The organism is Chromohalobacter nigrandesensis (assembly GCF_023061285.1).
Lineage (GTDB): Bacteria > Pseudomonadota > Gammaproteobacteria > Pseudomonadales > Halomonadaceae > Chromohalobacter > Chromohalobacter nigrandesensis.
Window position 1 is genome coordinate 1 of sequence record NZ_JAKGAM010000017.1, and the last position, 56,371, is coordinate 56,371.

Annotated in this window: 56 protein-coding genes (1 of these 56 cut by a window edge); 19 read left to right on the forward strand and 37 right to left on the reverse strand. The window is 59.6% G+C overall.

Annotated elements, in window-relative coordinates; translation table 11 throughout:
• Positions 1-164: 164 nt before the first annotated feature.
• The 5 genes from L1073_RS15400 to L1073_RS15420 form a co-directional block, all read right to left on the reverse strand.
• The gene (locus tag L1073_RS15400; RefSeq protein WP_246900699.1) at positions 165-587 is read right to left on the reverse strand and encodes a DNA polymerase V family protein; all 423 of its coding nucleotides are present in this window, start codon (positions 585-587) and stop codon (positions 165-167) included.
• Positions 588-685: 98 nt separating this feature from the next.
• Positions 686-1,132, reverse strand: a complete 447-nt coding sequence (locus tag L1073_RS15405) for a nucleoside deaminase (RefSeq protein ID WP_246900831.1) — start codon at positions 1,130-1,132, stop codon at positions 686-688.
• Positions 1,133-1,239: 107 nt separating this feature from the next.
• A complete protein-coding gene (gene yegS / locus L1073_RS15410) occupies positions 1,240-2,211 on the reverse strand; it encodes a lipid kinase YegS (RefSeq protein WP_246900701.1) in 972 nt (323 codons plus the stop codon).
• A gap of 70 nt (positions 2,212-2,281) precedes the next feature.
• Complete coding sequence (locus L1073_RS15415) at positions 2,282-2,572, reverse strand: YciI family protein (RefSeq protein WP_246900703.1); 291 nt, start codon at positions 2,570-2,572, stop codon at positions 2,282-2,284.
• Positions 2,573-2,631: 59 nt separating this feature from the next.
• Positions 2,632-3,801 carry a multidrug effflux MFS transporter gene (locus tag L1073_RS15420; RefSeq protein ID WP_246900704.1) on the reverse strand — a complete coding sequence of 390 codons (1,170 nt, stop codon included), beginning with the start codon at positions 3,799-3,801 and terminating at the stop codon, positions 2,632-2,634.
• A 230-nt stretch (positions 3,802-4,031) separates the two neighbouring features.
• Between L1073_RS15420 and L1073_RS15425 the strand changes: the two genes are divergently transcribed.
• Together L1073_RS15425 and L1073_RS15430 are read left to right on the forward strand one after the other, a co-directional pair.
• Positions 4,032-4,703 (forward strand): hypothetical protein, encoded by a 672-nt coding sequence (locus L1073_RS15425; protein ID WP_246900706.1) that lies wholly within the window; start codon positions 4,032-4,034, stop codon positions 4,701-4,703.
• Positions 4,704-4,717: 14 nt separating this feature from the next.
• Positions 4,718-5,284 (forward strand): FlgO family outer membrane protein, encoded by a 567-nt coding sequence (locus L1073_RS15430; RefSeq protein ID WP_246900707.1) that lies wholly within the window; start codon positions 4,718-4,720, stop codon positions 5,282-5,284.
• Positions 5,285-5,382: 98 nt separating this feature from the next.
• On the opposite strand, the gene L1073_RS15435 is transcribed toward L1073_RS15430, so the two are convergent.
• Positions 5,383-6,078: an MgtC/SapB family protein gene (locus tag L1073_RS15435; RefSeq protein WP_246900709.1), complete on the reverse strand. Its 696-nt coding sequence runs from the start codon at positions 6,076-6,078 to the stop codon at positions 5,383-5,385.
• A 109-nt stretch (positions 6,079-6,187) separates the two neighbouring features.
• Here L1073_RS15435 and L1073_RS15440 point away from each other — a divergent pair, with 109 nt between their 5' ends.
• Together L1073_RS15440 and L1073_RS15445 are read left to right on the forward strand one after the other, a co-directional pair.
• Entirely contained in the window at positions 6,188-7,024 is an 837-nt protein-coding gene (locus L1073_RS15440) for a formate/nitrite transporter family protein (RefSeq protein ID WP_246900711.1), read from the forward strand.
• Between the two features lie 249 nt (positions 7,025-7,273).
• Entirely contained in the window at positions 7,274-8,254 is a 981-nt protein-coding gene (locus L1073_RS15445) for a tripartite tricarboxylate transporter substrate binding protein (protein ID WP_246900714.1), read from the forward strand.
• A gap of 66 nt (positions 8,255-8,320) precedes the next feature.
• On the opposite strand, the gene L1073_RS15450 is transcribed toward L1073_RS15445, so the two are convergent.
• Positions 8,321-10,012 (reverse strand): 2-isopropylmalate synthase, encoded by a 1,692-nt coding sequence (locus tag L1073_RS15450; RefSeq protein WP_246900715.1) that lies wholly within the window; start codon positions 10,010-10,012, stop codon positions 8,321-8,323.
• A gap of 158 nt (positions 10,013-10,170) precedes the next feature.
• Here L1073_RS15450 and L1073_RS15455 point away from each other — a divergent pair, with 158 nt between their 5' ends.
• On the forward strand, positions 10,171-10,680 hold the full coding sequence (locus L1073_RS15455) for an Lrp/AsnC family transcriptional regulator (protein ID WP_246900717.1): 510 nt from the start codon (positions 10,171-10,173) through the stop codon (positions 10,678-10,680).
• Positions 10,681-10,775: 95 nt separating this feature from the next.
• On the forward strand, positions 10,776-11,546 hold the full coding sequence (locus L1073_RS15460) for an HpcH/HpaI aldolase family protein (RefSeq protein ID WP_246900723.1): 771 nt from the start codon (positions 10,776-10,778) through the stop codon (positions 11,544-11,546).
• Between the two features lie 80 nt (positions 11,547-11,626).
• On the opposite strand, the gene L1073_RS15465 is transcribed toward L1073_RS15460, so the two are convergent.
• Positions 11,627-11,830, reverse strand: coding sequence for a putative motility protein (locus tag L1073_RS15465; RefSeq protein ID WP_246900724.1), 204 nt, complete (start codon positions 11,828-11,830; stop codon positions 11,627-11,629).
• Positions 11,831-12,080: 250 nt separating this feature from the next.
• Here L1073_RS15465 and L1073_RS15470 point away from each other — a divergent pair, with 250 nt between their 5' ends.
• Positions 12,081-12,374: a hypothetical protein gene (locus L1073_RS15470; RefSeq protein WP_246900726.1), complete on the forward strand. Its 294-nt coding sequence runs from the start codon at positions 12,081-12,083 to the stop codon at positions 12,372-12,374.
• A gap of 113 nt (positions 12,375-12,487) precedes the next feature.
• On the opposite strand, the gene pepN is transcribed toward L1073_RS15470, so the two are convergent.
• From pepN to L1073_RS15500, 6 genes are all read right to left on the reverse strand, one after another.
• Positions 12,488-15,127: an aminopeptidase N gene (gene pepN / locus L1073_RS15475; protein ID WP_246900728.1), complete on the reverse strand. Its 2,640-nt coding sequence runs from the start codon at positions 15,125-15,127 to the stop codon at positions 12,488-12,490.
• 156 nt (positions 15,128-15,283) lie between these two features.
• On the reverse strand, positions 15,284-15,718 hold the full coding sequence (locus L1073_RS15480) for a YbaN family protein (RefSeq protein ID WP_246900730.1): 435 nt from the start codon (positions 15,716-15,718) through the stop codon (positions 15,284-15,286).
• A 246-nt stretch (positions 15,719-15,964) separates the two neighbouring features.
• A complete protein-coding gene (locus L1073_RS15485; protein WP_246900732.1) occupies positions 15,965-17,530 on the reverse strand; it encodes an AMP-binding protein in 1,566 nt (521 codons plus the stop codon).
• A gap of 133 nt (positions 17,531-17,663) precedes the next feature.
• On the reverse strand, positions 17,664-18,149 hold the full coding sequence (locus tag L1073_RS15490) for a YajQ family cyclic di-GMP-binding protein (RefSeq protein WP_246900734.1): 486 nt from the start codon (positions 18,147-18,149) through the stop codon (positions 17,664-17,666).
• Positions 18,150-18,233: 84 nt separating this feature from the next.
• Positions 18,234-18,380: a hypothetical protein gene (locus L1073_RS15495; RefSeq protein ID WP_246900736.1), complete on the reverse strand. Its 147-nt coding sequence runs from the start codon at positions 18,378-18,380 to the stop codon at positions 18,234-18,236.
• A gap of 140 nt (positions 18,381-18,520) precedes the next feature.
• Positions 18,521-19,855, reverse strand: coding sequence for an NCS2 family permease (locus L1073_RS15500; protein ID WP_246900738.1), 1,335 nt, complete (start codon positions 19,853-19,855; stop codon positions 18,521-18,523).
• 184 nt (positions 19,856-20,039) lie between these two features.
• Here L1073_RS15500 and L1073_RS15505 point away from each other — a divergent pair, with 184 nt between their 5' ends.
• A complete protein-coding gene (locus tag L1073_RS15505) occupies positions 20,040-20,870 on the forward strand; it encodes a sulfurtransferase (protein ID WP_246900740.1) in 831 nt (276 codons plus the stop codon).
• Positions 20,871-20,880: 10 nt separating this feature from the next.
• Here the strand turns inward: L1073_RS15505 and L1073_RS15510 are convergent, their stop codons facing one another.
• Positions 20,881-21,474 carry a TetR/AcrR family transcriptional regulator gene (locus L1073_RS15510; protein ID WP_246900746.1) on the reverse strand — a complete coding sequence of 198 codons (594 nt, stop codon included), beginning with the start codon at positions 21,472-21,474 and terminating at the stop codon, positions 20,881-20,883.
• A 189-nt stretch (positions 21,475-21,663) separates the two neighbouring features.
• Between L1073_RS15510 and L1073_RS15515 the strand changes: the two genes are divergently transcribed.
• A complete protein-coding gene (locus L1073_RS15515; RefSeq protein ID WP_246900748.1) occupies positions 21,664-21,924 on the forward strand; it encodes an NUDIX hydrolase in 261 nt (86 codons plus the stop codon).
• Positions 21,925-22,204: 280 nt separating this feature from the next.
• Here the strand turns inward: L1073_RS15515 and L1073_RS15520 are convergent, their stop codons facing one another.
• The 5 genes from L1073_RS15520 to L1073_RS15540 all read right to left on the reverse strand — a co-directional run bounded on the left by L1073_RS15520 (position 22,205) and on the right by L1073_RS15540 (position 26,009).
• A complete protein-coding gene (locus L1073_RS15520) occupies positions 22,205-22,807 on the reverse strand; it encodes a LysE family translocator (RefSeq protein ID WP_246900750.1) in 603 nt (200 codons plus the stop codon).
• Positions 22,808-22,933: 126 nt separating this feature from the next.
• On the reverse strand, positions 22,934-23,581 hold the full coding sequence (locus tag L1073_RS15525) for an alanyl-tRNA editing protein (RefSeq protein WP_246900752.1): 648 nt from the start codon (positions 23,579-23,581) through the stop codon (positions 22,934-22,936).
• Positions 23,582-23,866: 285 nt separating this feature from the next.
• Positions 23,867-24,481 carry a LysE family translocator gene (locus L1073_RS15530; protein ID WP_246900753.1) on the reverse strand — a complete coding sequence of 205 codons (615 nt, stop codon included), beginning with the start codon at positions 24,479-24,481 and terminating at the stop codon, positions 23,867-23,869.
• A gap of 50 nt (positions 24,482-24,531) precedes the next feature.
• A complete protein-coding gene (locus tag L1073_RS15535; protein ID WP_246900755.1) occupies positions 24,532-25,341 on the reverse strand; it encodes a 2OG-Fe(II)-dependent halogenase WelO5 family protein in 810 nt (269 codons plus the stop codon).
• Between the two features lie 320 nt (positions 25,342-25,661).
• Entirely contained in the window at positions 25,662-26,009 is a 348-nt protein-coding gene (locus L1073_RS15540; RefSeq protein WP_246900756.1) for a TetR/AcrR family transcriptional regulator, read from the reverse strand.
• A gap of 174 nt (positions 26,010-26,183) precedes the next feature.
• Between L1073_RS15540 and L1073_RS15545 the strand changes: the two genes are divergently transcribed.
• A complete protein-coding gene (locus L1073_RS15545) occupies positions 26,184-27,443 on the forward strand; it encodes an FAD-dependent oxidoreductase (protein ID WP_246900758.1) in 1,260 nt (419 codons plus the stop codon).
• Entirely contained in the window at positions 27,444-27,893 is a 450-nt protein-coding gene (locus tag L1073_RS15550) for a nucleotide triphosphate diphosphatase NUDT15 (RefSeq protein ID WP_246900765.1), read from the forward strand. It begins immediately after the preceding gene.
• Positions 27,894-28,291: 398 nt separating this feature from the next.
• On the opposite strand, the gene L1073_RS17385 is transcribed toward L1073_RS15550, so the two are convergent.
• The 3 genes from L1073_RS17385 to L1073_RS15560 all read right to left on the reverse strand — a co-directional run bounded on the left by L1073_RS17385 (position 28,292) and on the right by L1073_RS15560 (position 30,288).
• The gene (locus L1073_RS17385) at positions 28,292-28,699 is read right to left on the reverse strand and encodes a LysO family transporter (RefSeq protein WP_425531594.1); all 408 of its coding nucleotides are present in this window, start codon (positions 28,697-28,699) and stop codon (positions 28,292-28,294) included.
• Entirely contained in the window at positions 28,618-29,217 is a 600-nt protein-coding gene (locus L1073_RS15555) for a hypothetical protein (RefSeq protein ID WP_246900767.1), read from the reverse strand. Before L1073_RS15555 ends, L1073_RS17385 begins: the two co-directional genes overlap by 82 nt.
• A gap of 747 nt (positions 29,218-29,964) precedes the next feature.
• Complete coding sequence (locus L1073_RS15560) at positions 29,965-30,288, reverse strand: helix-turn-helix domain-containing transcriptional regulator (protein ID WP_246900769.1); 324 nt, start codon at positions 30,286-30,288, stop codon at positions 29,965-29,967.
• Between the two features lie 225 nt (positions 30,289-30,513).
• Between L1073_RS15560 and asd the strand changes: the two genes are divergently transcribed.
• Positions 30,514-31,350: an archaetidylserine decarboxylase gene (gene asd / locus L1073_RS15565; protein WP_246900771.1), complete on the forward strand. Its 837-nt coding sequence runs from the start codon at positions 30,514-30,516 to the stop codon at positions 31,348-31,350.
• Positions 31,351-31,520: 170 nt separating this feature from the next.
• Here the strand turns inward: asd and epmA are convergent, their stop codons facing one another.
• Together epmA and efp are read right to left on the reverse strand one after the other, a co-directional pair.
• Positions 31,521-32,495 (reverse strand): EF-P lysine aminoacylase EpmA, encoded by a 975-nt coding sequence (gene epmA, locus L1073_RS15570; RefSeq protein WP_246900772.1) that lies wholly within the window; start codon positions 32,493-32,495, stop codon positions 31,521-31,523.
• Between the two features lie 193 nt (positions 32,496-32,688).
• Positions 32,689-33,255 (reverse strand): elongation factor P, encoded by a 567-nt coding sequence (gene efp / locus L1073_RS15575; RefSeq protein WP_246900774.1) that lies wholly within the window; start codon positions 33,253-33,255, stop codon positions 32,689-32,691.
• A gap of 110 nt (positions 33,256-33,365) precedes the next feature.
• Here efp and epmB point away from each other — a divergent pair, with 110 nt between their 5' ends.
• Positions 33,366-34,436, forward strand: coding sequence for an EF-P beta-lysylation protein EpmB (gene epmB, locus L1073_RS15580; RefSeq protein ID WP_246900775.1), 1,071 nt, complete (start codon positions 33,366-33,368; stop codon positions 34,434-34,436).
• 33 nt (positions 34,437-34,469) lie between these two features.
• Here epmB and L1073_RS15585 read toward each other — a convergent pair whose 3' ends face one another.
• The 11 genes from L1073_RS15585 to pgi all read right to left on the reverse strand — a co-directional run bounded on the left by L1073_RS15585 (position 34,470) and on the right by pgi (position 48,919).
• Positions 34,470-35,063: a DUF4202 domain-containing protein gene (locus L1073_RS15585; protein WP_246900777.1), complete on the reverse strand. Its 594-nt coding sequence runs from the start codon at positions 35,061-35,063 to the stop codon at positions 34,470-34,472.
• Between the two features lie 47 nt (positions 35,064-35,110).
• Entirely contained in the window at positions 35,111-35,572 is a 462-nt protein-coding gene (locus L1073_RS15590) for a DUF3465 domain-containing protein (RefSeq protein WP_246900779.1), read from the reverse strand.
• 7 nt (positions 35,573-35,579) lie between these two features.
• Complete coding sequence (gene leuA / locus L1073_RS15595) at positions 35,580-37,295, reverse strand: 2-isopropylmalate synthase (protein ID WP_246900781.1); 1,716 nt, start codon at positions 37,293-37,295, stop codon at positions 35,580-35,582.
• Positions 37,296-37,682: 387 nt separating this feature from the next.
• Positions 37,683-38,033, reverse strand: coding sequence for a protealysin inhibitor emfourin (locus tag L1073_RS15600; protein WP_246900782.1), 351 nt, complete (start codon positions 38,031-38,033; stop codon positions 37,683-37,685).
• Positions 38,030-39,073: a M4 family metallopeptidase gene (locus tag L1073_RS15605; protein ID WP_246900784.1), complete on the reverse strand. Its 1,044-nt coding sequence runs from the start codon at positions 39,071-39,073 to the stop codon at positions 38,030-38,032. Before L1073_RS15605 ends, L1073_RS15600 begins: the two co-directional genes overlap by 4 nt.
• Before the next feature lie 92 nt (positions 39,074-39,165).
• Positions 39,166-40,878: an HD domain-containing phosphohydrolase gene (locus L1073_RS15610; protein WP_246900786.1), complete on the reverse strand. Its 1,713-nt coding sequence runs from the start codon at positions 40,876-40,878 to the stop codon at positions 39,166-39,168.
• 119 nt (positions 40,879-40,997) lie between these two features.
• Positions 40,998-42,221: a phosphoserine phosphatase SerB gene (gene serB / locus L1073_RS15615; protein ID WP_246900788.1), complete on the reverse strand. Its 1,224-nt coding sequence runs from the start codon at positions 42,219-42,221 to the stop codon at positions 40,998-41,000.
• A 24-nt stretch (positions 42,222-42,245) separates the two neighbouring features.
• Entirely contained in the window at positions 42,246-44,504 is a 2,259-nt protein-coding gene (parC, locus tag L1073_RS15620) for a DNA topoisomerase IV subunit A (protein ID WP_246900790.1), read from the reverse strand.
• 120 nt (positions 44,505-44,624) lie between these two features.
• Positions 44,625-46,505, reverse strand: coding sequence for a DNA topoisomerase IV subunit B (gene parE / locus L1073_RS15625; protein WP_246900792.1), 1,881 nt, complete (start codon positions 46,503-46,505; stop codon positions 44,625-44,627).
• A 10-nt stretch (positions 46,506-46,515) separates the two neighbouring features.
• The gene (locus L1073_RS15630; RefSeq protein ID WP_246900794.1) at positions 46,516-47,211 is read right to left on the reverse strand and encodes a YqiA/YcfP family alpha/beta fold hydrolase; all 696 of its coding nucleotides are present in this window, start codon (positions 47,209-47,211) and stop codon (positions 46,516-46,518) included.
• Positions 47,212-47,239: 28 nt separating this feature from the next.
• Positions 47,240-48,919, reverse strand: coding sequence for a glucose-6-phosphate isomerase (gene pgi, locus L1073_RS15635; protein WP_246900796.1), 1,680 nt, complete (start codon positions 48,917-48,919; stop codon positions 47,240-47,242).
• Positions 48,920-49,038: 119 nt separating this feature from the next.
• Here pgi and cmoA point away from each other — a divergent pair, with 119 nt between their 5' ends.
• From cmoA to L1073_RS15650, 3 genes are all read left to right on the forward strand, one after another.
• Positions 49,039-49,782 carry a carboxy-S-adenosyl-L-methionine synthase CmoA gene (cmoA, locus tag L1073_RS15640; protein WP_246900798.1) on the forward strand — a complete coding sequence of 248 codons (744 nt, stop codon included), beginning with the start codon at positions 49,039-49,041 and terminating at the stop codon, positions 49,780-49,782.
• Positions 49,775-50,779, forward strand: coding sequence for a tRNA 5-methoxyuridine(34)/uridine 5-oxyacetic acid(34) synthase CmoB (gene cmoB, locus L1073_RS15645; protein WP_246900799.1), 1,005 nt, complete (start codon positions 49,775-49,777; stop codon positions 50,777-50,779). Before cmoA ends, cmoB begins: the two co-directional genes overlap by 8 nt.
• Before the next feature lie 93 nt (positions 50,780-50,872).
• Positions 50,873-51,661 carry an ATP-binding cassette domain-containing protein gene (locus tag L1073_RS15650; RefSeq protein ID WP_246900801.1) on the forward strand — a complete coding sequence of 263 codons (789 nt, stop codon included), beginning with the start codon at positions 50,873-50,875 and terminating at the stop codon, positions 51,659-51,661.
• Between the two features lie 229 nt (positions 51,662-51,890).
• Here the strand turns inward: L1073_RS15650 and L1073_RS15655 are convergent, their stop codons facing one another.
• Positions 51,891-52,802, reverse strand: a complete 912-nt coding sequence (locus L1073_RS15655) for a helix-turn-helix domain-containing protein (RefSeq protein WP_246900802.1) — start codon at positions 52,800-52,802, stop codon at positions 51,891-51,893.
• 374 nt (positions 52,803-53,176) lie between these two features.
• Between L1073_RS15655 and L1073_RS15660 the strand changes: the two genes are divergently transcribed.
• The 3 genes in view from L1073_RS15660 to L1073_RS15670 are tightly spaced (at most 53 nt apart) and all read left to right on the forward strand, a layout consistent with a single transcriptional unit that may run on beyond the window.
• Entirely contained in the window at positions 53,177-54,223 is a 1,047-nt protein-coding gene (locus L1073_RS15660) for an NAD(P)-dependent alcohol dehydrogenase (protein ID WP_246900804.1), read from the forward strand.
• A 53-nt stretch (positions 54,224-54,276) separates the two neighbouring features.
• Complete coding sequence (locus L1073_RS15665) at positions 54,277-55,710, forward strand: ABC transporter substrate-binding protein (protein WP_246900806.1); 1,434 nt, start codon at positions 54,277-54,279, stop codon at positions 55,708-55,710.
• Between the two features lie 3 nt (positions 55,711-55,713).
• Positions 55,714-56,371 carry the 5' portion of a carbohydrate ABC transporter permease gene (locus tag L1073_RS15670; protein ID WP_246900808.1) on the forward strand. 239 nt of this gene lie beyond the right edge of the window, so 658 of the gene's 897 nt are visible here — the first part of the coding sequence; it begins with the start codon at positions 55,714-55,716; its stop codon lies off the right edge, out of view.

Here is a 56,371-nt window from a genome sequence, read left to right on the forward strand (position 1 = left end):
GCCCACCTGACAGTGGGCTCTTTTCTTGCAAGTCGAGCATCAGCACTACACGATCAACTTGCCTTGATATATACGCTGCCTGACGTGCTTTTCGCAGAGACCAAGCGACACATGACGCATTTTTATACGCCATGTGCCTTTTCTTTGAGCAGAGTCAGTCGAGATTACGACTTGTCGTCATCTTCAGCGTCGTCTTCAATCTCATCGGCTTCCTGGTCGGCTTCGTCTGCTGCTTCGTCCATTTCATCGCCAACGTCGTCGGCGGCTTCGCTCATTTCATCGCCAGCGTCGTCAGCGGCGTCTGCGGTTTCGTCCTGAGCCTCGTCAACTTCATCGCCCGCTTCATCCATGGCGTCAGAGGACTCGTCAGCAGCATCGTCACCCATTTCTTCCATGTCGTCGCTGGCTTCATCGCCCATCTCGGACATTTCATCGCCGGATTCATCAGCGGCTTGCTGGGTTTCCTCGGCAGCCTGTTGGCCATTGTCGGAAGCCTCCTGAGCGGGATCGTCACCGCTATCGCAGGCCGCCAGGCCAAGTGACATCACCAATGCCAACGCACTCATCGTCCATTGCTTATACGTCATCATTTCTCTCCTTGAGTCGCTCATTTTTGCCGGATGACCGGCACTTTCCTAAAAGCCCATGAGGCCATACAGGCCTCATGGTACAGGGCCGGCGAGTCCTATATACCGGACTCGCCAATATCTTCGTACCAAATCTCGGGCCGTTCGGCGATGAATCGCTCCATCAACGCTTTGCACTGTGGGTCATCGACTACCGTAAGCGTGATACCACGTTGGCGTAATAGCGCCTCTTCCCCTTGGAAGGTCGAGTTTTCACCAATCACGACCTCGGGGATGCCATAAAGCAAAATGGCACCACTGCACATGGCACAGGGTGACAGTGTGGTATAAAGCACCGCTTCACGATACACAGGTGCCGCCAAACGACCGGTATTTTCCAAGGCGTCCATCTCACCGTGCAAGATGGCACTGCCACGTTGCTGGCGTTGATTATGCCCACGCCCGATGATAACGCCCCGATGCACAAGCACCGACCCGATAGGCACCCCGCCTGCATCGTATCCCTTGCGAGCCTCGTCGATGGCTGCCTGCATGAATGGGTCCATGGCAATCCTTGTGTCATTTACCTTGTGCATCACATTACACATATTGACATTGAGCACTTACACGCTCATTTCAAGCGTAAGCGCCTTGAAGCGCCCTGGGCAAACGATCACGCAAGAGATCTTGTAACGCCTCCCCCCTGATCGTCTTGATGTAAGTACAGCGCAGAAGACGAAGGTGCCGCCAGGGAAAGCGCTCCGGGTATCAGTTCAGCGCGAAAACGTTCGTGGAAACACGGCTCGCCGTCGAGATTCAGCGGTAGGGCGCTCTCACCTTCGAACTCGACCCACGGAATCTGCAAATACTCGACGAACTTACCGCTTTGCGGGAGGTTTTCCAGTTCGTCGATAAGCTGCTTCATCTCTCTGAGCGAGGTGAAATGACGCACGAGGAGTAGCTCCAACAGGCCATCATCGACCTTGGCCAGGGGCGCCAACTGCTGCCCCCCTCCCGCTTGAGAACCATTGCCCAGCGCGAACAGAAACAAGGGGATATTGCGTTCGCCACCGGGAAATCGCAAACGGCCTCGGTAAGGCTGATAATTCCAAGCCTTGAGCATGCCCATCAACGAATAGGCACCACCACCCAAAAGCCGTTTGAGGGGAGCCGGTGTCGAATTGGTGATCTGGGCACCGAAGCCGCCGGAGGCTAGGTTGATGAAATAATCCCCCCCTAGACTACCGACGTCCACATTGTGGGGGCTGGCATCCAATGCCACGCGCAGCGCCTCCAAAGGATCCAATGGCAATTCTAGGCCACGCGCGAAATCGTTGGCACTCCCCAGCGGGAGAATGCCCAGGGTCGAGCGCGATTCCTGGGGCAGTTGCATCAGGCCGCCAACGACCTCGTTGACCGTGCCGTCACCGCCCCCGGCAATGATGCGCGTGATACCCGCCTCGCTGGCTTCCCGGGCCAGGCGCACGCCGTCACCACCTTCCCAGGTCACTCGCACCGCCAGATGGTGCCCCTCTGCACGCACGCGCTCCACAGCTTCGCGGACATCCGGAAGTTGAGCGGCTTTACCATTTAGAATCAGCCATGCGTCTCCATCGCGTGCGACCGGCTGAAGTGTGTCACTCATCGATTCATCATCCTCGCTCCTTGAGACACGCCTGCCTCTCTCACCATGTGCATCTTGCACCAACGGGTACTCATATTCCCTTGAGCACCTCGAAACCGCTACCTACCGTCGTCGGCATGAATTCTTCGACATGATATTGCGCTACACCGGCGACGATAAAAGGATCTTCATCAAGCCAGGCCGTCAAACGCTCCCGCGAAGTCGCTCTGGCCAGAATGATGCCACCACTGGGTGGTGTTTTACGCCCCGAGGCGATGAATACGCCGCGCTCGAATCCTTGGCGCACCCAGGCCATGTGTGCCATGCGATACGGCTCGACCGTGTCCGGGTCGACTACGTACTCCAGCGATACGATGAACATGCCTGCTCCTTGATGTCTGTCACCTGGCACGCCTCTTTGCCACTCGTATCTTCACAAACTCATGGCGCCGGCGCCACTCGCCAGGAAAGCCACAACAAGGGAGAAACCAACACAACGCCGATCAGTACCAGGGTCCATTGCGGCGGTAACGAGGTCGCCAGCAGTAGCGTAGCCAGCAACGCACCGCCGCCCAACTGCAAGGCCCCCAGCAAGGCGGCAGCCGTCCCGGCGCGCTCACGAAATGGCTCGAGTGCCAGGCTCGAGGCCGCGCCCAGCGCCAATGAAAAGCCCACGGAGAGCACCCCTATCGGCCCCATGAAACCGATGGCCGACAGCGGCAACGCCGTGACAATCAGTGCCTGCAGGATACCCGAAACGATGATCAGCCCCAGCCCTAAACGCACTGTGCCGATCCGCCCGAGACGATGAATGATACGCGGCGCGAAGAAAAACGCTGTGATATTGACCACGGCATTGGCGCCGAACCAGCCGCTAAACGCCAGTTCCGATAACCCCAGGCGATCCACCAGGATAACGGGGGCGGTCGACACGTACACCAGGATCGCCGACATGATCACTCCGGCCAGCCCCGCGAAATAGACAAAGCGAACACTGGTCAATACCGGTCGATAACGGGCCCAACGATAAAGTCGGCGTTCGATTGCCGTATCCTGAGGCCGCGTCTCGGCAAAGCGCCAGAAGGCAGCCACGCCCAGCACCGCCGCGAAGACGAACATGAACGCAAAATTGCTGCGCCAACCGAAGGTCACCGCCAGACTACCGCCAATGACTGGCGCCAGTGCAGGAATGATGCATAGCGCGCCGTTGAGATAGCTGTAGAGTTTCGCACCTTGCTCGGCAGTAAAGCAGTCGCGCACCGCAGCAAAAGCCACCGTCATGCTTGCGCAGGCTCCCAATCCTTGCAGTACACGCGAGACGTAAAGCGGCCCGAGACTGGTCGCCATCATCCCCAGCAGCGCTCCCGCCATATACACCACGGTGCCGCAAAGCAGCACCGGACGACGACCGAAGCGATCGGTCAGCGGGCCGACCAACACCTGCCCCAGACCGACGCTCAGCAAGAGTAATGTTACAGTGAACTGGAGTCGGCTGAACGGGACGTCGAACTCGCGCGCCATGACCGTCAGTGACGGCAAGTAGATATCGATCGCCAGTGGCGACAACATCACGCATCCCACCAGCAAGGGAAGCAAACGGGCCCCCGACATGGAACCTCCGCAGCGACAAAAAGAACGTCACCTTACCCCGAACACACCAAGATGCAACTGGCCGATGACGCATGCTTTTCTCTGCTAGAATGTCACCCCAAAAATCGACGCTCGCCGACACTTTCAGAGCATGGCCTAAAGCGCGTGCTCTCCCCGCCGATATTTCCTTTCAGGGCAATGCTCCAAGCAATGCCTCGTGTCCGCCGATCATCCATCGCACAGGAAACGCCATGCCATTCCGTACCTGGGGGGTCGTGCTAAGCGCCGTCCTATTGGGCGGCTGCTTCGGGGTCAACACCTCGCAGGCCCCCATCGCCACGACCTACCCGACCAGTGAGCAGCAACGCATGCAGGCCGCGCAGCATTGGGAAGTGCTTGCCGAACACGAGGCAGGCGAGATCCTCGCCAAGCGCGATTTGTGGGGCGAACCGCTCTATATCGAGACGCATGAGAAAGAGACCGCCTTCAGCCGCGGGTTCCGTTCACTGCTGACCAGTGAACTGGTCGAGCAAGGTGCCATCGTTCGCACCCAGCCGGATGGCGCCGCCCATGTCAGCTTCGATGTCCAGGTGATCCGTCACGAGGATCGCGGTTTCGTGCGGCCGCCCCAGGGGGCTCTGACCACATTGGCCGCAGGTATTGCCGTGGCGACCATTCCTTTCAACCACTGGACCGAACCCGCCTTGGCTCTGATTCCCGGTGCCGCCTTGGCCGATACCTTCAGCGGTAGCTGGACCACCACCGGCCAGCAGGAGACCATTATCACGACCCAGGTCAGCCAGCACGACACGCTGCGCTATTCGTCCTCGAACATGTATTACATCAACGCGGGTGATAGCGGTCATTACGGTGCGTCCGACACCGGCGATTCCGCCGGCCTGCCGCTATCATCCGACTGGTGAGGAGACCGCTCGACATGTCATCCAAGCAATGCCGTACCGGGCGCGTCACATTGCGCCTGCTGACACTGGCCATTCTGTTGCTGGTTCTCTCCGGTTGCAGCCTTCTTCAGAACCGTCAAGCAACGGCCCCCGAGCCCAGCATGCTGACGCGCGTCGACGAAGCCGCCGATAAACTGCTTTCCACTAGCAACGAGCAACTCGGTGATCGGGCACCGATCATCGCCACCACCTTCGTCGATGTCGACCAATTGGATCAGTCGTCAACGCTCGGTCGCACGCTGTCAGAGACCTTCACCTCACGTCTCGTCCAGGGCGGTATGAATGTCATCGAAGTCAAGATGCGTGACAGCCTGTATATCGAACAGAATACCGGGGAACTGATCCTGTCCCGCAACGTACAACGCTTGAGCGCCAATCATGACGCCCAGGCCGTGTTGCTGGGCACCTACGCACAAGGAGAAGGAACCTTATTCGTCAACGCTCGGCTGGTACGCATCGCGGACCGCCAGGTCTTGGGTGCCTCGAGCTTCGAAGTACCAATGGACAACGACATCAGGGCCTTGCTGCCTTCTAACTGGTAAGCCTTCTTCTTCCTCGCAAACGTCGCGTCCCCTTGTGATTGACTCCGTCGTTGGCTACTTCCGCCAGCATCCAGACAGCGATGCTGGCGGCTCCTTTATCAATCACCGGTCGGCGACAACTGAAATTCCAACAACGTCTCGTGGTTACGCAAGTCGGTGGCCAACAATGGCAGGTAGTGACGATCGTGTGTCCGCAGCATCATGCGGTATTCGAATTGACGTCCCTCGTCGCGCGTGCGATAGCTGAGACTTTCGATATGGAAGCGGTGCGCTCTCATTAGTGCATAGATCTCTGGCTCGCCGAGTATTCGTTGGCTATCGAAACGTAGAATGCAGCGCGCGAAAGTTCGGCTCGGCATCCGCGCTTCGACCAAGCGAAACAACGACAGCGTCAACAGGGTCACCCCCGTCGCCAGCACCCCCGGCAGCCAGAAGCCAATCCCATAAAGTATACCCAGCGCCGAGGTGATCCAGATCGAGGCCGCCGTGGTCAAGCCACGCACCGTCAGCCCTTCCTTGAAGATCACGCCGGCGCCCAGGAAGCCGATACCGGTCATGATGCCTTGGGCCATGCGCGTGGGATCGGTTCTGACCGTCTCTTCGGGCACGTTGCTGCCTAGCCACTCCCACTGGTAGACCGTCACCATCATCAACAAGGCCGATGCGACGCACACCAGCGCATGTGTCCGAAACCCCGCCGGACGCCCATGAAAGGTACGTTCCAGCCCGATCAGGCTTCCCGCCAGCCAGGCCATCCCCAGATGTACCACTATCGCCCATGATATCGTCGACATTCGCCTCTTCCTTCGCCTGCGTTATCGTCTATCGTGTCAGCATAACGTTTGCCACTGTATCCCACAGAATCCACGACGATTTCCCACCTTTCGATAGAAGGATAGCTGCGTGAGCCACCCCTCCAACCTCACACCCCCCAGCCGGGTAGAAGACGACGAACACGACCTGCATCTGAATGGCGGCCCTCGACAGTCACGCGCCGCATCCGTCCATGAGTCGCTGCGGGCAGAAGGCGAGACGGAGCTCAAACGCGCCGCCTCGGCGCTGTTCTGGTCGGCGCTCGCCGCCGGCCTGTCGATGAGTTTTTCGATGCTTGCCAGGGGCCTGCTTCACGCGCGCCTGCCAGACAGCGATATCGGTTTTCTCATCGAGGCGTTTGGCTACACCATCGGCTTTATAGTGGTCATCCTCGCGCGTCAACAACTCTTCACCGAGAACACCGTCACCGCCGTGCTGCCGGTCATGAGCACGCCACGCATCATGCGCTTTCTCAAATTGCTGAGGCTATGGGGTGTCGTACTCATCGGTAACCTCGTGGGTGTGGCAATCTCCGCATACGCGATCCTCTATATGCCCTTGTTCGATGCCGAGACGCATAAGGCCTTTCTCAGCCTGGGCCATCACGTCATGGAGAATACCGGCAGCCAGATGTTCGCCAAGGGCATCGTTGCCGGCTGGATGATCGCCACCATGGTCTGGCTGCTCCCCGCCGCCGGTGGCGCCAAGATCTGGGTCATCCTGATCGTTACCTATCTCGTCGCACTGGGTGGTTTCACGCACATCATCGTGGGCTCCACAGAAGTGATGTACCTGATGTTCGCCGGTCAAGCGAGTATCGGCGAGTATTTCTTCCAATTCGCCCTGCCGACGCTGGCCGGCAACCTGATCGGCGGCACCTTCATCTTTGCACTTATCAGCCATGCGCAGGTTCGCAGCGATACCTGAAGGGGCATCTTACAAAAAGCCTGATTCGGCACGTCTCCCCCGGCGTGCCGAGCTTGTCCATTCGTCTATACCGTTTTATGCCCTCGCACGGATGAGACACCGAATAGAGCCCAATACTCTCTCTTGATAACCAATTTTTATCGGCATGCTGGGTTTCGGCATTAGCGAAGCGCCCGCGTGCCTGTTACATCTTAAGTGACTTATGCCACCCACCCGGCTTGACCGGATCCATAACGAGGGACAATAACAATGGGACACGCCACACCACGCTCACCGTATTGGCTTGCCGCAGCACTGGTCATGGGGCTTGCCACCCCCGCACTCGCCGATTACCCCGAGAAGCCCATCACGCTGATCGTCCCCTGGGCCGCTGGCGGTGGGACCGATGCCACGGCACGCATCATCGCCAAGGCTCTGGAGGAAGAGCTCGGCGAAACCATCAATGTGGTCAACCGCACGGGCGGCAGCGGCGTCGTGGGGCACACCGCCATCTCACGCGCCAATCCCGATGGCTACACCCTCGGGCTTGGCACGGTCGAGATCAACATGATGCATTGGCAAGGTCTGACCGATATCACCTACGAGGACTTCACTCCCATCGGGCAGATCAACTTCGATGCCGCTAGCATCAGCGTCGCCGAGGACGCCGACTACCAGGACCTGGGCGATTTGATAGGGGCGATTCGCGAGCAGCCCGACGGCCACCTCAATGCCTCCGGTACCGGGCTCGGGGGTATCTGGCATGTCGCACTGGGAGGACTGCTGATGGATCTCGACATGCCCGCCGACAAGGTCAACTGGATCCCCAGCCAAGGCGCCGCACCGGCCATGACGGAACTCGCCTCCGGTGGCGTCGACATGGCCGCCACCTCGCTCCCTGAAACACGCTCGATGATCGACTCCGGCCGCGTACGTAGCCTGGGCGTGATGGCCGAGGAACCTCTGGAAAGCTTCCCCGATGTTCCCACCGTGGCCTCACAGGTAGATAGCGACTTCACCACGGGGGCGTGGCGCGGCGTCATCGGACCCAAAGGCATGGACGACGACATCGTCGCGACGCTGGAAAGTGCCTTGCATGCCGCCTACGAAAGCGATACCTACCAGTCATTCATGGCCAAGCAAGGCTACGGGGTGCAATGGAAGGACGCACAGGCCTTCGGCGACTACATGGAGAAAAGCGACGCCAAGTTCGGTGAGATCATGAAGGCCATCGGCCTCGCCAAGCAGTAGGCGTCACGCGACGCGCCACGACCGCCTTCCTATTCATGCGGTCGTGGCCCATCACTCACTGACGTTCTATGCCGATGCTTGCGCCTCGGCCGCCAACGCCGACATCGTGCCTTGATGGCCCGCGCGATTGAGCGCGCTCAACACGGCCTTGAGCGAGGCACTGACGGTGTCGCCGTCCTCGGCCATGCCGCTGATGCGCTGCCCTGCCACATTGAGTTGCACGAAGGCGATCGCCACAGCGTCGCTGCCCTCACCCAGCGCGTGCTCGCTGTAATCGACGACGCTCACCGATTGTCCGGTATGGGCTTGCCAGGCAGTCATGAACGACGAAATGACACCGTTGCCCTGGCCACTCAAACGCACCGCCCGACCGGCATCGTCGAGTGATACCGTCAAGCCTTGGTCAGCGTCACGATCCAACCGGTATCCGGTCAACGAGAGCGGTTCATGCCGGGAGAAGGTCTCGGTCAGCACCTCGCGGATGCGCTGGCTGGATAATTCGCCACTCACCGTCTCGCTCACTGCCTGCACCGCCGGGGCCAGCTCCAGCGCCATCCAGCGCGGCAGACTGATGCCGTAATCGCGCTCGAGCAGGAACGTCATGCCGCCCTTGCCGGACTGGCTATTGACGCGAATGACCGCCTGGTAATCGCGCCCGATATCGCGCGGGTCGATCGGCAGGTACGCCACCTGCCACGGTTCGTCCGCCTGCTGCTTTCTGAGCGACTTGCGGATGGCGTCCTGGTGACTGCCGGAAAACGCGGTGTAGACCATCTCCCCCACCCAGGGATGACGCGGATGCATGGGAATACCGGTGCATTCCTGCACCACCTCGATGATCTCGTCGGGGCGTGACAGGTCGAGTTCGGGATCGATGCCCTGGCTGTACAGATTCATCGCCAAAGTGACGATGTCCATGTTGCCGGTGCGCTCGCCATTGCCCAGCAACGTGCCTTCGACACGCTCGGCGCCGGCCAGCAGGGCAAGTTCGGCGGACGCCACCGCACCGCCACGATCATTATGCGTATGCACCGAGATGATCACACTGTCGCGGCGGCTGATATGCTGGCAGAAATACTCGATCTGATCGGCATGGTGATGTGGCCCGCCCACCTCGACTGTGGTGGGCAGGTTGAGAATGCATTTCGCCTCCGGCGTCGGCTGCCAGACGTCCATCACCGCTTCGCAGATCGCCAATGAGAAGTCGATCTCGGTGCTGGAAAAGCTCTCGGGGGTGTATTCGAAGCGCCACTCGACCTCGGGGTAGCGCGCGGCGTGCGCCTTGACCCAGCTCGCCCCCTGCACGGCGATATCGACGATTCCCTGACGATCCATCTCGAAAACGCGTTCGCGCTGCACGGTCGAGGTGGAATTATACAGATGCACGATGGCGCGCTTGGCACCCACCAACGACGCGAAGGTCCGCTCGATCAGATGCTCGCGGCACTGCACCAGCACCGCGATGGTCACATCGTCGGGAATCTGGTCTTCCTCGATCAACCAGCGCACGAAATCGTAATCCGGTTGACTGGCCGACGGAAAGCCGACCATGACTTCCTTGATGCCGACCTTGATGATCTGCTGCCACAGCCGCTGTTTCTGTGCGACGCTCATCGGCTCGAGTAGCGCCTGGTTGCCGTCGCGGAGATCCTCGCTGACCCAGGTCGGTGCCGTCACCAGGTCGCGATCCGGCCACTGACGGTCGAAGGCGGGCACGCGCGGCGCCGGGCGATACTTGCGATGGTCGAAGCAACTCATGACAACGGTCCTGTGAAAATGAATGAACGAACGAGCCGACTGCGTGTGGCAATGATCACAGTCTACGCTGCCTTACCCCGCAGACGATTGCTAAATCGTCCTCGACGAGGTCTTTTTTTGGCATATAATTCCAATATCATTCTCATAAGAGACTAATAATGCCAAAAGATAGCACGCCAGCCGACGTAGTGACGCTCGACCGCTACGACCGTCAGATACTCGAGATCCTCCAGCACCATGGGCGTATCAACAATCAGGAGCTGGCCGAACGTATCGGCCTGTCGCCCTCGCCCTGCCTGCGACGTGTGCGAGCCCTGGAAGACAGCGGCCTGATCACCGGCTATCGCGCTCTGGTGGATGCCAAACGGCTGGGGCATAGCCTCACGGCGCTCTTGCATATCTCCATGGACCGGCACACACCCGAACGCTTCGCCAACTTCGAGGCCAAGGTCGCAGCGCTGCCCCAAGTGCAGGAATGCCTGCTGATCACCGGCCAGGAGGCCGACTATCAGCTCAAGGTAGTGGTCCACGACATGGATGACTACCAGAACCTGCTGCTCAATCAGATCACACGTATCGAAGGCGTTACCGGCGCGCATTCCAGTTTCGTCCTGCGCCGAGTTCTCGAGCACCGCCCAGTCCCGTCGCATCCGGACACACCATACTGACACCGCGTATTAGACGCTGGTGCAATGGCCGCTGACTCGAAAGGCTGTTACGTTTTTTGTATGCAATAGTCATCTAATGAAAAAGGACATGAGCCATGCAACTGCCCCACAACCCCTTCAAAGCGTCACTGACCGGCGATACCCGCTATGGCTGCTGGGCCGGTTTCGCCACTGGCTATGCCACGGAGATTCTCGCGACCACGGGGTTCGATTGGCTATTGATCGACGGCGAACATGCGCCCAATAACGTACCCACGATTCTCACTCAGTTGCAGGCTGTTGCCGGCTATTCTTGCGCCCCGGTCGTACGCACCGTCAACCATGACCCAGCCCTGATCAAGCAACTGCTCGACATCGGCACCCAGACGCTGATGATCCCCATGATCGACACCGCCGAACAGGCAGCCCAGTTGGTCGCCGCCACACGTTACCCGCCGCAGGGATGTCGCGGCGTTGGCGGTGGCCTGACACGCGCCACGCGCTGGGGCGAGGTGGAAGACTACATGACGACGGCCCATGAAGAGCTATGCCTGATCGTGCAGGTGGAGTCTCGCAGCGGGGTCGACAACGCCGAGGCTATCGCCGCTACTCCAGGCATCGACGCCGTTTTCGTCGGGCCTTTCGACCTATCCACCGACAGCGGACATATCGGCAATCCCAACCATCCTGAGGTCCAGGCGATGATTCGGCATACTTTGGACGCCACCCACGCCGCCGGCAAAGCGGCCGGCATTCTGGCCCCCGTCGAGGCGGATGCCAGACGCTATGCCGACTGGGGGTTCGATTTCATCGCCGTGGGCATCGATATCAGCCTATTGCGACAGGCTGCCAAGGAGACCGTGTCGCGCTACAAGGGTGAGGAATAGGCCACTACGGTGTGAGTGCTCGACAATGAAAATGCCGCGACGCTAGGCGCCACGGCATTCTTGACCAGCCTATCCTAGGCTCAGGCGTAGGTATTGACCTGCGTACCCACGGTGCCGGTCGTTGCCAGAGACTGCTGGGGGGAAACCGCTTCCATCAGTTGCGACGCATGCGACGCCTGATTGTTGAGCGACTCCTTGAGCAGGCCCATCTGCGACTGCTGATCGGCGTTATGCTGTTGCAACGCCATCGCAGTTCCCACGGCTGCGTTCACGGATGAATCCATGAAGCTCCTCCCTTCAAGTGAATGAATGCGCTTTACGCCCTCTAGTTATCGGCTAGGACGCAACAAACTTTCATCGCCCACGACCGATAGCCAACACATGACACTTGCAGCATGCAAGAAGAAAAGCATAAAGGCCACCCCATCCTAAGGCGCCCCTGCCATCCTGGCGCCTTGCCGCATAGAATGGCATGCGCCCGACGGCATATGGGGCGAGACGCTCACATAAGCACGCTCACAAAAAGGATGTGACATGCAGATCGACAGATTCTTCCACTGGCTCGGCGAGTTCCTCGGCGACGCCTTGCGCGCCATCATCGACGCCCTCTCCACGCTATTCGCAGGGTTGTGGGTAGCGATCGACCGCTTCTTCGACGGCCTCGCCCGTTCGCTGGGCGTCAATCCCTCGCTCATCAATCTGGTGGTGCTGGTCATCGGCGTATGGATGCTTTACCGAGGAATTCGCGCACTTCTCCGGCGTGGCTTCGTCGGCGGTCTCGTATGGCTGTTTCTCGGCTTGCTGGTGCTCGGCTGGCTCATTCGCTGAAGCGCCTTATTGCAACGGCCAACACGATACCCACCCACGCAAAAACGCCGCTGCCAAGGCAGCGGCGTTTTGCCGTCACTTTTTCATGCAACGTCTTCATGCAACGTCGGCTATCAGGCGTCGGCCAGCGCCCGTTCGACCATTTCGAAGACGTTGGGCGAGAGTTCCTCGGCACGAATGCGCTCGAGCTCGGCCTTCATCAGCGCCTGACGCTGCTCGTCGAAACGCTGCCAACGCGTTAGCGGCGTGATTATGCGCGCGGCGATCTCGGGATTGAGGCTATTGAGCTCGATCACCACATCGGCCAGTAGGCGATAGCCCTCGCCGTCGAGGCGGTGGAAGTTGACGCGGTTCAGCGCCGCGAAGGCACCGATCAGCGCGCGCACCTTGTTGGGATTCTTGAGCGAGAACAGCGGATGCGCCATCAGGTATTTGACGCGTTCCAGCACATCCTCCTGCGGGCGCGTGACCTGAATCGTGAACCACTGGTTCATCACCAGCGGATCGTGCGCCCACTTCTCGCCGAACGCCTTGAGCGCCGGCTCGGCGATGTCGCTGCGCGAGCTGTGCACCAGCATCGTCAAGGCGGCACGCACATCGGTCATGTTGTGCTCGGCATCGACCTCCGCCTCGGCCAATGCCACGCCCTCGTCGTCCTCGATGCTCATCAGGTATTCGAGCGCCACATTCTTCACCCGGCGCCGCGCGATCTGATTCGGCTCCGGCGCATAGGGTTCGTCGCTCCGATGGGCTTCATGAATGGCCAGAAATTCGTCGCGCAAGGCCGTGGCGAGCGACTGCTTGACGAAGACCCGCGCGGCATGAATGGCATCCACATCGACCATCGGCTGCTGCTCGGCGATATAAGCCTCGGAGGGAAGCGTCAACATCTCGGCCAACACCGCCTTGTCGTCGGTCTCGGTGGTCAAAAGGCGCCGATACGCGTCGATGACGCGGGTATCCATGACCTTTTCAACCCCATTGCGATGCGCCGCGATCAGATCGTCGAGAGCCAGCATGGTCAACCGCTGCCCCGCGTCCCAACGGTTGAAGTCGTCCGCATCGTGGGTCAGCAGGAACGAGAGTTCCTCGCGCGAATACGGATAGCGCAGATAGACCGGCGCCGAGAAACCGCGCAGCAGCGATGGCGTCGGCGCTTCGTCGATGCCGGTGAAGACATAGGTCTGTTCGGTGTCGCGCAGATGCAGCACCGTTTCCTTGCCCAACGACTCGCCGTCCAGCGTCAATGCCATGTCGTTGCCGGACTTGGTGCCCACCAGCCCCATGCGCACCGGAATATGCAGCGGCTGTTTTTCCGCCTGACCGGGGGTGGGCGGCGTGCGCTGGGAAAGCCGCAGGTGGTACTCGCACTTGGCGTAATCGTATTCGCCATGGGCGTCGATCTCCGGCGTACCCGCCTGCGAGTACCAGCGCATGAACTGACTCAGGTCGAGCCCGGAGACTTCCGCCATGCAATCGACGAAATCCTCGATGGTCACCGCCTGGCCGTCGAAACGCGCGAAGTACAGATCCGAGCCCTGGCGGAACGTCTCCCAACCGAGGAGATGACGCAGCATGCGCACGATCTCGGCACCCTTTTCGTAAATCGTCAGGGTGTAGAAGTTGGATATCTCGATGTAATGATCGGGGCGCACGGGATGCGCCGTCGGGCCGGCATCCTCGGCGAACTGCGCCGTACGAAAGAACGACACGTCCTCGATGCGCTTGACCGGCGCCGAATTGACGTCGGCGGAAAAGCTCTGATCGCGGAAGACGGTGAAGCCTTCCTTCAGCGAGAGCTGGAACCAATCGCGGCAGGTCACGCGGTTGCCCGACCAGTTATGGAAGTACTCGTGAGCGACGATACCCTCCACCCGCTGGAAGGCCGCGTCGGTAGCGGTTTGCGGATGCGTGAGCACCGCCGCCGAGTTGAAGATGTTGAGTCCCTTGTTCTCCATGGCGCCCATGTTGAAGTCGTTGACGGCGACGATCATGAAGCGGTCGAGATCGTATTCACGGCCGTAGGTCTCTTCATCCCAGCGCATGGCGCTCTTGAGTGAGGCCATGGCATGCGCGGTCTTGTCGAGATTCTCCGGCTCGACCCAAATCTGCAGCGTGACATCGCGACCACTCATGGTCGTGAAGCGATCTTCGACGTTTTCCAGTTTCCCGGCCACCAGCGCGAACAGGTAACTCGGTTTGGGATGCGGGTCTTCCCAGGTCACGAAATGCCGACCCTCCGGGAGCTCACCGCTTTCCACCGGATTGCCGTTGGAGAGCAGCACCGGCGCATCGGTCTTGTCACCCACCACCGTAGTGGAAAAGGTCGCCATCACATCCGGGCGATCGGGATAGAAGGTGATACGGCGAAAGCCCTGCGGCTCGCACTGAGTGCAGAACATGCCGCTGGAAACATAAAGCCCCTCAAGGGCGGTGTTGGCGGAGGGATCGATCGACACCTCGGTATCCAGCAGAAAACGTTCCGGCACGCTGGCGATGGTCAGGCCTTCGTCATCGACCTCATACTCGTCGGCTTCCAGCTCCTGACCATCCACAGCGATGCGCACCAGCGACAACTTGTCACCGGCGAAACGTAGCGGCAGTCCCGCTTCGCGCTCGGGATGGCGTTCGACATGCAGGCGCGCGGTCACGGTGGTTGCCGAGGGGGCCAGGTCGAATTTCAGCTCGGTGTGCGCCACCCGGTAGGCGGGCGGCAGGTAATCCTTGAGATGGGTCGCTTGCGGTTCGGACATCGATCGACGCTCCTTGAGATCGGGGCAGGCACTCGCCCCCAAGACATCGTCTCGCGCATAAAACGCGAGGCACATGCCGAGCATTGTACGGCGTCCGGTGGAGTCGGCTCAAAAGTGCGGGCAACGCCGCGCCTTTATCACACCTCTATCGCACGCTCAGCGAGACTCCTGGCGCTGGCTGGAGGAAGATTCTTCGAAGGAGGACAGCACCGGGCAACGCCCCAGCGACGGCGTCGGGCGGGTCAAAATCCACACCGCGATGCCCGCCAGGCCAATGATCAACGCCACACGCAGCGCTAGGGGGTCGACGGTGAAGGCGATCACGCCCATCGATACCATCAGCATGACGCACGCCATCCATTTGGCGTGCCGGGGGATGGCGCGTTCGCGCTCCCAGGCGAGAATGGAAGGGCCGAAGCGCGGATGTCGACGAATCCAATTGGCGAAACGCGGCGAGCTTTTCGAAGCTGCCCATACCGCCACCAGCATGAAACACGTCGTAGGCATGATCGGCAGAAACAAGCCGATCACGCCCAGAGAGAAGCTGACGCCAGCCAAGCAGATGAACAATAGCTTGCGTATATCGTACATGCGCCGCGCCACCTTGCCGTGATAGAGGGAAACGCCGGGCTTCACGCGAGATCGCTGGCAGGCATGGCGAAGCCCGACGTCACCTCATTCATTGAAGCCCGAATAACGCATCCAGGAGAAATCGTCCCTTGCTATCGAGGCGATTACCGCCAGAGGTTGGACACGTGCATTCATTCTAGCGCAAAGCAAGGGGCCAAGACCAAGGCGGCTACATTGAGAGCCTCCCATTACACGCTCCATGTAGCATCATCCCGAGGTCATATGGGCCTGACGGACCGGCACATCCTGCATGTCGGACATCGTGGTCGACGGTACACGCAGCATGCGACGCAAGACCTTGCCCACCGGCGACTTGGGCAGTTCCTCAATGAAACGATAGCCGCGCGGACACTTAAAACGCGTCAGCCCGGCATCCAGGCAATAACGCCCGAGCTCCCGCTCATCGACGGCGCTGCGTGCCTTGATGAACGCCGTCACCACTTGACCCCACTTGTCGTCGGGTAGCCCCACCACCGCGACTTCCTCGACCTGCGGATGCAACGACAGCACATTCTCGATTTCCAGCGGGCTGATGTTTTCGCCACCGGAGTTGATAAGGTCGTCGACGCGCCCTGTGACGAACAAATCCCCATCGTCGTCGAAATACCCGGTATCCCCGGTGAAGTACCAGCCGTCTCTAAGGGCTTTGCTATCGGCCTCGGGATACTGCCAGTAGCCCTCGAAGGCCTCATCTCCGTTCATATCGGCGATAACTTCGCCTTCCGCGCCCGGCGGCACGCACATCGCCGGCGACGTGGCCCCCACCCTGACCACCCGCAATCGCTGGTTGAGCGCCGCGCGTCCCGATGAACCAGGCTTATGATTGGCATGCTGGTCGACGGTCAATGCATAGAGTTCCGAGCAACCATACTGGTTGACGAACAGACTCGGCTGGAAGGCCGCCTCGACGCGCGCGATCAAGCCCGCGCTCATGGGTGCGCCAGCAAAGCCTATCTTATCGATACTGGCTACCCGATGCGGGGCGAATCCCGGCGCTTCGAGCAGCATATGATAGAGCGTCGGCACCAGATTGAGGCTGGTGACTCTCTCTCGCTCGATGGCGTCGAGCGTCGCCTCCGGTTCAAACTTGGGAATGCACACGAAGCGCCCGTCGACCATCGCCATTGCCTGCAACGCGCGCACGCCCGTGGCGTGATAAAGCGGCATCACGCCCAGCATGGTTTCATCATGACGATACAGATTCTGGGCCACGTACGCGGCCGTCGCGGCGCGTTCGGCACGATGCCGACGCGGCACACCCTTGGGTCTGCCGGTGGTCCCCGAGGTGTAGAGCATCATCGAGTAATCGTCGGGCGTCGCCATCAGCAACGTCTCGCCGGTCGATCCGAGCAGCGAATCGAAGGCAATCGCCCCCAGGGGCGTTACCTCGCCGACCACGATCCGCGGTATGCGATACACCTCGGCGCACGCCTGCGCCGCCTCGGCGATCGCATCGTCATAGGCGATGGCCCCGGCGCCCGAGTTCTTCAGGTAGTAGCGAATATCCAGAGTCGTCGAACGCCAGTTCACCGGCGTGACGATGATCCCCGCGAACTGGCAGGCCCAGTACAGAGTCGCCATCTGCCAACGATTGTGCATGGCCACCAGCAGGCGGTCGCCCTTGTCGAGTCCCAGCCGCCGGAGGTGGCGCGCCACGCTCTGAATGTCCGCATACCACTGTGCGTAGGTCTTGTGCATCTCGCTATCGCTGATGGCAACGGCGTGCGGACGCCGCTCGACCGTGGCAAGAAAGCCGCGTCCCAGATCAAACATCTTCGTTCTCCTGTCGCTGGTTTTATTGTGTTGCTGCGGTTGTTTTAGCGACAGGATCGAGCGCGCAGGCGTGGGTGGCAACGCTAGCCGACCACAAGGATGATGCGTATCAAGGGAGTGGGACGAATTCCCTTCAATCGCGGAAATTCGTGTACTGCAGGGCCAGCTCGGGGCCACCCTCGCTCTTCAACAAGGCGATCGCCTGCTGCAGCTCGTCACGCTTCTTGCTGGTGACGCGCACCTTGTCGCCCTGGATCTGCGCCTGCACCTTGAGCTTGGCGTCCTTCAAGCGCTTGACGATATCCTTGCATTCCGGCTGCTCGAGGCCCTGCTTGAGCACGACCTCCTGGTGGGCGCGCACGCCACTAGTGACGGGGTCCTTGATCTCCATGCAGCGGGCATCGATACCCCGGGCGATGAGCTTGTTACGCAGCACGTCGAGCATCTGCTTGAGCTGGAAATCCACCTCGGCTTCGAGGGTCACCGTCTCGCCTTCCAGGGTAAAGCTCGCGGTCACGCCGCGAAAATCGAATCGGGTCTGAATCTCGCGATTGGCTTGATCGACGGCGTTGCTGGCCTCGTGCTTATCGAACTCGGAAACGATATCGAAAGATGGCATGGTCACTTCCTCGCTGGGCTAAGATCGGGCGCGATTCTAGCATGCTCACGACACTCACCGTCCCGGCTTTCCCCTTCGCCCGGCTTACGCAACGTGCGTATAAGCGTTGGCCCGCGCCAATAGATAGGCCAGTTGACGGCGTGTGAAGCGGTCGCCATCGAAACATATCGCCTCGAGATGACAGAGCGCATCGAGGTCGGTGACGGTGGCGGCGCGCAGGGAGCAGGTCATGCAAATGTCTCCAAGTGGCGCAGGTGATAGAGAAATAAGTGCATGAATGTACGCCTGGCGTCTGGCGCGTCACGCGACATCGGAAACGCGCTGACGACAGCACCGGTGCAAGCAAGGACGCCGGCACCGGCACATCCCGTTCAGCCTTCGAACATCAGCAACAACGAGAGCGCGGCCAACACCCACATGGTGGGCTTGATTTCCTGGGTCTTGCCCACCGCCAGCTTGACGATCACGAACGTCAAAAAGCCGAAGGCGATCCCATGCGTGATCGAATAGGTAAAGGGAATCAGCACCATGGCGACGAAGGCCGGAATGGCGTCGTCGAACTGATGCCAATGGATCTTGCGAATGGGGTCCATCATGAACACCCCGACCAGAATCAGGGCCGGCGCCGTGGCAATCGCCGGCACCAGCGACAGCAGCGGCGAGAGAAACAGAAACGGTAGGAACAACACCGCCACGACCACCGCGACGAGCCCGGTACGACCGCCCTGGCTGATCCCTGCGGCGGATTCCACATAGGCATTGGCCGGGCTGGTCCCCAGCGGCCCGGAGATCAGCGCGGCGCTGGCATCGACGATCATCGAACGACGAATGTTGCGCGGATTGCCATCGGCATCCTTCAGGTTACCCGCCTCGGAGACCCCCATGAAGGTCGATAGCGCATCGAAGAAGGTCGTGAACAGCAACACGAAGATGAACGGCCAGTAGGCCACCGATAATGATCCCCATAGATCGAGCGCCATCAAACCACTGAGATCCGGCATGGCGAAGATCCCGTTGAAGTTGACCAGCGTCGACGACGCCATATCCTCGGGAAAGTAACGACTGCCGTCGCCCCACAGGCGGCCGATCGGCACGCTGGCCAACGTGGTGAAGACGATCCCTAGAATCAGCGCACCGGGCACGTTGCGCACCACCAGCCAGGCGGTGGCCGCGAAGCCGATGAGAAACGTCACCAGCACCGGATCGAGCGAGGCCATGCCCACCACGGTAACCGGGTTCGGCACGATGAACTGCGCGTTGACCAGGCCGATGGTGGTAATGAACAACCCGATGCCGCAGGCAATGGCGTACCGCAATTGCGCCGGGATCGCATCGATCACCAACTGGCGCGCATTGAACGCCGCCAGCAGCGCAAAGATGACCCCGGCCCAGAACACGCAGCCCAGCGCGGTCTGCCATTCCATGCCCGCCCCCAATACCATGGTGTAGGCGAACAGCGCGTTGATGCCCATGCCGGGCGCTACCAGGATGGGGTTCTTGGCGTAAAATCCCATCATCACACTGCCGAAGAAACTGACCAGCACGGTGGCGGTCAAGGCACTGGAAAAGGGTACGCCGGCATCGCTCAGCACCGTCGGATTGACGACGATGATGTACATCGAGGCCAGGAAGGTCGCGATCCCCGCCAGGATCTCGGTGCGCGGGGTGCTCCCCTGGGCCCGGATGCCGAAAAGTCGTTCGAACACGTCGCGTTCTCCACACAGGTTGGGTTGGGATGAGACGTCGCGCAGTATAGCCAATCTCGGCCCTCATGCTCATCCCCAAGCCTTGTCTGAAAAATGCCCATCACGTCATGGCTGCACAAGGCCTCCGGGCTGTGCCATGATCTGACAAGCATTCACGTGCCCCTCGTCCACGCGGGAGAAGACCATGCGTTCCGAAGACAATCTGTTGCCGCTGATCGTCGAGCCCGAACAACTCGCCGAACATCTAGGCGCCCCCGAACTATTGATCGTCGATGTACCGCTCAAGGCCGACAGCTACACCGACAGCCACGTGCCCGGCGCGGTGTTTCTCGATCACCGCCGCCTGCTCGCGGGCGATGGCCCGGTACCCAACGACATCCCCGACGAAGAAGCGCTTTCCACGCTGTTTTCCGAACTCGGCCTGACCCGCGACACCCACGTCATCGCCTATGATGACGAAGGCGGCGGCTGGGCCGGGCGCCTGCTATGGACGCTGGAGCTCATCGGCCACACCCGCTATTCCTATCTCAACGGCGGCATTCATGCCTGGCGCGGCGACGGGCAACGCGTCGAGCGCGAACCAAACACGCCCACGCCCAGCGATTACCAGGCAGAATTTCTCCACCCTCAAGTGTTGATCGAACGCGAGGAACTCATCGACCGCCTGGATGAACGTGAACTCGCGGTCTGGGATGCCCGCTCGCCGGACGAATATCGCGGCGAAAAAGGCAAGAACGCCCATATGGGGCATATTCCCGGCGCCGTCAATTTCGAGTGGACGGATGCCATGGACCCCGAACGCCACCTGCGCCTGCGCGATTACGCCGAACTCATCGCCGAGCTCGAGGCCAAAGGTCTGACGCCGGATAAAGAGATCGTCACCCACTGCCAGAGCCACCATCGCAGCGGCTTCACCTGGCTGGTGGGCAAGGCTTTAGGCTTCGAGAAGATGCGCGCCTACCCCGGTTCATGGCAGGAATGGGGCAACCGCGACGATACGCCGATAGAAAAGTAGCCGACAGATATCATGTTCGGGCAGTTAGATAGGGACCCAGCACCCGATCCACCAACGCGGCAATATAGCGCTGGTCGATGTCGGTGAACGACACCGTCAGGTGGTAGTAAACCGCACCGTAAATAAGATCCAGAGCCAATCCAGGGTCGACTTCCGGTCGCAATTCGCCTCGCGCGATGGCCGACTCGATGGCCTCTTGTCCCATACGGCGCCTGGGCGCGATCCAGCGTTCCACGAACGCCTCGCGCAGGTCGGGTTCGGCCTGTGCAGTCCCCAGCAACTCCCGCAGCAACTGCCCACGCGGCCCTTTCAGGGCCTCCACCAATGCACCAACGCTCTGGCAGAAGTTATCGTGGATGGGCAGTTGCATATCATAGGCGATCATCGGCCCTACCTCCTCGAAGAAGGCATCCATGACGATCGCCGGGGCATTCGGCCAGCGCCGGTAGAGGGTCGACTTGGCCACCCCCGACACGGCGGAGATACGCTCGACGGTGGCATGCGGCAGGCCTCCTTCGAGCGCCAGGTCCAACGCGGCCCGCATGGCCTTCGGGGCTGCCGAGGTACTGCGCGGCCGCCCCGGTCGAGAGGAAACTGAAGACATTGCTGACACCCTTGCCAAAAGCCACTTAAGAAGATTAGGGTTACTTCATAATACGAAACGATTCGTATCGAGCCTTATATAGGCTGCCCAACGATACCACGACACGCTTTGCAACGGCCAATGTACGTCTTTGCGGGGATCATGACGCCGCCTAGCTCCGTGCTGGAAACACTTGAGGAGTATTCCTGAATGTCTTCGCCTGTTTCTTCAAGAGTCGGCGTAGGTGCCATCGTCACTCGTGCCGATGGCAATCTCCTGCTCGGTTACCGGATCAAGACCGGTAAAACACCCAGCGAACCGCAAGTGACCGAGCCGGATGTCTTCTCCCGATGGGCGTGGTTTCCGCCCCTAGACCTCCCCACGCCACTATTCCCGGCAAGCGATGCCGTGTTCAGCCTATGGAAGGGTATTCCCGGTCCTGAGGGATGGCACGCTTATAGCATTCTGTGAACGCCATAAAAGCAATACCATATCGTCTGCTCGACTGCCTTGGTAATTAATTTGGCACTACTGCAGCAAGACTGAATTGTATATGTGAAGCGGCCTACCTCAAAGTTTTAAAGGATATAAGTAAAGTCATTAGGGGAACAATATGAGCGACGCTATCCAGGTGTCATCAGCGCCATAAGCCCGCAACCCATCAGAAAAGACTGCCTCCGATTCGCAAAGCCTTTCATTCCGCTCAGCTTTCTATATCGGATTAAAGCGCACAATATTTACACAACCTCAATTAAATAATTTCTGACACCACAAGCCATACAGACGACACCATCAATACACCCCCTAACACTTGGTTAACTGTTTTTCTCGCCTTCTCAGAACTCAACAAATGATCAACCAGCCTACCAAAAGAGGCCCAAAAATATAAACAAACATACCCCAAGGCAACCAACATGGCAGAAACAACGACGACGGCTTGCCATATATTCAGGACGGTTATAGCGGAGGAGGATACTGTGACAGCCATCACCCATGTCTTGACATTAATAATCTGAAATAATGCAAGGCTGAAGAATCCATATGAGTTATAAACTTCAGGTGTCGAACCTGTTTCTCGAAACATAAGGGACCCTATATATAGAAGATAACCGCCACCAACAATAACCATGACTTTTCTTACGATGGGATAAGCATGGACTATTTTGTCTAACCCAAGCAATGTCAAAATAATGACAGTCACTCCACCCAAAATGATACCGCTAATTGGTTTCGCGACGAACCCCAACCCGTGTTTCTTAGCAGCAAACAGCACTATAAAATTATTGGGCCCTGGTGTGATAAGTGATGCAAAGAGAAGCCCAAAAATAGGAGTCAGCGTTAACAGCGAGGTCATGAGGCGTTTCCTTTATACTTGGCGGTAAAGATACTCATCAATGGAACCAATACATGCATTTAAATGACTAAAAGAGCTTAGCAGCTTCGTGATGCCCCCACTACTTATTTTTGCGATGCACAAAGATCAGCGCCCAAGAATATCGTACCCAATCCTGAGTTTTCCTTTCTTCCTCTTGATTCCTTTTATTTCAATATTACCAAGCTCTGACGTTGAACCAACGTGCGTACCGCCACATGGAATGGGGCGGTACGTATCGATGGAACAGACACGATTGGTATAAGGGTCGCCTTTAATAGCGACTTCTAGGTCGGCTGCTATTGCCTCGCGAACCAAACGCTCCACCTCGGCCTGCGTAATGTCGGTTTGTTCTTCTTCTCGAAACTCGACGCGGCCTTCCCCTGGCCAGTGATGGCCTGAAACCGCTATCAGGCCAGGAAAACGGACTTCGACGACTCCCGCAATGAGGTGGCCGGCACTATGCATGCGCATGTTGATCATGCGCTGCTCTTCATCGATGGCAAAAGGAAGTCTCATACCAGGCTGGATTCGACCCGCATCGCTGACAATATGATCGATTTCCCCATCCGATGCAAAACGGGTATCGAGAACCTGCACATCTCCGATCATTCCCCTATCCCCTCTTTGGCCTCCTCCCTGGGGATGGAACCAGGTTTCGGACGTTCTGATAATTGTCTTTTCGCCGGTTACGACCGAGGTGATCGTGACTTCACCGGTCAGAGCTGAATCTTCAAGATAACGCCGTATAGTCATAACACTCCTCTCAAAGATTTAATCTTTACATAGAATAAAACTCACTTCACCTTAAACTTACAAACCTTAAAGTGGCCCACTACCATATCATTATCAACAGATCCGAATAGAGCGCCGCCAACCAACAACCACTACTAATGAAACTTCATTCAAAAAAACAATCACCTCCATACCGACAAGCAAATAGCATTAAAATTACAACAAAAAAACCATCATACAAGATGACAAGACCAGCCTAAGCCCATCGCATCACTAATTACAACTCAAGCGATAAATCGGATTAACTTACAAAAGAACCACACAATAATACCCTCCAATAAAAATAAAAACAACACCAGGAGCAACATCAAAAAACTTATTATTGAATAATTTGCTTGAAGAAAAAAGACCAAACATCACCACCATAGCATTAAAGACTAAAAAGCTAACAAGAAGAAGTATTAAGAAGAAAAACACTTTATTCACTACTCCGCTGTAGCCCGCCATCATTGGAGTAAAAATTGCTGTAAAAAAAACAAGAGCCTTCGGATTCGAAATGTTAGTAAGCAACCCATATCTAAATGCATTAGGCAGGCTATGTGCATAGGCACGAGAAACCTCGTCTTTATCATTCGCAATGTTATCCACAGGAATGCTTTTAAAAAGATTGAAAAGTCCCAGACCAATAAGAACTAAAGCGCCTATGATAGGCAGGATATCTCTAAGAACAGGGGCAGCATTTAAGGTTGCCGTAACTCCAATCATTGAAAGCAAGGACCAGATTGCTACTCCAAGAGTAACGCCAGCGGCAGCTCTAAAACCGGCACTGCGACCATATCTAATCGTACTCGAAGCGATTGCTACAACATCGGGCCCCGGAAGCACCATAACCAGGGCCCAATTGATCATATCAGCGAACATTATGCGAACTCATTTTCAAAAAAAACCACACCATCATGTAGCCGCTTTACTCAAGACCATATCATTAAACTTCCATTGGCGTTAATCCCGACAAAGAACGACAGCGTTATCCTTCTCCCTTCACTTCTGTTAGATTCAACTCTATGGTAGTTTCTTGGATCAAAGAAAATGGCATCTCCTATTTCAGGCCGAATGGAGATGGCAGGCTCATTTTCTACTAAGCGTTCTGAATAACCATATCCATCACGATGATTCTCATCATTCGGGAGCCACTTACGGCGAAAAACTGTTACCTCACCACCTTCTCGGGGCATGTCTATAAAACAGTTAAAAGCCAGTTGAACCAGTGGGGAGCAATCTAGACTGCCTGGCAGTTCTCTTTCAATTTCATCGAAATGAATACGCGCACTGCTATTTATCTCACGAATCATACCGGCAAAAAGCTTTTCTCCTCCGATTGTTGCCTTTTCTACCGGACCCCCCCAAGCTTTAGATAAAACTCTAACCGCAATATCTAGTGGATCGCCAGTTTCTAAGAGGCGGGCTCGCTGATCATTAGATTGGTCTCGATGCTGCCAGTAAGCTTCACCAAGCCTAGCATCTAAATAGTAGTCATAGACAGCTGGGCCTAACTTAGCTATGCGTGGCGTTACCACCTTCTCATCATAAGCACCAAGTTCAGCATTTTTTAGATTGGTGCTAATTGCGCTGCACAAGTCATAGCCAAAAAAATTTCTTACTCGCAATACAGATGCCGTCCCAGTTGCCACCCTGATCAGGTCTCCTTTCTCTAACTGCTCATTACATATCGGCTCAAAGAGAGTATGAACAGGAGTCGGTGTGCCAGAATCAATCACCATTCTTCATCTCCTAAAACCTGTAGGTAAAAGTTAAATAGATAACGTTCATGTTGCTATCTTGTTGATACATCGGGTAAACCCAAACCACGCTAACGCCGAGCGATACATCAGCACTCATCCAGAGTCTCGCCAGTGCCCCCCTTCACCAAGCATGAGCTTTACTTCAATTTAAGATACGAATCGAATCGTATCAATAAATATTAGTACTCAACTAATCGTGGATCAACCCCGAATCTCCACGCTCCGAAATGGCTGACACAAGATTCTGAATTTAAAACATTTTTATGTCAGACAAGCCGCCCCAATCTAGCGTAATGCTGTCAGCCGAACTGGCGGGCAGCACCCGCAGCAACTGCCCGCGCGGCCCTTTCCAGGGCCTCCACCAATGCGCCAACGCTCTGGCAGAAGTTATCGTGGATGGGCAGTTGCATATCATAGGCGATCATCGGCCCTACCTCCTCGAAGAAGGCATCCATGACGATCGCCGGGGCATTCGGCCAGCGCCGGTAGAGGGTCGACTTGGCCACCCCCGACACGGCGGAGATACGCTCGACGGTGGCATGCGGCAGGCCTCCTTCGAGCGCCAGGTCCAACGCGGCCCGCATGGCCTTGGGAGCTGCAGAAGCACTACGCGGCCGCCCCGGTCGCGGAGATGAAACGGAAGACATTGCGGATACCCTTGCCAAAAGCCACTCAAGAAGATTAGGGTTATTTCATAATACGAAACGGTTCGTATCGACCCTTATATAAGCTACCCAACGATACCATGCCACGCTTTGCAACGACCATTACACGTCTTTGCGGGGCTCATGACGCCGCCTAGCTAGCCGAGATCCTTTATCATGCAGAACTACGATGTTGCCATCATCGGCGCCGGCCCGGCAGGCTTGGCCGCCGCGCAAAGACTCTCCCGTCGAGGGCACCGGGTCATTATCATCGACCAGGGCCACGCGATCACCGAGCGAGACAAGACAGCAGAGGCCGAACTGACACAGGGGCATGGTGGGGCCGGGCTGTATTCGGATGGGAAGTTCTCGTTCTTCCCTTCCGCGACCCACCTGTGGCACCTACCCAGGCGTGAAGCGTTGCATGACGCCTATACGTGGACCTGTGGCCTACTCAACGCCTATGGCCTGGACACCCCACCCTTTCCGGCCGATGCCAATGCCTATACCACGGGTGTCGGCGACTGGGTGCTCAAGAGCTACCCTTCCAACTATCTTTCACTAGAAGCGCGCCTGGAGATGGTATTCGGCCTGGTGAGCGGGCTCGACGCCGACATCGCCTCCAGGACTCGCCTGACAAGTTATCGATATGACACATCGACGAAACGACACCATCTGGGACTGCAAAACACTCGACAGTATTACGAAATCGTTAGCCAAACATTGATCTGGGCAACCGGACGTTTTGGCGCTTTCGAGCTCGATGATGACATCAAGAAGACCTTCCGCCGGCTGGAAGTCGGGTTTCGCATCGAACAACCCAGCGAATTGGCATTCTTTCAATCCATTTCCAACCTGGATCCCAAGTTGACACTACGTGCCGAGACCGATGCCCTCGAATGGCGGACCTTCTGTGCCTGCCGCAATGGCCGGACCGTGCTCACGCAGACACAAGGGTTGTGGACGGTTTCCGGGCATTCCGATGGCCCGCCCTCGCAACGATCCAATGTCGGCTTCAACACGCGCATCCTCGATGAAGGGTTGGCAAGACGGACCATCGAAACAATCGGAACTGCCCTACGTGAACCCAGCGCTTATTATGAGATCCCGCTCAAGGCATGGCTCAATGGCCAAAAAGGCGCCACATCAACGATGAACGCCATTTACGGCAAGGAGGTGGCCCAAGCCATGCTACAGGGCTTGCAGCAACTCATTCACAGCTTCCCGGCCATCGAGCATAACGAGACAAAACTGATCGGCCCAACCCTAGAAGGGATCGGCTGGTACCCGGAAGTCGATGGCACGTTACGCATCCCCGGTCGCCCCACCTGGGTCGTCGGCGACGCCTGCGGCTTATTTCGTGGTATCGTGGCGGCCTTCATCAGTGGCCACTACGCAGCCAGCTCCGTGCTGGAAACACTTGAGGAATATTCCTGAATGTCTTCGCCTGTTTCTTCAAGAGTCGGCGTCGGTGTCATCGTCACTCGTGCCGATAGCAGTCTCCTGCTCGGCTACCGGATCAAGACCGGTGAAACCCCCAGTTGGTGTTTGCCGGGCGGCCACGTCGAACCCGGTGAAACATTCGAGACCGCCGCCCTGCGCGAACTTCACGAAGAAACCGGTATTATCACGCAACGGCCAGTCGCCATCCTCGCAATCCTGCAACAACTGACCGCTCGCCGCACGACGATCACCGGCGCGGCGCGGATTTCTCTCGACGATAACCTCGCCGAACCGCAAGTGACCGAACCGGATGTCTTCGCCCGCTGGGCGTGGTTTTCGCCCTCAGACCTTCCCACGCCACTATTCCCGGCAAGCGATGCCGTGATCAGCCTATGGCAGGGGAGTCCATGCCCAGAGGGATGGCACGCTTACAGCGTCCTATAAACCTTATAAATCCTGGCAGCCTGGTCGTCTAACTGGCGGTTTCCCACTACTGCAAGAAGTACCGCTCTGTAATTCATGGGATAGCTAGTCATCGAATTTCAAATAGATGTGGGACATCAATATTTTCTATCCTCTGTAAACTTCCTTTTCAAAGTGCCACATTTAATCAACAAAGCTCCATTTTTATCGCTCTACTCATGCTTTCCAAAGCATCAGCTGCCACCTGTTTATCAGCCTGCTGATTGGAGGGTCGCCCATACTCAACTCAAACTTTCGAAAACATTCATAATTTTTCTTATATTGATGGCACCATTGATGAAAAATCAATAAACTCATAATGCGATGATATCCAACCAATACAAGGTCGGGTAGAACCCCGACCATTCATTAGCAGATACTCAAAATGAATAAAAGAATGGGATCAGGAAAGGAACCAACATTGTTATTATTCCACCCGAGAGCAAAGCCAAAGGCACATAACTAGAGCCGCAATGTTTTTCTATAACTGGCAATGTAACATCCATCGCTGTCGCTCCTGCCACTCCAATAGCTACGTTTCCGCCTCCAATTCTTGCGAACATTGGCAATAACAGCAATGCGAAAAGCTCTCTTATCAAATCACTTGTAAAAGCTATTGAACCTAACAGAGGATCTCCAAGTTGAGTTAAAAGAATTCCAGATAAAGTATACCAGCCAAAACCTGAGCTTATTGCAAAGGTTTGGCTTAATGACAGGGGTACAAAAAAGCTTGCAGCAAAAGCCCCCCATATGAAAGAATTACAGTTAAAAAAGTTACCAAAAAATATTTACGATTAAGGAAGATGGCTTTGAAGTTTGTACCAGCTACAGCCAGCTTTAATGCAATCAAAAATATTAGCACGTAAAGGAGAATAGAAATAGCGTGATCAACCCCTTCCCATTCTATCCAATTCATATTGCCGAGAAAAAAACCTATACCAACCAACCCTATCAACTTTACCGGGTCTGAGATATAAGATTTAAAATTATAAAAAGATATTTTATAACCATTACCACTCCCTCTCCTGATGTTATTTTTAGATGTAACTAAAAACAAACCAACTGCTATAAAAAACGATGTAAATATAGCAATCAACGAAGCACTGTAACCCACCTCCAATAGCGAATCGACAACATCAGGAATGCTTCCAATCGAGAATCCCATTAGCAACAATAGGCTATAGAGAGAAATATCACTAACACGATCGATGCAATTGCCACCCACCTTTCTGACCAAGAATTTACTATTAAATCCAGCAATAAATGCAACTAATATAGGTAATATGCTATAGATGGAAATTAACATACATCACCTTCGACTATACCTGTCATAATATCATCGAATCCTTCAGCTCGCCTTATCATTTCGACTTTCCCCGAGGCTCTTACAATAGACTCTGCAGGCCTAGGCTTTAGGTTAAAATTTGAACTCATTGTGGTGGCCCATCTTACGAGCCACTATCAGAGAATGCATGGCTCATATTCTTCATCAACTCTCCAAGACCGCGCACGCAGTCCGAGCAGAAATACAGAGATCGATATATTCGATCGCATCATTGATCCGTCGCTACCACCAAGCGATGCGCCAGCACTCAACCCAGAGCCTTGCTGGCGCCGCCTCATCTTTACCAATCAAAGCGCTACCGCACTATTTTTGAAACGGTACGATTCGTTTAACAACTATATTATCTGAACGCTTCTCGGATCAACCCCGAATTTCTACACTCCACCCTACTTACAACAAGCCTTTGAATTTAAAGGTTTTTATTTCAAAGTATCTTACCAGTAGCTAGCGTCATGTTGTCTTGGTAAAGGAGGAGAGTTGGCGGGCAGAGCCCACCGAAAGTCGAGGATGAAGCATAGGGAGAAGGCAGACTATGAGGCTCAAGGGCGAGCGCCTGGGCCTGGGGGTCTTTTACTGAAAGGTATTCAGTTCGTTGTTCAGTACGCGGGGCGAGATGTGGAAGCGGCAGGCAAACAGGACGGGGCTAGATCAAGATGGCCGAGAGCGCCGCCGGGTGCGTTAGCGTTACTTTCACCTAACATGGCGCTTTCATGCCACGCTGACCGTTTGAACCTTCAGATTGATACTCAATGTTTTGCGCAAAGCACCGATGATCGCGGACAGGTTGTCCATGCCAGGATTGCCTGACGGAGACAGCATGCGATGCAGACTCTTGCTCGGCTTGCCAGTTTCTTTGGCCAGCGCTTCGAATCCCAGGGTCGCATTGACCAGGTCGCGCAATATCAAGCGAGCGGTGTCAGGCTCGCCATTTAGAAACAGTGTGACAGCCTCATCCAGCATGGCTTTCGTGAACGCTGGATCACGCTCGACGCGAGCGCCGATAGTCGTCTTGAAATCGCGGGTCAGCGCCATCTCACTTCCCTCCTTTCTTCGCCTGGCGCTTGCGCCGTCTGTATTCGTCGCGCAGTGCCTTGGCATTGTCTATAAAAGTAACTTATAAGTTACCATATATCAAAGCTCATGACGGAGTTGAAGCGGCATTGGAGAACCCAGCTTACATCAGCTCGCCGTAGCCTTGCTATTGCACCACTGCACCGCTGCCACTAATGTGGCGAGTTCTCCTCCATTGCCGTGGATATGCCCGTGGATCGCGACGAACTCTTCGCCAGAATTCAACATCCCCTGCCCCATCACCTGATTTCACGTGGGGTGGGCAAGCTTGCCGAGAGCCGTACGCCGTGGCTCAAGGACCTGCTCATTCAGCGTTTCATTCGTACCTTCGATGTCGATATGAGCCAAGCCGTCGACAGCGATCCCGAGGCCTACGCCTGCTTCAACGACTTCTTCACCCGTGCGCTCTCCCCCGAGGCGCGGCCCATCGGCGAGGGCATCGTCTCCCCCGCCGATGGCACATTGTCGCAGTTCGGTGCCATCGATAACGGCACTCTCGTCCAGGCCAAGGGGCATACCTATTCGCTGACCGCCTTGTTGGGAGGCGATACGCATCGCGCCGCGCCCTTTCGGGAGGGCCACTTCGCCACGGTCTATCTCTCGCCGCGCGACTATCATCGCGTGCACATGCCGGTGACAGGTACCCTGCGCGAAATGATCTACGTGCCGGGACGGCTGTTCTCGGTCAATCAGGCCACTGCCAATCATGTGCCGGGGCTCTTCGCCCGCAACGAGCGCCTGGTCTGCCTGTTCGACACCGAGCACGGCCCGTTGGCAATGGTATTGGTGGGCGCGATGATCGTCGCCGCCATCGAGACGGTGTGGGCCGGCCAGATCACGCCGCTCAGCGGCCGCGTACAGACGACTCGCTTCGACGAGCCCATCGTGATCGAGAAGGGTCAGGAAATGGGCCGCTTCAAGCTCGGCTCCACCGTGGTGATGTGCTTCGGCCATGACGTTGCGTTTCGCGACATCTGCACCGACGGCCTGGTGGTCAGCATGGGGCAGTCCCTCGCTTCCTAGGCCCGTGTGCCGAGACAAAGTCCCCATGCCTGGCGGGGCAAGGCGAAGCGAGGGTCTTTTTGCCAGGGATGGCAAAAAGTAGCGCCCAGGGAGAGGTTACAGCGCCCTCGCGGCGACTTGCCGCGTTAAGGCCGTGTTCCCCAGTAGCACGGTGCTGGAATAACGGGGCACTAGCAGCGTGGCGTGGCAAACGCCATCACCTCCGCCACACTCGCCTTCCCCAGCGCCAGTTGAATCAGGCGATCGAGCCCCAGCGCCACGCCACTACCGGATGGCATGCCGGCCTCGAGCGCCGCCAGCAGGCGGACATCGACATCCACCTCGCTGTGCCCTAGCCGCTGGCGTTCTCGATTATCCTCGGCAAAGCGCGCGGCCTGCTCCTCGGCGTCGGTGAGTTCGTCATAGCCATTGGCCAGCTCCACCCCTTGCCAATAGACCTCGAAGCGCGCGGCGACGGCAGCGCCATCCTCGGGATCGGGATGACGCCGCGCCAGTGCCGCCTGACTGGCGGGATAATCGATGACCACCTCCAACCCCTCATGGCCGAGATGCGGCTCAATAACAAACGCCATCAACGCGTCCAGGCACGCATCGCGCTCGGCATCGTGAAGATCCATACCGGTCTCGCGCTCGGCAACTTGGCATAGCGTGGTCAGCGACACAGTGAAGGGGTCGAGCCCCAACTGGGTGCGAAACAGCTCGCGATAGCGGCGTTGCCGACACGGCCCGGGGTTGCGCCCCAGCACGTGGCGAATCAATGCCTGGGTCTCGTCGATCAGCGCGGAAAGCGAAAAGCCCGGGCGATACCACTCGAGCATGGTGAATTCGAGATTGTGACGATGCCCGATTTCACCGTCGCGAAAGCTGCGCGCCAACTGGAAGATCGACCCGCTGCCCGCCGCTAGCAAGCGCTTCATGTGGAATTCCGGCGAGGTCTGCAGCCAGAGCCGCTCACGGCCCTGTGGCGTCGTCGCAGTCAACGCAAGCGAGTCGAGATGCGGATCGGTACTGCCGCCATGGCCCAGCACCGGGGTTTCCACCTCCAGCACATCGCGCTCGGCAAAGAACGCCCGCACTCGCGCGAGTAGCCGCGCCCGCTCGCGCAGCGTCGCGATACTCGCCGTGGGCTGCCAGTCGTCAGGCATGGGGGTTCCCCTTAAGTCTCGGGCCGCGAGCCGCGAAAATCAGCGTGTTGCCCTTAAGCGAAAAATGCCAGCGACGCTGGCATTTTTCGCTCGAAGCTCGAAGCTCGAAGCTCGAAGCTCGAAGCTCGAAGCTCGAAGCTCGAAGCTCGAAGCTCGAAGCTCGAAGCTCGTAGCTCGTAGCTCGTAGCTCAGTTTAGGCCCGCGAGACGTATTCGCCCGTCCGCGTATCCACCTTGAGCACTTCGCCTTCGTTGATGAACAACGGCACGCGCACCACGGCGCCGGACGACAGCGTGGCCGGCTTGGAGCCACCTTGTGCGGTATCACCCTTGAGGCCGGGGTCGGTCTCGACCACTTCCAGCTCGATGAAGTTGGGCGGCGAGACGGCAATCGCGTTGTCGTTCCACAATGTCACGGTGTAGACGACCTGCTCCTTGAGCCACTTCTCGACATCGCCAATGGCCTTCTTGTCGACTGCATACTGCTCGAAGGAGCCGTCGGTGCGCATGAAGTGCCACATGTCGCCGTCGCTGTAGAGGTACTCCATGTCCAGTTCCAGCACATCGGCACCTTCCAGCGACTCGCCGGACTTGAAGGTCCGCTCCCAGACCCGCCCGGTGATCAGATTGCGCAGTTTGACGCGGCTGAATGCCTGGCCCTTGCCCGGCTTGACGAACTCGTTCTCGAGGATGCTGCACGGATCCCCGTCAAGCATGACTTTCAGACCGCCCTTGAATTCATTGGTAGAATACGTCGCCATGATGCCTCGCTAGTTGCATGCGTCGTAGCGTGCGCTACGCAGATTGCTCGATGCGCCTCGTCATGGGATGACACCACCGCCATCACGAGGCCCATAGGAAATAGCCGCCCATGATAACCCGAACACCCACCGCTTTGCAGAGCGGAAATGCCACGCACGGCGAAGACGCCTCCGAAGGCGTCACCTTGACCCTGCGTCAGGGCACACAGGATTGGCAAGCCCAGTTGCGCGACGCGGTGCGCGACCCGCGCGCACTGTGCCGCCACCTGGGGCTCGATCCGGCCTGGCTGCCAGGCGCCGAGGAGGGGCACACGCTGTTCCCGGTGCGCGTGCCGCACGCCTATCTATCGCGCATTCACCATGGCGATGCGGACGACCCCTTGCTGCGCCAGGTGCTGCCCCTCGAGCGGGAAAGCGACAGCGTCGCCGGTTTCGTCGGCGACCCTCTCGAGGAAGCCGAGCACCGCCCGCGCCCGGGGTTGATCCACAAGTATCGCAATCGCGTGCTGCTGATCGCCAGCCCGGCCTGCGCCATCAATTGTCGCTACTGCTTTCGTCGGCATTTCCCCTACGCCGAGAATTCACCCTCGCGCGCGCAGTGGGAATCCACGCTCGATTACCTGCGTCAGGACACCTCGATCAACGAAGCCATTTTTTCCGGTGGAGACCCGCTGGCCTCGCCGGACCGGCGCCTGGCCTGGTTGGCCGAACGCCTCGCGGACATCCCCCATCTCAAGCGCTTGCGTCTGCATACGCGCCTGCCGGTGGTGATTCCCGACCGCGTCGACGGCGCGCTGCTCGACTGGCTGACGGCCACGCGGCTGCAGACCGTGATGGTGGTGCACATCAACCACCCCAACGAGATCGACACGCACGTCGCCGACGCCATGGCGCGGCTACGCGGCGCGGGCGTCACGCTGCTCAATCAGAGCGTGCTGCTGCGCGGTGTCAACGACGACGTCGAGACGCTCGCGCGGCTCTCCGAGCGGCTTTTCGATGTGGGGATCCTGCCTTATTACCTGCATGTGCTCGACCCCGTCGAAGGAGCCGCGCATTTCGATGTATCCGATGCCGAGGCGGTATCGCTGGTCGAGACGCTACGCGCCCACCTCGCCGGCTTTCTGATGCCGCGCCTGGTGCGTGAGATTCCGGGGGAGGCCAGCAAGACGCCGCTGGCCTAGATGACTCTCACGGTTGCCGCCTGCCAACCGACTTCACGCCGACAAGGCGCGCGCCACGATGTCGCGTTCTCGTTCGGGCAGCGTCAGCGCTGACGCCAGCTCGTGCCCACGCGGCGACATCTTGCGCCAGGTCTTGGCGACGATGCGCACCAGCTTGTCATCATCATGCTCGCGGGCGAAATCGCTGAAATAGTGCGCCATGAAGACCAGGCAAGCGGTGTCTTCCAGCGCTTGGGTATCCGCGTCACGCTTGAGGTTCTCCTTGCGGATCAAGGCACCGACATGCGCCACCGCCGCCTCGTCGTAGCCTGCCTCGCGGACGATCGTCTCCGCCAGAGCCGCTTGTCGACGCCCGAGATCGCGCCGCCAGGCCAGATAGCTGGGACGATCACGCGGGTAATCGTCGCGCGGCACTTCCCAGCGTCTCAGATGCTGGGCGCGCACCGCCAGCTGCAACGGCTCCGAGGCCTCCGGAGCGACCCGCGCCAGCCAGTCGCTCATGCGCTGGGCATAGAGCAGCTCGGCGGGTTGTTCACCGCCCTCTTCCGTCATTGCGCGCTTTGGATCCTCGGCATGGGCCGCGTCCAACGCCGTCTTTGCGCGCTGAAAGGGCGTATTCTCGGGCATGCTGGCCTCCTTACGATGCGTGTTTAGACGTGTCTTCTGGCACAAGACTACCAATAGCGCTGCCCATGATATTCCAACCAGCCGTCGGGATGATCGCCGCCGGGATCGCGATGCGTCCAGTGCACGACCCCGCCTTTAGAATTCCATTCGTACTCGCCGAAAAAGCCTACCGTGTCCCCGGCTTGCAACCCTTCGAGCCGAGGCGCCAAGTCGATGTTATGTGCGATAAGCACGGTCTGGCCGCTCGCCAGGCGCAGAATGAAGCGCTGATGGCGGCTACCTTCATCGTCATCCGGCAGCACGTGGTCCACCTCGCCGCGCGCCTCGACCTGAAGCCCGCTGTGATGCTGCTGGTAGGCCTCACGCAGGGTCACGACGCCTGAACGTGCCCCCTCGCCGGCCGTCGGTGCCGAAACCGATGGTGCCAGGACCGCCAGCGCCCCGGCCAGCACGAGTACCGCCGCCGCGAACGTCAGACCGAGGATGACCGCACGACGGCGCATGCTCATGCCGACCTCAGACCTCGCCAAGCGTCTCGGCGGTGACGTTGGGCGCCGGCGCCTGCTGAGTACGCCAATGGCGATTCAACGCGCCGAGCACGGCCTTCATGGAGGCGCTAGTGATGCTCTCGTCGATGCCGACCCCGAATATCGGCGTCTGCTCGACACGCACCTCGACATAGGCCACCGCTTCGGCATCGGCGCCTTGACCGCGCGAATGCTCGTGATAGTCGATGATCTCGACATCCAGCCCGTGGGCCGCCAGCGCCTTGATGAAGGACGCCAGCGGGCCGTTGCCCTCGCCGGTAACCTGGCGACACTCGCCCTGTTCCTCGATCTGGGCGTCGAGACGCACGCGGGGGCTGTCGTCATCCGAACTCAGGCGATGATTGATCAGCGCATAGGGTTCGCGGCTGGTGAGATATTCGTCCTCGAAGGTGCGATAGATCATTTCTGATGTGATCTCGCGTCCGGTGCGCTCGGCCACCGTCTGCACCACCTGGCTGAATTCGATGGACAGACGACGCGGCAGCTCGATGCCGTGTTCCTGTTCCAGCAGATAGGAGACACCGCCCTTGCCCGATTGACTGTTGACGCGGATCACCGCTTCGTAGGAGCGTCCCACATCGAGCGGGTCGATGGGCAGGTACGGCACGCCCCAAGGGCCGTCGGGATTGTCGCGACGCTCGGCCATGCCCTTCTTGATGGCGTCCTGGTGCGAGCCCGCAAAGGCCGTGAAGACCAGGTCACCGACATACGGATGGCGCGGATGCACCGGCAACTGGTTGCAGTGTTCCACCTCACGCATCAGCGGCGTGATATTGGAAAAATCGAGCTGCGGATGCACGCCCTGGGTGTACATGTTCATCGCCAGGGTGACGATATCCACGTTGCCGGTGCGCTCGCCATTGCCGAAAAGCGTGCCTTCCACGCGGTCGGCGCCGGCCATCATCGCCAGCTCCGCCGCCGCCACACCGGTGCCGCGATCATTGTGCGGATGCACGCTCACCACCAGGCTATCGCGCCGCGCGACGTGACGGCAGAACCACTCGATCTGATCGGCGTAGTGATTGGGTGTGGCGATTTCCACCGTCGCCGGCAGGTTGACGATCATCGGCTTGGCCGGCGTTGGCTGATAGACCTCGCTGACCGCATCGACGATCTCCACGGCGAAATCCAGCTCGGTGGAGGTAAAAAGCTCCGGCGAATACTGGAAGGTCCAGTCGGTCTGCGGGCGGGCAGCCATCATTTCCTTGATCTGCGTCGTGGCATCCTGGGCGATCTGGATGCACTCGGCCTTGTCAACACCGAATACCACCCGGCGGAAGACCGGATCGGTGGCGTTGTAGACGTGCACGATGGCGCGCTTGACGCCTTCCAGCGCCTCGAAGGTGCGCTCGATGAGGTGCGGGCGCGCCTGAGTCAGTACCTGGATGGTGACGTCATCGGGGATCGCGTCGTCGTCGATCAGCTCACGCACGTAGTCGAAATCGATCTGCGAGGCCGAGGGAAAGCCAACCTCGATCTGCTTGAAGCCTGCCTTGACCAGCAAGTCGAAGAAGCGCCGCTTGCGCTCGAGATCCATGGGATCGATCAACGCCTGGTTGCCATCGCGCATGTCCACGCTGCACCACTCGGGCGGCTGCGTGATCCGCTGCGCCGGCCACTGGCGATCGGGCAAGTCGACGGCCTCGAAGGGACGATACTTGGTGGAAGGGTCCTTGAGCATCATGGCGTTATCTCCTTCTGCGGTATTCAAATGACGGGAATCGAATGCCCTGCACCGGCCCGAACACGACGACGCCCCGCGGCGGATAAGCCTCGCGGGGCGTCGGCAATGACATGACACAGCGGCTCGCGAATCGCATCGCGGGCCGAAGAGCGCGTGACGACGGCGCGGCAAGCATTCGGAAAGGTCGGGGAGAGAGTGGCGGTATTCGACATGGCTGACATTATCTTCGTTGGACTGGGCTGCGTTAGACCGGGAGGGTGACGATGCACGAGGCATCCCGTCGGCTCATAGGCCGATGGTAAGTCGTAGGTCTAAGCGTATTAGTCGCATGTCGAAGATCGTCATATAGCTAACTAAACAGCTGTACGCATGGCTGTCAACCGCCCCTCACGATGATGGTGCCTCCTCGTCGAGCGCTGCCTGGCCGTCTCGCCACAGGCGCACCAGCCACGCCGGAGCATGCGACTCGTCGAGACAGCGCTGCCAATGCGACTCCCCGGTACACCGCGAGGAAAGCGTGAGGCGGAAGAAACGACCATCGGGCGACGTGTGCGCTGCCTCTGGCAGCGTCGCCAGAGCACGCAAGCCCGCGTCGAGATGCGCCCACTGCAAGGGTGTCAGCCGGTCGCAATCGATCTCGCGCGGCGCGACCAACCCCGGCAGATAAGCGAAACCGCCCTCACGCGCGACGCCCAAACGTATATCGCCCGACAACACCGGAAGCTCGGTGTGGCTCATGAGACGACGCCCACCTCGCGCCAGGCCTCATCCACCGCGCGACGCTCGCGGCTCTCGCGCCCATGCAGGCGTTCGGCGTGCTCGAGCGTGAGGGCGGCGAAGGCCGCGAAATCCGCCTCTCGGCTCAATGCCGCGTCGCGCATCGCCGCGTACCATACCGGTCCTACGCTTACCCAGGCGGGTGACTCGAGGGCCACTGCGGCAAGATAAAACGCCCGGTTGGGAATGCCTGAGTTGATATGCACGCCGCCGTTGTCGGCTTGCGTGTCGACGAAATCGCGCATGTGGCCCGGCTGCGGATCACGCCCCAGCACGGGATCGTCATACGCCGTGCCCGGCGCCTGCATGGAACGTAACGCCTGGCCTTGCACGCGATCGGTCAACAGTGCCGCGCCGATCAGCCAATCGGCATCCTGGGGCGACTCGCCAGCGCGGTACTGCTTGACCAGCACCCCGAATACATCGGCCAGCGACTCGTTGAGCGCCCCCGCCTGATCGGCATAGATCAGGCCGACATCGCGCTCGATCACACCGTGAGTCAATTCGTGCGCAATCACCTCCGGCGCCGCCGTGAAGCGCCGAAACAATTCGCCGTCACCATCGCCAAAGACCATCTGCGAGCCGTTCCAGAACGCATTGTCGTAGTCGCGAGCGTAATGCACGGTACCGATCAACGGCATGCCCTGTTCATCGATGGAATCGCGCTCGAAGACCTCCCAGTAGAACCGATAGGTTGCCCCCAGCCATTCATAGGCTTCGTCCACGGCCGGATCGCCGCTTTCGGGCTGGCCTTCGTCGCGCACCAGGCGTCCGGGCAGCGTTTGCTCGTGCTCGGCGCTGTGAATTCGACGGTCGGGGCGCCCGGCAACGGCTCGCGCCGCATCCCGCTGCGGTGCCGGCGCGCCACGCTGGCGAAACCAGTGATCGGCCTCGAGCGTCTGCTGGGCACAACGACGTAGGCGTACCGACCCTTGCGCCGCGACACGCTCAAGTACGTGGGGCGGCATGAAGCCGCACGCTAAAGTCTTCGGATCTGACATCGACTTGAGTCCTCGATCGGCTATCGAACATACCCAGGCAGTGTGGCTCAAGATGGCCGATCATGCGCAACGAGGCGATGCCGCTACCACGCTTAGACCGGCGTCATCCGATAGCGCGCAGCATTCACGGCTTCCTTAAGTTCCCCCAACTGACCGATAGCGTCGTCATCAAGGCGCTGATCGAGGCGCCGCTTGGGATTGCGCGTGTTGAGCACGACATGCACTTGATTGGGCGTGCCATGACCATCGTGACGCTGAACCCAGGCCAGTGCGCCGTTGGTGTAAAGGGCAAGAGATCCGATCGGCGCCATACCGAAGCGACGGATATAGCGCTGCACCCAAGTATTATCGAAGCCTTCGGCTTGTGTCATCAGATGTCGGTAGACCTCGCGCTGCGTCCAGGCGGCGCGTCCGGGTCGCGGGCGCGTCATCACGTCGGCGACATCCACCACCGCCATCATGCGGGCCAGCTCGGGCAACGCGTCCCCTCGTTTGCCCGCCGGGTAGCCGCTGCCATCGAGGCGCTCATTGGCCATGCCGAGGACTTGCTCGACGACATCACCATCCAGCCAGCGGCAGTCGTCCAGGCGCTCGCGTATCAAACCCACATGGGTATGGAGCTGTGCTTGCTCTTCCGGGCTCAGCGTCTCGTCACGCAACAGAGTATCGGGCAGCATGCCCTTGCCCAGATCGTGAAGCAGGGCACAGGCGACCACGGCCTTGAGACGTTCTGGCGCCATATGCCGCGACTGGGCGAGATCCAGCATCCGCACGGCCACCATCAGACTGTGCTGCACCAGATGCGACTCCTGGGTGAGACAGGCGCTCGCATAAAGCAGCGCCTGACGGTCCTGCTGCCACAGCGCCAGCAGCGTGTCGGTACTGCGTGAAAGCTGTATCGAGGCCACCGAATCGCCGCTTTTCAACTGCACCAATTGCGCGTTGAGATAGTCGGCGACTTTCTTGAGACGGGCCGCCATCGCGCCCCCCGGCTGCGACTTCGTGCGCCGCTGGCGTGCCGTATCCCGCCGAGCATCGCTGGGTGATTGAAATAACGCTGAAGGTTCCAGTGGACGTCCTGTATGCATGACGGTACGTGCGCTTTCGCGCTCGACTTCCTTGACGCAGTACCACACCAGGCGCTCCATCCCGGACGATAAACCGATAAACTCGCAGCCCGCCTGTGCCTGCGTCCATGCCTCGTCGGTATGCACGTGACGGACATTGGCCGGCAATTCGAAATGACGCTGGTTGGGAAACGTCAGGCGAATGCTATCGATGGTCTGCTCGGGCTTGAGCGCGGCGGCCGCAGCCAACGGCAGTTCAACCAGGCAACCGCCCAGCGAGAGGTTGCAAAGCCGCCCTTCATACGGCGTGTCCTCGCCCGCCACACGCAATGTGACGCCGACCTCCATGTCGGCACGCAGACTGGCTCGAAAGCTCTGGCGTCGATGCACCACGGACACCGCTTGCGGATAGTCGCACACGGCCAGCAGGCGCTCACCTTGCTCGCGCCATTCATTTACCGCGAGCGCCTGTGTGGTCAGCATCGCGCCCTCGACCTGCCCCATCAACTGGAATGTCTCGCCGCGCCGCAGCCGAGGGACGATCTCGCGGACCGCAGAGACATCCAGGCATAGCGACTCCTCCTGGACGATATCCATGACTACCACGGGCCACGGCGCCCCGTCGCCACTCTCGAAGCATAGGCTTGCGCCCCCGGGCAGGGTGAGGGCCCCGAGAAAGCCGTAAAGTTCGCCGGGGTGCGTGACGTCTTGGGGTGGTGCGGAATCAGGTGGCGACATCTCGGTCTCGACGCTGACGAAACGAAAACGAGCACCTCCGTTACGCGGCGTGCTCGTGTAAGGATATGTAATCTATTATCGACTGTATCATGAACGACTTGAATAGCGCTTGGCAGCAACTACAAACGAGTCAGTTCGTCTTCGTGATAGCCCAGCAGATAGAGCACGGCATCCAGCCCTAGCGTGCTGATCGACTGCTGCGCCTGCTGGCGTACCAATGGCTTAGCGCGGAAAGCAATGCCAAGCCCTGCGCTTTCCAGCATCTTGAGGTCATTGGCACCATCGCCCACGGCCACGGTCTGCGCCATATCCCAGCCTTCACGCCGCGCGATCTCGCCCAACCACCAGGCCTTGCGCTCGGCGTCGATGATCGGCTCGCGCACCTCGCCGGTGATCCTGCCCTCGTGAATCACCAGCTCGTTGGCATGAATTTCGTCGAAACCCAGACGCTCCTGCAGGTAACGCGCGAAATAGGTAAAGCCTCCGGAGATGATCGCAGTGCGATAGCCCAGACGCTTGAGATGCGCCATCAAGCGTTCGACGCCGTCCATCAACGGCAGATTCTCGGCAATCTCGCGCAGCACCGACTCGTCGAGCCCTTCCAGCTTGGCCATGCGCTCGCGGAAGCTCTGCTTGAAATCCAGCTCGCCGCGCATGGAACGCTCGGTGACGGCGGCCACCTCCTCAAAGACACCGTGGCGGCGCGCCAGCTCATCGATCACCTCGGCCTGGATCAGGGTCGAGTCCATGTCGAAGCAGACCAAGCGCCGATGGCGACGCCACAGGGAGTCTTCCTGGATGGCGATATCCACGCCCTGGCGCGCGCCCAGCGCCAGCGCCTCTTCACGCAGGCGGGGTAGCTCGACCGCCGCCCCGCGCAGGATGCACTCCACGCAGGCACCATGGGGCGACTGTTCATCGAGGAAATCGCCCCCCGACAAACGTGCAATACGCTCGACGCTCAACCCATGCGCCGCCGCCAGCTCACCGACGTCGACGAGAATCCCCGGAGGTAGCTGCGGCGCCATCAGGGTCAGGATCAGGCGCGGCATTTCGGCCTGGGCCTTGAGGGTTTGCCACGTATCCGCCGAGACCGCATCGACCTCGACGCCGAGCACCTGTTCGTCCAGGTCTTGCCCGGCGAGATGTTCGTTCAGTTGCGCTTTGAAGGTATCAGCGCCTACGTCGGCGTTCACCAGCATCTCGAAGGCGACATAGCCCAACGCACTGTGCTGATGAATGTCCACTAGCCGCGCCTGGCATGCCGTCAAGGCCGCGCCCAGCGCCGCCAGTTGCCCCGGGTGGTCGGGGCCACCGGCGCGAATCAATAATCGCTGTGTCATATGGCCTCTTCTGCCTTCTTTCTTCTATCTTTTTTCTTCGACTTCTAGCCGGTCGACTTTCTGGAAGCCTCGCGACAGCTTGCTACCCCGGCGCCCACGCTCACCGACGTAATAGTCGAGATCGCGACTCGAGAGCGTCTGCTTGCGCTTGCCGGCATGCACCACTAGCGAGGCGTCGGCGGGCAACACGGCCAGGTCACGCACGAATTCCTCGCGGTTGGCGGCGCGCGCACCGGGAATATCGAGCATCTTGTTGCCCTTGCCCTTGGCCATGACCGGCAATTGATCGAGCGGGAACACCAGCAACCGCCCCTCGTTGGAGACCACAGCGATGCGCGTGCCTTCACCTTCCGGCACCGCCACCGGCGGCATGACATTGCAGCCCTTGGGTACGCTGAGCGCGGCCTTGCCCGCCTTGCTCTTGCCGATCAGATCCTCGAGCCGGGCGATGAAGCCGTAGCCGCCATCGGAGGCCAGCAGATAGTGTGCCTCGGGCACATCGAGCATCACCCCCACCATGCGCGCCCCGGCGCCGGGGTTAATGCGCCCAGTGATGGGCTCACCCTGGCTGCGGGCCGAAGGCAGATTATGCGCGCTCAGCGTATAGCTGCGTCCGGCGTCATCGAGCAATACCAGCGGCTGGTTGGACTTGCCGCGTGCGGCCAGATGAAAGCTGTCGCCCGCCTTGTAGGAAAGCCCGGCGGGGTCGATCTCGTGGCCCTTGGCACTACGAATCCAGCCTTTCTCGGAGAGCACCACGGTAATCGGATCCGCGCCCACCAGTTCGACCTCGGACAGGGCCTTGGCCTCGCCGCGCTCGACCAACGGTGCACGCCGTGCATCGCCATAATCGTCGGCGTCCTGGCGCAGTTCGCGTTCGATCAGGTCGGTCAGTGCCGCGTCGTTACCCAGCAGTTCCTTGAGGCGTTCGCGCTCGGCGCTCAGTTCATCCTGCTCGCCGCGAATCTTCATTTCCTCGAGCTTGGCCAGGTGCCGCAAGCGCAGTTCGAGAATCGCCTCCGCCTGACGCTCGCTGAGCCCGAAGGCATTCATCAACGCCGGCTTGGGCGCATCTTCCTCGCGGATGATGCGAATCACCTCGTCGAGGTCGAGATACGCCGCCAGCAAGCCTTCGAGGATATGCAGGCGATCCTCGACCTTATCGAGGCGGTGCTCGAGTCGTCGCCGCACCGTCGCCCGGCGGAAACGCAGCCATTCGCCCAGGATGGCATCGAGCGCCATGACCCGAGGTCGGCCATCCAAGCCGATCACGTTCAGATTGACGCGCACGTTCTTCTCTAGGTCGGTGGTGGCGAAAAGATGCGCCATCAGCGCTTCGACATCGACCTTGCCCGAGCGCGGCACCAGCACCAGGCGCGTGGGCGTCTCGTGGGTCGATTCGTCACGCAGATCCGCCACCATGGGCAGCTTCTTGGCCTGCATCTGCGCGGCGATCTGCTCGAGCACCTTGGCACCGCTGACCTGATACGGCAGCGCCGTCACCACCACGTTGCCATCTTCCAGCGTGTAGCGGCCACGCAGCTTCACCGAGCCGCGGCCGCTCTCGTAGAGCTTGCCGAGATCTGCCGGTGAACTGATGATTTCCGCCTCGGTGGGAAAGTCCGGCGCCGGCACGTAGCTCATCAGGTCGCTGACGCTGGCCTCGGGATGGCGCAGCAGGTGGCAAGTCGCGTCCACGACTTCGCGCACGTTGTGCGGCGGAATGTCGGTGGCCATGCCTACCGCGATACCGGTCGCACCATTGAGCAGCACATGCGGCAAGCGCGCCGGCAGTACCGCCGGCTCGTCGAGGGTGCCGTCGAAGTTGGGCGTCCAGTCGACGGTGCCCTGGCCGAGCTCGGCGAGCAGCACTTCGGAGAACTTCGACAACCGCGCCTCGGTATAGCGCATCGCCGCGAACGACTTGGGATCGTCGGGGCTCCCCCAATTGCCCTGGCCGTCGACCAGCGGATAGCGATAGCTGAACGACTGCGCCATCAGCACCATCGCCTCGTAGCAGGCACTGTCACCATGCGGATGAAACTTGCCCAGTACGTCGCCGACGGTACGCGCCGACTTCTTGTACTTGGCATTGGCATTCAGCGATAGCTCACGCATGGCGTAGACGATGCGCCGCTGGACCGGCTTCATGCCGTCACCGATATGTGGCAACGCCCGGTCGAGAATCACGTACATCGAATAATCGAGATACGCCTTCTCGGTATATTCCTTGAGGGATAGACGCTCGACGTCGCCTTCCGCTACCTGAATATCCATGGTCATGGGTTCGGAGCCCTATTGGTCGTCATGGAAGATTCACGGGCAGTGCCCGCGCTCAGTGTTCTGGAAAAGCCACGAGCCGCGAGTTTTGGGCTGCGAACCCCACTGCTCGTAGCTCGTAGCTCAGACCTCTATCTCCGCCAGGTTGCCGTAATCCTCGAGCCAGTTCTTGCGGTCGCTGGCGCGTTTCTTCGCCAGCAGCATGTCCATCATCTCGCGGGTGCCGTCGTCCGCGGTGAGGGTCAGTTGCACAAGACGGCGCGTGTCGGCGGCCATGGTGGTTTCGCGCAATTGCAGCGGACTCATTTCGCCGAGGCCCTTGAAGCGCTGGACATTGGGCGTGCCGCGCTTGCCTTCCAAGCGCTTCAAGATGGCGGTCTTCTCGCTTTCATCGAGGGCGTAGTGGACTTCCTTGCCCAGGTCGATGCGGTACAGCGGCGGCATGGCCACGAAAACGTGGCCGGCGTCGACCAACACTGGGAAGTGGCGCACGAACAGCGCGCACAACAGGGTCGCGATATGCAGGCCGTCGGAGTCGGCATCCGCGAGGATGCAGATCTTGTGATAGCGCAGCTTGGTGAGATCGTCGCTGCCAGGGTCCATGCCGATAGCCACGGCGATGTCGTGAACCTCCTGGGAGCTGTAAATATCGTGCGCCTCGACTTCCCAAGTGTTGAGAATCTTGCCGCGCAGCGGAAGAATCGCCTGCGTCTCGCGATCGCGCGCCTGCTTGGCGCTGCCGCCGGCGCTGTCACCCTCGACCAGGAACAACTCGGAAGCCACAGGATCCTGCCCGGCGCAGTCGGCGAGCTTGCCCGGCAGAGCGGGACCGGAGGTGACCTTCTTGCGCGCCACCTTCTTGGCACTCTTCTGGCGCCGCTGGGCGGTATTGATCACCAGTTCGGCCAATGCCTCGGCCTGATCGACGTGGTGATTGAGCCATAGCGAGAAGGCGTCCTTGACGACACCGGAGACGAAGCCCGCCACCACGCGCGAGGAGAGGCGCTCCTTGGTCTGGCCGGCGAACTGGGGGTCGAGCAGCTTCACGGAAAGCACGAAGGCGACACGCTCCCACAGGTCCTCGCCGGTCAACTTGACCCCGCGCGGCAGCAGGCTGCGGTATTCGCAGAATTCACGCAGCGCCTCGAGCAACCCCGAGCGCAGGCCATTGACGTGCGTCCCGCCGAGCGGCGTGGGAATCAGGTTGACGTAGGATTCCTGCAGCAACTCACCGCTTTCCGGCAGCCACTGAATGGCCCAATCGACGCCTTGATCGTCGTCCTCGAAATGGCCCAGAAACGGCGAAGAAGGCAACGTCTCGACGTCGTCGGTGGCCTGGGCCAGGTAATCGCGCAGGCCGTCGGCGTATTGCCAGACGTTCTGGCTACCGTCGGTATCCACCAGGGTCACCTCGAGCCCCGGGCAAAGCACCGCCTTGGCGCGCAGCAGGTGCTGGAGGCGAGGCAGCGACAGCTTGGCGCTATCGAAGTAGCTATCATCCGGCCAAAAGCGTAGCACCGTGCCCGTAGCCTTCTTGGCACACGAGCCGATGACGGCGAGCTCTTCCACCTTGTCGCCATGGGCGAAGGCCATGCCGTGGCGGTCGCCGTCGCGGCAGACCTCGATTTCCAGGCGCCGCGACAGTGCATTGACCACCGACACCCCGACACCGTGCAGCCCGCCGGAGAAACGGTAGCTCGACTGCGAGAACTTCCCGCCCGCATGCAACCGCGTCAGGATGAGCTCGACACCGGACACCCCATGTTCGGGATGCACGTCAATGGGCATGCCGCGCCCATCATCACTGACCTCGATACCGCCATCGTCATGCAACTGCACACGAATATGCTGCGCATGACCGGCCAGCGCCTCGTCGACGCTGTTGTCGATGACCTCCTGCACGAGATGGTTGGGGCGACTGGTATCGGTGTACATTCCGGGGCGCTTGCGCACCGGGTCGAGTCCCGACAGGACCTCGATGGAACTGGCACTGTATTGCGTCATGCGTTGTCCATTAAGTGGGTTCGTCAGAGCGCGCGTGCGAGTGTACAGGTAGCGTCCAGCCACCATGCGCGAAGATGGCCGGTAAATACTCGGCCAAGGCACTGAAGCCGTGGTCGCCGCCCGGGTGCACAATCATCGAGGCACCGGCATAGAAAGCCAGCGCATCGCGACAATCCAGCGTCTCGTCGGCGCTACCCAGCAACAACCGGTAGCAACTCGGGTCGATGACGGCGGCGGGCGTCATGGCCTCGAGCGCCTCGCCATGGCGCGCGTCGATGGTGAAGCGCTCGTGAGTATAAGGATTCTCCAGCGACGCGCCCATCCACTGCGCCACCAAGCGTGCCGGCCGTACCGCAGGGTTGATCAACACCGCGCGCAGTCCGAAGCGTTCGGCCAGACAGGTGGCCAGAAAGCCGCCCATCGAACTGCCAATCAGCAAGGTGTCATCGCCCAGGGCATGCAACTCGCGCTCGGCGCATGCCAGCGCCTCTTCGGGGCGATGCGGTAATTGCGGCGTAACACACCGAGGCGGCGCCACATCTTCGCTCGCCAGACGCTCGCAGGTGGCCGCGATCAAACGCGCCTTGGGCGACGCCGCGCCGCTGTTGAAACCATGCAGATACAAAATATTGGCTACGGGCGTCATATTGGCCACGGGCGTCATATTAGCCTCAGGCGTCATATTGGCCACGGGTGTCGTCAGCATACCGCACAACCTGTACAAACAGCCAGTATCATGTTGCGTCCTGTGCTTGCCAGATGACATCGAGCAGACCCCGGCTGGAATCATCCAGCGCCTCGGCACCGCGCCGCGAGGCCAGGATCTGCTCGGTTTCGGAGGCGATCTGCTTGCCTAGCTCCACGCCCCATTGATCGAAGGGATTGATGTCCCAGAGAGTGGCCTGCACGAACACCTTGTGCTCGTAGAGGGCGATCAACGCACCCAAGGTGCGTGGCGTCAGCCTATCGAGCAGCAGCGTGGTCGAGGGCTGATTGCCACGATAGCGCTTGTGATTCGGACGCGGGGCGTCGTCGGGCAGCGCCTCGTCACCCAGCATCAGCACCCGCGACTGGGCGACACAGTTGGCCAGCGTCAAGCGGTGTTGGGCCTTGAGATGCGCCCGGGTGGCCGGATCCTCAACCCGATCATAACGTCGTACCGGGGCGATGAAGTCGCACTCCACCGCCTGGCTGCCCTGGTGCAGCAACTGATAGAAGGCATGCTGCGCGTTGGGGCCGAGCTGTCCCCAGAGCACCGGACAGGTGGAATACGGCGTGATCTCGCCGCTATTGGTGACCGACTTGCCGTTGGATTCCATCTCAAGTTGTTCGAGATAACTGGCGAAGTATTCGAGGCGACCGTCATACGGCAGGATCGAGTGCGCGCGCACATCCAGGAAGTTGACGTTCCAGATGCCCGCCAACGCCAGCAGTACCGGCAGGTTGTCCTCGAGCGGTGTGTCGCGGAAATGGCGATCCATCTCGTGAGCGCCCGCCAGTAGCTCGCGGAAGTTATCCATGCCTACCGCCATCGCAATGGGCAAGCCAATGGCACCCCATAGCGAATAACGCCCACCGACCCATTCCCAGAAAAGCAATTGATGACGCGGCTCGATACCCCACTCGCTCATCTTCTCGGGCTTGGTCGAGACGCCGATGAAATGCTGGCGCATCACCAGCTCGCTCATCTGGGTATCTTGACCGCCATCGGCCAGGCGCGTCATCAGCCAGTCGCGCGCCGTAGAGGCATTGGACAGCGTATCGATGGTGGTAAACGACTTCGATGACAGCACGAACAGCGTGGTGGCGGGATTGAAGCGGGTCAGGTAGTCGGCGAGTTGCGAGCCGTCCATGGTCGAGGCGAAGTGAATGTCGACCTGATGCACGTCACGCGGGCGGTAATCGGCCAGGGCATGAGTCACCATCAAGGGCCCCAAGTCGGAACCGCCGACGCCCAGGTTCACCACGTCGGTGATCGGCCGCCCCGTGGCGCCGCGCCATTGCCCAGCGTGACATTTTTCAACCATCGCCTGCATCCGGGCCAGCGTCTCATGGACATCGGGGACGACATCCTCGCCCTCGACCATCAAGCTGGCCTCGCACGGCAAGCGCAAGGCGGTATGCAAGGCCGGGCGATCCTCGGAGCGATTGACCCGTTCGCCGTTTTGCAAACGCGCGATGGCGCCCTCCAGATCCGCTTCGCGGGCCAGTTCGAGCAGCATCGACAGTGTCTCGTCACGCCAACGATGCTTGGATAGATCCAGCGTCAGCCCCGCCCCGCGCCGTGTAAACCGTGCATGACGATCGGAACGCTCGGCGAACAGGCTCTTGAGGTGCACATCGCGCATTTCGGTGGCATGCGCGGCGAGCCTTTGCCAGGCTGGCGAATGATGGATCATGGTTGACTGGGTCATGACTCGTACTCTCCTTGACAAGCTTGCTAACGGCCCCCGCAGGTGCACGGCCCCGTCGCGGCGCGTACAATGCCGCCATTCCCTGTGGCCCCGCCACGCCTCGACTCGCTGAATGTCTCATGAGTGACGCATCTTATCGTGACGCGATCTTTTCGACACCCCTCGACCGGGTGGCCAACTTTTCCTTCGACGAACAGGTCGTCGCCTGCTTCCCCGACATGATTCGTCGCTCGGTCCCCGGCTATGGCCAGATACTGGGCATGCTGGGCTTGATCGCCGAACGCCACCTGCGCTTCGGCGCGCACGTCTACGACCTGGGCTGCTCGCTGGGCGCCGTGACCCTGGCACTCGCCGGGCGACTGCCGCCCGAGGCCTTTACCCTGACCGGGGTCGACCTGTCACCGACGATGGTCGCCCGAGCACGCGAAACACTTGCCGAAGAATGCCCCGATCATCGCATCGATATCATCGAAGGCGATATCCGCCACGTCGATTACCGACCCGCCGGCATGATCGTACTCAACTTCACGTTGCAATTCCTGCCCCCGGAAGATCGCCGCGCGGTCATCGAGCGCCTGTACGACGCCCTGGAACCCGGTGGCGTGCTGGTCCTCTCGGAGAAGATCATACTCCCCGACGAGCAGGAAAACGCCTGGCTGGTGGAACGCTATCATGATTTCAAGCGCGCCAACGGCTACAGCGACATGGAAATCAGCCAGAAGCGCACGGCGCTGGAAAACGTGTTGGTGCCGGACACCCTCGAGGCGCATCACGACCGCCTGCGTACAGCCGGTTTCACACGCGTCAGCACCTGGTTTCAATATCTCAATTTCGCCTCGATGGTGGCCTTCAAGGATGCCTGACCGCTTCCCGCTCGACCGTATGCAACGCGCACTATTCGACGCCTTTCTCGACCACGGCCTGACCGCGTGGGTCGCGCGCTTGCCGGAGCAACTTGCCAACGGCCTGGACCGCCGCCGCTTCGGCGATCTTCCCGCCTGGGAAAAGGCCGTGGCCAAGCTCCCGGCGCTACCCGAGACTCGCCATGTGGCACTCGATCAGGACAGCGTACGGGTCGACGTGGCCCTCGACGACAGCCGCCGACGCCAGTGCGAGAACCTGCTGCGCAAGTTGATGCCTTGGCGCAAGGGCCCCTACGCTCTTGGTGGAATCGAGATCGACACCGAATGGCGTTCGGATTGGAAATGGCAACGTGTTGCACCGCACCTGTTACCGCTCGAAGGGCGCCGGGTACTGGATGTCGGCGGCGGCAACGGCTACCACGCCTGGCGCATGGCCGGCGCGGGCGCGGCATTCGTGCTGGTCATCGACCCATCGCCACGCTTCTATTACCAGTTTCAAGCGATACGCCATTTCGTGGGCGATACCGACGCATGGCGCACGCATTTCCTGCCGGTCGGCATCGAGGATGTTCCCCCGCAACTCGAAGCGTTCGACACCACCTTCTCCATGGGCGTGCTTTACCACCGCCCTTCCCCGCTAGAGCATCTGGCGCAACTGCGCGACACCCTGCGTCCCGGTGGCGAGCTGGTCCTCGAGACCCTGGTCGTGGAGGGCGATGTCACCACCGTGTTCATGCCCGGCGAACGCTACGCCGCCATGCCCAACGTCTACTTCTTGCCCTCATCAAAGGCGCTATCGCACTGGCTCGAGCGCTGCGGGTTCGAGGACGTGCGCGTCGTCGACGAAGCCCCGACGTCGCTGGAAGAACAACGCAGCACCGCATGGATGACCTTTCAATCGTTGGCCGACTTTCTCGATCCCGAGGATCCGACGTTGACCCTCGAAGGCTATCCGGCACCACGCCGGGCCGTGCTGGTGGCGCGCAAGCCCGAGTGACTTATGCTGCTTTGACTTGCGCTTATGGGACTTGCTCTTCCTCGATATGCGAACGATAATATTTATCATTATCGACGTCGAAGGAGGCCTCTCATGCTGTCGCTCTTCAATACGGCCCTGGAGGGAACGCCGTGCCTGATGCCCTTCAACGACCGCCTGGTCCCAGGCGAACTACTCGGCATCTGCGGGCCGCATGGCGCCGGCAAGAGTACCCTGATCGGCTTGCTCGCCGGTCTCTACCGACCCACGCGCGGTAGCATTTGCCTCGACGGCCAGCCCCTGCATTGCTGGCCCAGCAGCTATCGTGCCCAGCGCATCTCGCATGTCGTCGCACCACCGCAAAGCCTGGCGGATTGGCGCGTGCGCGACCTCGTCGGGCTGGGTCTGCTGGAGAGTTGCTCACGCGTCACGCAACATGGCGCCAGTTCGCCGCCCTGCCTTCCGCTTGCGGTTGAGACGGCGCTCAATGCACTCGACCTTCAAGCCATGGGCGACCAACGCCTGGGAGAACTCGACCCGGAGAATGCCCAACGCGCGATGATTGCGCGGTCACTGTGCCAGGTCGCGGCGGCACCCCACTGCCCGTTCCGGCAGCGGCGCGACAACGGCATTCTGCTGCTCGACCTGGAACCTCTCGCGCCCGAACAGGAGCAACGATTACTTGCCGACCTGAGAGCCGCCTCCCGGCGCCACCGACTGTGCATCGTGGCGGTCATCAGCCAATGCGATGCAAGCTTGGCATGCTGTGATCGCGTGTGGTGGATGGACGCCGGCTCACGCTGCACCAACCTCACACCGGCGGTGCGTCATGTATTGAAGGTGCAGGTGGCCCCGCCGAAGGCAGAGACATCTCTCCCGAGGGCGCCAGACGCTACGTCCTAACGTCAATCCGTCTCGAGGGCCGTAGGTTTATGGCAGGCAGGGACTAACTGGCTGATGTCATTGGCAGGTCGAAATTCTCGGGCGCCGCATTCCTGAAGTCCCGCCTCCAACTACCTACCAGGTCCCATCGTCATTTAGCCACCATCGCAGAGCGACGGAGGGATGTCAGGCTTGACTATCTCACCTTGAGCTCCCCCCACCTCGCGGCAACGCAGAAACATCGCGAAGGTCAATGCGTGTTGTTCGTCACCCGATCGGCCGTACTCTGCTGATACTGACGCGGTGTCATGCCCTTTTGCTCGCGGAAATGGCGGTTGAAATTGGAAAGGTTGTTGTAGCCGACCTGAAAGCAGATATCGGCGATGGATTGCCTGCCTTCGAGCAACAGACGGCAGGCATGGCCGATGCGTATCCGCCGCAGAAAGGCGACGAAGGTGTCACCGGTAGCGTGCTTGAAAAATCGCGAAAAGGTGGAAGGGGTCATGCCATTTTGCGCGGCCAACGTCGACATGCGCAGTTCTTCATGGAAGTGATCGTGTATATAACGCAGCACGGCATCCACTTGCACGGAGGAGGTGTCCTTGGCGTCCAGTCCGTACCCGCAACTGGCCAGAATGCGGTATTCGCCCTGCGAGAGGCTGCGCAGAATAGTCAGCATGGTCAGTAGCCTGCCGGCATTGTCCTGCTCGCCCATTGTGACCAGCAGCTCGGCACACCGTGCTGCTGCGTCTCCCATAAACTCCACACCCTGGGCCGAGTCCTCGATGAGCCTCGACAAGCAGTTTAGCTCCGGACAGAGCGTCATCATGTGTTCCAGCCACTCGCCTTTGAACTGGAGAACGACATCACGCCCCTTGATAACGGGCCGTGAGTCATCCGGATCGCTTAACCATGCATGCGGTATGTTTGGGCCCACTAACACTAAATTACCAGGCCCGAATCGTCCGATATAATCACCCACGAAATAGTTTCCTTCCGAATAACGGATGAGATGCAATTCATACTCGGGATGATAATTCCAGCGGGCGATAGGTGCGGGGAAATCGTGGCAGTGCCAGTAGAAACTGAACTTCGGGTCCTGGCTGATGCTCTCGAAGACAGGTGCACCAAGACGAGTATCGTTAAGCTGCGTAGCGATCATGAGTTATCGGTGCCCCTTTCGACTATGTCACTATGCAAGGCTTCAGCAAACGCCTTCCACTCCAGACGCTTCATTGTCTTCAAATAAAGCAGTTCGTCGGCCTTTCATGTTCCCGTCTCGATTTATACTTTGGTCACAACCTCTCTTCATTCATAGATTAAACAAACATTCATTCGAGCCTAAAAAGACTTTCGGAACAAATATTTATATATTCGCAGGAAAAAGTCTGCAAAAAAGTATCATTCACTCGAAAATTATAGCCTAGCCGTTTTTCCAGCGTGGCGCGTAGCTTCATAGCTAAGCCTGCGGCGAGTTTGGGCTCACTGATTGAAGACTGTTCTCGCCCATTTTCAATACGACTTGAGAAGAGTGCCATGAAAGCCAAAGCCCTGGTGCTGGAGAAAAAGCGCGAGCTGTCGTTGCGCGCGATCGACCTGCCGGACCAGCTCGGCCCCGATGACGTGCGCGTGCGCATCCATACTGTCGGCATTTGCGGCAGCGACGTGCATTACTACACCCACGGCCAGATCGGCCCCTTCGTCGTCCGCGAGCCGATGGTGCTCGGCCACGAAGCGTCCGGCGTGGTGACCGAAATCGGCCGCAATGTAAGCCACCTTCATGTGGGTGAACGCGTGTGCATGGAGCCTGGTATCCCCGATCCTAACTCTCGTGCCGCCAAGCTGGGCGTCTACAACGTCGATCCCAGCGTGCGATTTTGGGCCACGCCGCCGGTGCATGGCTGCCTGACACCCGAAGTCGTCCACCCGGCGGCGTTCACCTTCGCGCTCCCCGAATCGGTATCTTTTGCCGAAGGTGCGATGATCGAGCCGTTCGCGATCGGCATGCAGGCGGTGGTCAAGGCGCGCATGCAGCCGGGGGACGTCTGCGTCGTCACCGGCGCCGGGCCGATCGGCTTGATGGTCGCCCTGGCGGCGCTGGCGGGGGGCGCCAGCGAGGTACTGGTCTCCGACCTGGTCGAGGAGAAACTGGCAATCGCCGGGCGCTACGCCGGCATCACCCCCGTTAATGTCTCGCATGAGTCGCTGCGGGAAGCCGTCGACAAGCGCTGCGGCCAGGATTGGGGCGCCGACGTGGTGTTCGAAGCCAGCGGCAGTCCCAAGGTCTACGACGACATCCTGAACTGCGCCCGGCCCGCTGGCGCGGTCGTGCTGGTCGGCATGCCCGTCGAGCCGGTCACCTTCGACATCGTCTCGGCACAGGCCAAGGAGTTACGCATCGAGACGGTATTCCGCTACGCCAATGTCTACGACCGGGCGATCGATCTGATCGCTGCGGGTAAGGTGGACCTCAAGCCACTGATCAGCGAGACCTTCGATTTCGACCAGAGCATCACTGCGTTCGAGCGCGCCGCGAGCGCACGCCCCCATGACGTCAAGCTGCAGATCACGCTTGACGCCTGAACTCGCCAGCCAGAAAGCACACTGGACCTGAACCTACCAAGAGGTGAACAACAATGACCCAGTTCAAGCGTCGCGACATACTGAAAGGAATAGGCGGACTCGCCGGCCTATCGTTGATGGGTGCAGGCCCACTGCGAACGGCCCTGGCCCAAGGCATGGCCAGCGATGAGGCCTGGAAGCAGGCCAGTGGCACCACCATCCAATTCATCTCCGAGAACACGCCGCCAACCACCGCCATCGCCGCCAACCTGGCGTCTTTCCAGGAACTCACCGGCATCACCGTCAACATCACCGAAATGCAGCTAGGTGCGCTGGTACAGAAGGTCGCGCTGGACTTCGGCGCCGGACGCAGCTCATTCGACGTAATCTATGCCGACCCCTACCAGGTGCTCGCGCCTTACCATCGCGGCCTGGTGGATCTCAACACCTTCATCAACGACGACCAGCAACCGGTCGTGCCCAAGGGCATCGAGGATTTCATCCCCTCGCAGTTGGCCGCCGCCGGCCGTTTCGAAGACAAGGAAAGCCTGTATACCCTGCCCTACGACTGCCCGACGATGATCTGGATCTACCGTCGCGACCTGTTCGAAAAATACCACGACCAGATGCAGCAGGATCTCGGCTTCGATCCGATGCCATCGGACAGCACGACCTGGGAGCAGTACTACCAGATCGCCGAGTGGTTCAGTAACGGCAACGCCAGCGAGGTCAAGTACGGCACCGGCCACCAGGCCCAGCAGTACGACTCGCTGATGTGCGACTTCTCCAACGTGCTGTTCGCCTACGGCGGTAGCTATTTCGCCAACGGCCAGCAGGTCGGCCTGCTTGGCACCGACTCGCCCGGCGCCTGCCAGTTGACCAGCGAGGCCGCGCTGGAAGCGGCGCGCTTCTACCAGAAGCTGCTCAAGATCGCCCACCCCGGCAGCACCAGTTGGGACTGGACCGGGGTTGCCAACGCCTTCCAGAACGGCGAGTTCGCGATGATGCCCGAGTGGCACGAGTTCGCCGGCGCGCTGGAAAGCTCCGATCTGCAAGGTAAGGTCGGCTACGCACCGCTGCCCAAGGGCCCGGCGCGCAGCGTCAACCTGTGGGGCGGCACCGGAATCGGCATCAACGCCAACGCCTCTGCCGAGAAGCAGAAGGCAGCCTGGCTATTCCTGGTCTGGGCGACCTCGCCGCAGACCCAGCTAATGGGACTGAAGAGCAAGGTCGGCGGCGGCACGCCCACTCGCCAATCGGTTTACGACATGCCCGAGGTCAAGGCCGCCAGTACCCCGCCCACCGATATGCCCAACATGCTCACGGCGGACACCATGCTGGTCGCCTGGCAGGACGACTACATCGGCCTGCGACCCAAGATCGCCCAGTGGAACGAGGTCGACACGGTGATCTTCACCGAGCTCTCGAAGATGCTGGCGGGCCAGATGTCCCCCGAGGAAACCATGCAGAGCGCCAAGCAGCGCATCGATCGTATCGTAGGGGCATAACTCATGGCGCTGTCGACCGGAAAACCTTCGGCACGGCGACAAGGATTCGAGCTGGCGATGATGTCGCCAGCCCTTTTCCTGCTCGCCCTGATAACGCTGGTGCCGTTCTTCTCGATCATCTGGATGAGCTTCAACGATGTCAGCCTGATGGGTGGGCTGGCCTTCGAGTTCTCGGGCCTCGACAACTGGAAGCGGGTGTTCACGGACCCGGACATCCGCTCCAGCTGGCTGATCAGCCTGGTCTACTTCCTGGCCACGGTGGGCCTGGAGATGGTCATCGGCACGATGATGGCGCTGCTGGTCTACAGTCTGACCCGGGGCAGCAACATCATCATCTCGCTACTGTTGATCCCGATGTTCATCGCCCCAGTGATCGTGGGATTGCTAGGGCGCTTCATGCTCGACCCCAGCCACGGCCTGTATGCCTGGATGCTCAATGAAACAGGCCTGTTCGACGGAAACATCCTAGGCAACGTCGGCTCGGCGATGGTCGCGGTCATCCTCATGGATGTCTGGGAATGGACGCCACTGGTCGCACTGATCGTCCTGGCGGGGCTCACCTCGGTGCCCGAGGACGTACTCGAGGCGGCCGAGATGGACGGCGCCAAGTACGCCCAGAAACTGATCTACATCATCCTGCCGTCGATCTCCAACATCCTGC

Bases quoted from the DNA above. Each gene is read 5' to 3' on its own strand.
- L1073_RS15400 (WP_246900699.1), bottom strand. From the start codon at position 587: ATGACGTATAAGCAATGGACGATGAGTGCGTTGGCATTGGTGATGTCA.
- L1073_RS15405 (WP_246900831.1), bottom strand. From the start codon at position 1,132: ATGGACCCATTCATGCAGGCAGCCATCGACGAGGCTCGCAAGGGATAC.
- yegS (WP_246900701.1), bottom strand. From the start codon at position 2,211: ATGAGTGACACACTTCAGCCGGTCGCACGCGATGGAGACGCATGGCTG.
- L1073_RS15415 (WP_246900703.1), bottom strand. From the start codon at position 2,572: ATGTTCATCGTATCGCTGGAGTACGTAGTCGACCCGGACACGGTCGAG.
- L1073_RS15420 (WP_246900704.1), bottom strand. From the start codon at position 3,801: ATGTCGGGGGCCCGTTTGCTTCCCTTGCTGGTGGGATGCGTGATGTTG.
- L1073_RS15425 (WP_246900706.1), top strand. From the start codon at position 4,032: ATGCCATTCCGTACCTGGGGGGTCGTGCTAAGCGCCGTCCTATTGGGC.
- L1073_RS15430 (WP_246900707.1), top strand. From the start codon at position 4,718: ATGTCATCCAAGCAATGCCGTACCGGGCGCGTCACATTGCGCCTGCTG.
- L1073_RS15435 (WP_246900709.1), bottom strand. From the start codon at position 6,078: ATGTCGACGATATCATGGGCGATAGTGGTACATCTGGGGATGGCCTGG.
- L1073_RS15445 (WP_246900714.1), top strand. From the start codon at position 7,274: ATGGGACACGCCACACCACGCTCACCGTATTGGCTTGCCGCAGCACTG.
- L1073_RS15450 (WP_246900715.1), bottom strand. From the start codon at position 10,012: ATGAGTTGCTTCGACCATCGCAAGTATCGCCCGGCGCCGCGCGTGCCC.
- L1073_RS15455 (WP_246900717.1), top strand. From the start codon at position 10,171: ATGCCAAAAGATAGCACGCCAGCCGACGTAGTGACGCTCGACCGCTAC.
- L1073_RS15460 (WP_246900723.1), top strand. From the start codon at position 10,776: ATGCAACTGCCCCACAACCCCTTCAAAGCGTCACTGACCGGCGATACC.
- L1073_RS15465 (WP_246900724.1), bottom strand. From the start codon at position 11,830: ATGGATTCATCCGTGAACGCAGCCGTGGGAACTGCGATGGCGTTGCAA.
- L1073_RS15470 (WP_246900726.1), top strand. From the start codon at position 12,081: ATGCAGATCGACAGATTCTTCCACTGGCTCGGCGAGTTCCTCGGCGAC.
- pepN (WP_246900728.1), bottom strand. From the start codon at position 15,127: ATGTCCGAACCGCAAGCGACCCATCTCAAGGATTACCTGCCGCCCGCC.
- L1073_RS15480 (WP_246900730.1), bottom strand. From the start codon at position 15,718: ATGTACGATATACGCAAGCTATTGTTCATCTGCTTGGCTGGCGTCAGC.
- L1073_RS15485 (WP_246900732.1), bottom strand. From the start codon at position 17,530: ATGTTTGATCTGGGACGCGGCTTTCTTGCCACGGTCGAGCGGCGTCCG.
- L1073_RS15490 (WP_246900734.1), bottom strand. From the start codon at position 18,149: ATGCCATCTTTCGATATCGTTTCCGAGTTCGATAAGCACGAGGCCAGC.
- L1073_RS15495 (WP_246900736.1), bottom strand. From the start codon at position 18,380: ATGACCTGCTCCCTGCGCGCCGCCACCGTCACCGACCTCGATGCGCTC.
- L1073_RS15505 (WP_246900740.1), top strand. From the start codon at position 20,040: ATGCGTTCCGAAGACAATCTGTTGCCGCTGATCGTCGAGCCCGAACAA.
- L1073_RS15510 (WP_246900746.1), bottom strand. From the start codon at position 21,474: ATGTCTTCAGTTTCCTCTCGACCGGGGCGGCCGCGCAGTACCTCGGCA.
- L1073_RS15515 (WP_246900748.1), top strand. From the start codon at position 21,664: ATGTCTTCGCCTGTTTCTTCAAGAGTCGGCGTAGGTGCCATCGTCACT.
- L1073_RS15520 (WP_246900750.1), bottom strand. From the start codon at position 22,807: ATGACCTCGCTGTTAACGCTGACTCCTATTTTTGGGCTTCTCTTTGCA.
- L1073_RS15525 (WP_246900752.1), bottom strand. From the start codon at position 23,581: ATGACTATACGGCGTTATCTTGAAGATTCAGCTCTGACCGGTGAAGTC.
- L1073_RS15530 (WP_246900753.1), bottom strand. From the start codon at position 24,481: ATGTTCGCTGATATGATCAATTGGGCCCTGGTTATGGTGCTTCCGGGG.
- L1073_RS15535 (WP_246900755.1), bottom strand. From the start codon at position 25,341: ATGGTGATTGATTCTGGCACACCGACTCCTGTTCATACTCTCTTTGAG.
- L1073_RS15540 (WP_246900756.1), bottom strand. From the start codon at position 26,009: ATGTCTTCCGTTTCATCTCCGCGACCGGGGCGGCCGCGTAGTGCTTCT.
- L1073_RS15545 (WP_246900758.1), top strand. From the start codon at position 26,184: ATGCAGAACTACGATGTTGCCATCATCGGCGCCGGCCCGGCAGGCTTG.
- L1073_RS15550 (WP_246900765.1), top strand. From the start codon at position 27,444: ATGTCTTCGCCTGTTTCTTCAAGAGTCGGCGTCGGTGTCATCGTCACT.
- L1073_RS15555 (WP_246900767.1), bottom strand. From the start codon at position 29,217: ATGTTAATTTCCATCTATAGCATATTACCTATATTAGTTGCATTTATT.
- L1073_RS15560 (WP_246900769.1), bottom strand. From the start codon at position 30,288: ATGGCGCTGACCCGCGATTTCAAGACGACTATCGGCGCTCGCGTCGAG.
- asd (WP_246900771.1), top strand. From the start codon at position 30,514: ATGCCCGTGGATCGCGACGAACTCTTCGCCAGAATTCAACATCCCCTG.
- epmA (WP_246900772.1), bottom strand. From the start codon at position 32,495: ATGCCTGACGACTGGCAGCCCACGGCGAGTATCGCGACGCTGCGCGAG.
- efp (WP_246900774.1), bottom strand. From the start codon at position 33,255: ATGGCGACGTATTCTACCAATGAATTCAAGGGCGGTCTGAAAGTCATG.
- epmB (WP_246900775.1), top strand. From the start codon at position 33,366: ATGATAACCCGAACACCCACCGCTTTGCAGAGCGGAAATGCCACGCAC.
- L1073_RS15585 (WP_246900777.1), bottom strand. From the start codon at position 35,063: ATGCCCGAGAATACGCCCTTTCAGCGCGCAAAGACGGCGTTGGACGCG.
- L1073_RS15590 (WP_246900779.1), bottom strand. From the start codon at position 35,572: ATGAGCATGCGCCGTCGTGCGGTCATCCTCGGTCTGACGTTCGCGGCG.
- leuA (WP_246900781.1), bottom strand. From the start codon at position 37,295: ATGATGCTCAAGGACCCTTCCACCAAGTATCGTCCCTTCGAGGCCGTC.
- L1073_RS15600 (WP_246900782.1), bottom strand. From the start codon at position 38,033: ATGAGCCACACCGAGCTTCCGGTGTTGTCGGGCGATATACGTTTGGGC.
- L1073_RS15605 (WP_246900784.1), bottom strand. From the start codon at position 39,073: ATGTCAGATCCGAAGACTTTAGCGTGCGGCTTCATGCCGCCCCACGTA.
- L1073_RS15610 (WP_246900786.1), bottom strand. From the start codon at position 40,878: ATGTCGCCACCTGATTCCGCACCACCCCAAGACGTCACGCACCCCGGC.
- serB (WP_246900788.1), bottom strand. From the start codon at position 42,221: ATGACACAGCGATTATTGATTCGCGCCGGTGGCCCCGACCACCCGGGG.
- parC (WP_246900790.1), bottom strand. From the start codon at position 44,504: ATGACCATGGATATTCAGGTAGCGGAAGGCGACGTCGAGCGTCTATCC.
- parE (WP_246900792.1), bottom strand. From the start codon at position 46,505: ATGACGCAATACAGTGCCAGTTCCATCGAGGTCCTGTCGGGACTCGAC.
- L1073_RS15630 (WP_246900794.1), bottom strand. From the start codon at position 47,211: ATGCTGACGACACCCGTGGCCAATATGACGCCTGAGGCTAATATGACG.
- pgi (WP_246900796.1), bottom strand. From the start codon at position 48,919: ATGACCCAGTCAACCATGATCCATCATTCGCCAGCCTGGCAAAGGCTC.
- cmoA (WP_246900798.1), top strand. From the start codon at position 49,039: ATGAGTGACGCATCTTATCGTGACGCGATCTTTTCGACACCCCTCGAC.
- cmoB (WP_246900799.1), top strand. From the start codon at position 49,775: ATGCCTGACCGCTTCCCGCTCGACCGTATGCAACGCGCACTATTCGAC.
- L1073_RS15650 (WP_246900801.1), top strand. From the start codon at position 50,873: ATGCTGTCGCTCTTCAATACGGCCCTGGAGGGAACGCCGTGCCTGATG.
- L1073_RS15655 (WP_246900802.1), bottom strand. From the start codon at position 52,802: ATGATCGCTACGCAGCTTAACGATACTCGTCTTGGTGCACCTGTCTTC.
- L1073_RS15660 (WP_246900804.1), top strand. From the start codon at position 53,177: ATGAAAGCCAAAGCCCTGGTGCTGGAGAAAAAGCGCGAGCTGTCGTTG.
- L1073_RS15665 (WP_246900806.1), top strand. From the start codon at position 54,277: ATGACCCAGTTCAAGCGTCGCGACATACTGAAAGGAATAGGCGGACTC.